The sequence below is a fragment of the Streptomyces sp. NPDC014734 genome (assembly GCF_043083325.1).
Classification (GTDB): Bacteria; Actinomycetota; Actinomycetes; order Streptomycetales; family Streptomycetaceae; genus Streptomyces.
Genome location: NZ_JBIBYN010000008.1, coordinates 242,999 through 299,258 on the forward strand (window position 1 = coordinate 242,999; position 56,260 = coordinate 299,258).

At 71.3% G+C, this 56,260-nt stretch carries 47 protein-coding genes and 1 riboswitch (1 of these 48 only partly in view); of the genes, 16 read left to right on the forward strand and 31 right to left on the reverse strand.

The window, feature by feature from the left end:
* Window positions 1-719, reverse strand: partial view of a MacS family sensor histidine kinase gene (gene macS / locus ACF1CT_RS15980; RefSeq protein ID WP_391784417.1) — the 5' portion only. It extends 505 nt beyond the left edge of the window; the window shows 719 of its 1,224 coding nt (coding positions 1-719); its start codon is at window positions 717-719; the stop codon falls past the left edge of the window.
* 50 nt (window positions 720-769) lie between these two features.
* A complete protein-coding gene (locus ACF1CT_RS15985; RefSeq protein ID WP_391784418.1) occupies window positions 770-1,531 on the reverse strand; it encodes a lysophospholipid acyltransferase family protein in 762 nt (253 codons plus the stop codon).
* A gap of 219 nt (window positions 1,532-1,750) precedes the next feature.
* Between ACF1CT_RS15985 and ACF1CT_RS15990 the strand changes: the two genes are divergently transcribed.
* Together ACF1CT_RS15990 and ACF1CT_RS15995 are read left to right on the forward strand one after the other, a co-directional pair.
* Window positions 1,751-2,530, forward strand: a complete 780-nt coding sequence (locus tag ACF1CT_RS15990) for an alpha/beta hydrolase (RefSeq protein WP_391784419.1) — start codon at window positions 1,751-1,753, stop codon at window positions 2,528-2,530.
* A complete protein-coding gene (locus ACF1CT_RS15995; protein ID WP_391784420.1) occupies window positions 2,523-3,284 on the forward strand; it encodes a hypothetical protein in 762 nt (253 codons plus the stop codon). Before ACF1CT_RS15990 ends, ACF1CT_RS15995 begins: the two co-directional genes overlap by 8 nt.
* Window positions 3,285-3,335: 51 nt before the next feature.
* Here ACF1CT_RS15995 and ACF1CT_RS16000 read toward each other — a convergent pair whose 3' ends face one another.
* From ACF1CT_RS16000 to ACF1CT_RS16025, 6 genes are all read right to left on the reverse strand, one after another.
* Complete coding sequence (locus ACF1CT_RS16000; protein WP_391784421.1) at window positions 3,336-4,094, reverse strand: endonuclease/exonuclease/phosphatase family protein; 759 nt, start codon at window positions 4,092-4,094, stop codon at window positions 3,336-3,338.
* A gap of 243 nt (window positions 4,095-4,337) precedes the next feature.
* Window positions 4,338-5,279 (reverse strand): ROK family glucokinase, encoded by a 942-nt coding sequence (locus ACF1CT_RS16005; RefSeq protein WP_391784422.1) that lies wholly within the window; start codon window positions 5,277-5,279, stop codon window positions 4,338-4,340.
* Between the two features lie 90 nt (window positions 5,280-5,369).
* Window positions 5,370-5,846 carry a DUF5304 domain-containing protein gene (locus ACF1CT_RS16010; RefSeq protein ID WP_391784423.1) on the reverse strand — a complete coding sequence of 159 codons (477 nt, stop codon included), beginning with the start codon at window positions 5,844-5,846 and terminating at the stop codon, window positions 5,370-5,372.
* A gap of 92 nt (window positions 5,847-5,938) precedes the next feature.
* A complete protein-coding gene (locus ACF1CT_RS16015; RefSeq protein WP_391784424.1) occupies window positions 5,939-7,246 on the reverse strand; it encodes an ArsA family ATPase in 1,308 nt (435 codons plus the stop codon).
* A 4-nt stretch (window positions 7,247-7,250) separates the two neighbouring features.
* Window positions 7,251-7,697: an SRPBCC family protein gene (locus tag ACF1CT_RS16020; protein ID WP_391784425.1), complete on the reverse strand. Its 447-nt coding sequence runs from the start codon at window positions 7,695-7,697 to the stop codon at window positions 7,251-7,253.
* Window positions 7,698-7,805: 108 nt separating this feature from the next.
* Window positions 7,806-8,612, reverse strand: a complete 807-nt coding sequence (locus ACF1CT_RS16025; RefSeq protein ID WP_391784426.1) for a metallophosphoesterase — start codon at window positions 8,610-8,612, stop codon at window positions 7,806-7,808.
* Window positions 8,613-9,061: 449 nt separating this feature from the next.
* Between ACF1CT_RS16025 and ACF1CT_RS16030 the strand changes: the two genes are divergently transcribed.
* A complete protein-coding gene (locus tag ACF1CT_RS16030) occupies window positions 9,062-10,858 on the forward strand; it encodes an AMP-dependent synthetase/ligase (RefSeq protein ID WP_391784427.1) in 1,797 nt (598 codons plus the stop codon).
* A 178-nt stretch (window positions 10,859-11,036) separates the two neighbouring features.
* On the opposite strand, the gene ACF1CT_RS16035 is transcribed toward ACF1CT_RS16030, so the two are convergent.
* Window positions 11,037-12,179 carry a glycosyltransferase family 4 protein gene (locus ACF1CT_RS16035; RefSeq protein ID WP_391784428.1) on the reverse strand — a complete coding sequence of 381 codons (1,143 nt, stop codon included), beginning with the start codon at window positions 12,177-12,179 and terminating at the stop codon, window positions 11,037-11,039.
* A 177-nt stretch (window positions 12,180-12,356) separates the two neighbouring features.
* Between ACF1CT_RS16035 and ACF1CT_RS16040 the strand changes: the two genes are divergently transcribed.
* The gene (locus ACF1CT_RS16040; protein ID WP_391784429.1) at window positions 12,357-13,607 is read left to right on the forward strand and encodes a glycosyltransferase 87 family protein; all 1,251 of its coding nucleotides are present in this window, start codon (window positions 12,357-12,359) and stop codon (window positions 13,605-13,607) included.
* Between the two features lie 176 nt (window positions 13,608-13,783).
* On the opposite strand, the gene ACF1CT_RS16045 is transcribed toward ACF1CT_RS16040, so the two are convergent.
* The 5 genes from ACF1CT_RS16045 to ACF1CT_RS16065 all read right to left on the reverse strand — a co-directional run bounded on the left by ACF1CT_RS16045 (window position 13,784) and on the right by ACF1CT_RS16065 (window position 19,421).
* Window positions 13,784-15,052 (reverse strand): hypothetical protein, encoded by a 1,269-nt coding sequence (locus ACF1CT_RS16045; RefSeq protein ID WP_391784497.1) that lies wholly within the window; start codon window positions 15,050-15,052, stop codon window positions 13,784-13,786.
* A gap of 144 nt (window positions 15,053-15,196) precedes the next feature.
* Window positions 15,197-16,228: an NlpC/P60 family protein gene (locus tag ACF1CT_RS16050; RefSeq protein ID WP_391784430.1), complete on the reverse strand. Its 1,032-nt coding sequence runs from the start codon at window positions 16,226-16,228 to the stop codon at window positions 15,197-15,199.
* Between the two features lie 235 nt (window positions 16,229-16,463).
* Complete coding sequence (locus tag ACF1CT_RS16055) at window positions 16,464-17,492, reverse strand: NlpC/P60 family protein (RefSeq protein ID WP_391784431.1); 1,029 nt, start codon at window positions 17,490-17,492, stop codon at window positions 16,464-16,466.
* Window positions 17,493-17,776: 284 nt separating this feature from the next.
* Window positions 17,777-19,138, reverse strand: a complete 1,362-nt coding sequence (locus ACF1CT_RS16060) for an NYN domain-containing protein (RefSeq protein WP_391784432.1) — start codon at window positions 19,136-19,138, stop codon at window positions 17,777-17,779.
* Window positions 19,139-19,178: 40 nt separating this feature from the next.
* A complete protein-coding gene (locus ACF1CT_RS16065; protein ID WP_073782241.1) occupies window positions 19,179-19,421 on the reverse strand; it encodes a hypothetical protein in 243 nt (80 codons plus the stop codon).
* Window positions 19,422-19,583: 162 nt separating this feature from the next.
* Between ACF1CT_RS16065 and ACF1CT_RS16070 the strand changes: the two genes are divergently transcribed.
* The gene (locus ACF1CT_RS16070; RefSeq protein WP_391784433.1) at window positions 19,584-20,336 is read left to right on the forward strand and encodes a rhomboid family intramembrane serine protease; all 753 of its coding nucleotides are present in this window, start codon (window positions 19,584-19,586) and stop codon (window positions 20,334-20,336) included.
* Window positions 20,333-20,614: an Lrp/AsnC family transcriptional regulator gene (locus ACF1CT_RS16075; protein WP_391784434.1), complete on the forward strand. Its 282-nt coding sequence runs from the start codon at window positions 20,333-20,335 to the stop codon at window positions 20,612-20,614. The genes ACF1CT_RS16070 and ACF1CT_RS16075 overlap by 4 nt, the downstream gene beginning before the upstream one ends.
* Window positions 20,615-20,684: 70 nt before the next feature.
* Here the strand turns inward: ACF1CT_RS16075 and ACF1CT_RS16080 are convergent, their stop codons facing one another.
* From ACF1CT_RS16080 to ACF1CT_RS16105, 6 genes are all read right to left on the reverse strand, one after another.
* On the reverse strand, window positions 20,685-22,061 hold the full coding sequence (locus ACF1CT_RS16080) for an aminotransferase class V-fold PLP-dependent enzyme (RefSeq protein WP_391784435.1): 1,377 nt from the start codon (window positions 22,059-22,061) through the stop codon (window positions 20,685-20,687).
* A 173-nt stretch (window positions 22,062-22,234) separates the two neighbouring features.
* Window positions 22,235-22,352, reverse strand: a riboswitch (SAM riboswitch).
* A gap of 83 nt (window positions 22,353-22,435) precedes the next feature.
* Entirely contained in the window at window positions 22,436-23,500 is a 1,065-nt protein-coding gene (gene trpD / locus ACF1CT_RS16085) for an anthranilate phosphoribosyltransferase (protein ID WP_391784436.1), read from the reverse strand.
* A 125-nt stretch (window positions 23,501-23,625) separates the two neighbouring features.
* Window positions 23,626-25,275: a cytochrome bc complex cytochrome b subunit gene (locus tag ACF1CT_RS16090; protein WP_391784437.1), complete on the reverse strand. Its 1,650-nt coding sequence runs from the start codon at window positions 25,273-25,275 to the stop codon at window positions 23,626-23,628.
* Complete coding sequence (locus tag ACF1CT_RS16095) at window positions 25,272-26,324, reverse strand: Rieske 2Fe-2S domain-containing protein (protein ID WP_391784438.1); 1,053 nt, start codon at window positions 26,322-26,324, stop codon at window positions 25,272-25,274. Before ACF1CT_RS16095 ends, ACF1CT_RS16090 begins: the two co-directional genes overlap by 4 nt.
* Window positions 26,321-27,130 carry a c-type cytochrome gene (locus ACF1CT_RS16100; RefSeq protein WP_391784439.1) on the reverse strand — a complete coding sequence of 270 codons (810 nt, stop codon included), beginning with the start codon at window positions 27,128-27,130 and terminating at the stop codon, window positions 26,321-26,323. The genes ACF1CT_RS16095 and ACF1CT_RS16100 overlap by 4 nt, the downstream gene beginning before the upstream one ends.
* A 62-nt stretch (window positions 27,131-27,192) precedes the next feature.
* Window positions 27,193-27,813 (reverse strand): heme-copper oxidase subunit III, encoded by a 621-nt coding sequence (locus ACF1CT_RS16105; protein ID WP_391784440.1) that lies wholly within the window; start codon window positions 27,811-27,813, stop codon window positions 27,193-27,195.
* A 187-nt stretch (window positions 27,814-28,000) separates the two neighbouring features.
* Between ACF1CT_RS16105 and ACF1CT_RS16110 the strand changes: the two genes are divergently transcribed.
* Window positions 28,001-28,402 (forward strand): hypothetical protein, encoded by a 402-nt coding sequence (locus ACF1CT_RS16110; RefSeq protein ID WP_391784441.1) that lies wholly within the window; start codon window positions 28,001-28,003, stop codon window positions 28,400-28,402.
* Between the two features lie 90 nt (window positions 28,403-28,492).
* On the opposite strand, the gene ACF1CT_RS16115 is transcribed toward ACF1CT_RS16110, so the two are convergent.
* The 4 genes from ACF1CT_RS16115 to coxB form a co-directional block, all read right to left on the reverse strand.
* A complete protein-coding gene (locus ACF1CT_RS16115) occupies window positions 28,493-29,746 on the reverse strand; it encodes an Ig-like domain-containing protein (protein ID WP_391784442.1) in 1,254 nt (417 codons plus the stop codon).
* Between the two features lie 127 nt (window positions 29,747-29,873).
* On the reverse strand, window positions 29,874-30,272 hold the full coding sequence (locus tag ACF1CT_RS16120; protein ID WP_391784443.1) for a cytochrome c oxidase subunit 4: 399 nt from the start codon (window positions 30,270-30,272) through the stop codon (window positions 29,874-29,876).
* A complete protein-coding gene (gene ctaD, locus ACF1CT_RS16125; protein WP_391784444.1) occupies window positions 30,269-32,005 on the reverse strand; it encodes a cytochrome c oxidase subunit I in 1,737 nt (578 codons plus the stop codon). Before ctaD ends, ACF1CT_RS16120 begins: the two co-directional genes overlap by 4 nt.
* Window positions 32,002-32,964: a cytochrome c oxidase subunit II gene (gene coxB, locus ACF1CT_RS16130; RefSeq protein ID WP_391784445.1), complete on the reverse strand. Its 963-nt coding sequence runs from the start codon at window positions 32,962-32,964 to the stop codon at window positions 32,002-32,004. Before coxB ends, ctaD begins: the two co-directional genes overlap by 4 nt.
* Before the next feature lie 271 nt (window positions 32,965-33,235).
* On the opposite strand from coxB, the gene ACF1CT_RS16135 reads away from it, so the two are divergent.
* Entirely contained in the window at window positions 33,236-34,654 is a 1,419-nt protein-coding gene (locus ACF1CT_RS16135; RefSeq protein WP_391784446.1) for a cysteine desulfurase/sulfurtransferase TusA family protein, read from the forward strand.
* 38 nt (window positions 34,655-34,692) lie between these two features.
* On the opposite strand, the gene ACF1CT_RS16140 is transcribed toward ACF1CT_RS16135, so the two are convergent.
* Complete coding sequence (locus ACF1CT_RS16140) at window positions 34,693-35,667, reverse strand: carbohydrate kinase family protein (protein ID WP_391784447.1); 975 nt, start codon at window positions 35,665-35,667, stop codon at window positions 34,693-34,695.
* A 160-nt stretch (window positions 35,668-35,827) separates the two neighbouring features.
* On the opposite strand from ACF1CT_RS16140, the gene ACF1CT_RS16145 reads away from it, so the two are divergent.
* Both ACF1CT_RS16145 and ACF1CT_RS16150 read left to right on the forward strand, forming a co-directional pair.
* On the forward strand, window positions 35,828-36,040 hold the full coding sequence (locus ACF1CT_RS16145; protein WP_391784448.1) for a hypothetical protein: 213 nt from the start codon (window positions 35,828-35,830) through the stop codon (window positions 36,038-36,040).
* Window positions 36,041-36,312: 272 nt separating this feature from the next.
* Window positions 36,313-37,812 (forward strand): hypothetical protein, encoded by a 1,500-nt coding sequence (locus tag ACF1CT_RS16150; protein ID WP_391784449.1) that lies wholly within the window; start codon window positions 36,313-36,315, stop codon window positions 37,810-37,812.
* Between the two features lie 132 nt (window positions 37,813-37,944).
* Here the strand turns inward: ACF1CT_RS16150 and erpA are convergent, their stop codons facing one another.
* Window positions 37,945-38,301, reverse strand: a complete 357-nt coding sequence (erpA, locus tag ACF1CT_RS16155) for an iron-sulfur cluster insertion protein ErpA (RefSeq protein WP_391784450.1) — start codon at window positions 38,299-38,301, stop codon at window positions 37,945-37,947.
* 224 nt (window positions 38,302-38,525) lie between these two features.
* On the opposite strand from erpA, the gene nadA reads away from it, so the two are divergent.
* From nadA to ACF1CT_RS16170, 3 genes are all read left to right on the forward strand, one after another.
* Window positions 38,526-39,734 carry a quinolinate synthase NadA gene (gene nadA, locus ACF1CT_RS16160; RefSeq protein WP_391784451.1) on the forward strand — a complete coding sequence of 403 codons (1,209 nt, stop codon included), beginning with the start codon at window positions 38,526-38,528 and terminating at the stop codon, window positions 39,732-39,734.
* A gap of 196 nt (window positions 39,735-39,930) precedes the next feature.
* A complete protein-coding gene (locus tag ACF1CT_RS16165) occupies window positions 39,931-41,340 on the forward strand; it encodes a hypothetical protein (protein WP_391784452.1) in 1,410 nt (469 codons plus the stop codon).
* Window positions 41,330-46,396, forward strand: a complete 5,067-nt coding sequence (locus ACF1CT_RS16170) for a tetratricopeptide repeat protein (protein ID WP_391784453.1) — start codon at window positions 41,330-41,332, stop codon at window positions 46,394-46,396. Before ACF1CT_RS16165 ends, ACF1CT_RS16170 begins: the two co-directional genes overlap by 11 nt.
* 193 nt (window positions 46,397-46,589) lie before the next feature.
* Here ACF1CT_RS16170 and ACF1CT_RS16175 read toward each other — a convergent pair whose 3' ends face one another.
* The 5 genes from ACF1CT_RS16175 to ACF1CT_RS16195 form a co-directional block, all read right to left on the reverse strand.
* A complete protein-coding gene (locus ACF1CT_RS16175) occupies window positions 46,590-49,745 on the reverse strand; it encodes an efflux RND transporter permease subunit (RefSeq protein WP_391784454.1) in 3,156 nt (1,051 codons plus the stop codon).
* Between the two features lie 165 nt (window positions 49,746-49,910).
* Entirely contained in the window at window positions 49,911-50,606 is a 696-nt protein-coding gene (locus ACF1CT_RS16180; protein WP_391784455.1) for a response regulator, read from the reverse strand.
* A complete protein-coding gene (locus ACF1CT_RS16185) occupies window positions 50,603-51,859 on the reverse strand; it encodes a sensor histidine kinase (RefSeq protein ID WP_391784456.1) in 1,257 nt (418 codons plus the stop codon). The genes ACF1CT_RS16180 and ACF1CT_RS16185 overlap by 4 nt, the downstream gene beginning before the upstream one ends.
* 182 nt (window positions 51,860-52,041) lie before the next feature.
* Window positions 52,042-52,320: a hypothetical protein gene (locus ACF1CT_RS16190; protein ID WP_391784457.1), complete on the reverse strand. Its 279-nt coding sequence runs from the start codon at window positions 52,318-52,320 to the stop codon at window positions 52,042-52,044.
* Between the two features lie 9 nt (window positions 52,321-52,329).
* Entirely contained in the window at window positions 52,330-53,109 is a 780-nt protein-coding gene (locus ACF1CT_RS16195) for a PspA/IM30 family protein (RefSeq protein ID WP_391784458.1), read from the reverse strand.
* Window positions 53,110-53,404: 295 nt separating this feature from the next.
* On the opposite strand from ACF1CT_RS16195, the gene ACF1CT_RS16200 reads away from it, so the two are divergent.
* From ACF1CT_RS16200 to ACF1CT_RS16210, 3 genes are all read left to right on the forward strand, one after another.
* The gene (locus tag ACF1CT_RS16200; RefSeq protein ID WP_391784459.1) at window positions 53,405-54,004 is read left to right on the forward strand and encodes a DUF3043 domain-containing protein; all 600 of its coding nucleotides are present in this window, start codon (window positions 53,405-53,407) and stop codon (window positions 54,002-54,004) included.
* Window positions 54,005-54,099: 95 nt separating this feature from the next.
* Entirely contained in the window at window positions 54,100-54,855 is a 756-nt protein-coding gene (locus tag ACF1CT_RS16205; protein ID WP_391784498.1) for a class I SAM-dependent methyltransferase, read from the forward strand.
* Window positions 54,856-54,998: 143 nt separating this feature from the next.
* On the forward strand, window positions 54,999-56,099 hold the full coding sequence (locus ACF1CT_RS16210; RefSeq protein ID WP_391784460.1) for a S1C family serine protease: 1,101 nt from the start codon (window positions 54,999-55,001) through the stop codon (window positions 56,097-56,099).
* Window positions 56,100-56,260: the final 161 nt, after the last annotated feature.

The window sequence follows — 56,260 nt, forward strand, 5'->3', positions numbered from 1 at the left end:
CCGCTGGTGACCAGGGTGCGCAGGGCGATTTCCTGCTCCCCGGCCATCCGGCCCAGTTCCGCGGCCTCGCCGCCGAGCGCGGTGCCGCGGCGCTGCACCATCGCCAGGACCTGGAGGACGCTGTCGTGGATGTCGCGGGCCAGCCGCTCCCGTTCGCGGGTGGCGGCCTCGATCTCCAGCGCGCGGGCGAGGGTGCGCTCACTGGCCCGGGCCACCTCGACGACGTAGCCGATGGCGATGGAGGCGACCCAGACCAGCAGGACGTTGTGGAACGTGTCCCGGCTGGGATCGCCGCGCTCGACGATGTTGACGACGGCGACGAGGGTGGAGGCGAAGGCGGCCCAGCGCCAGCCGCCCTTGAGGGCGAAGGCCAGCACCGCCCCCGCGGTCCAGATGGACGGCAGCGTGGGACCGTCGATCCGCTGGGCCTCGAAGTCGGCGAGCGGGGTGAGGAGTATGCCGACGAGGGCGACGGTCAGGTCGGCGCCGAGGAAGCGCTTGGTGCAGGCGACGGCGCCCGAGACCTTCGGGAGGGTCGCGAGCGTCCAGACCGCCAGGAACACCAGGAAGGCGACGGCGACCCACGGCCGGTCGTACCGCTCCCGGCCGAAGACCACGAGCAGGACCGCGTAGACCATCGTCAGGATGCGATAGGCCGTCAGGGCGCGCCACAGCGGCTGTTCGACCGACATCCGCACGACGCGTTCGCGCCTTGCCACTTCTCCACCCCCCGGACGGAAACGACGCAGCTACGCGCCGAACCGTTCCGTCACCCCTGTGTTCCGGACTCTCCGGCCGCGCGCTTCTCCTCGGCGCGGCGCTTCTCCTCCTCGGCGCGGCGTTTCGCCTCGTCCGCGATCTGCCGCTTGGCGGCGGTCGCGTAGATGTCGACGTACTCCTGGCCGGAGAGCTTCATGATCTCGTACATCACCTCGTCGGTGACCGAGCGCAGGATGAAGCGGTCCCCGTCCATGCCGTGGTAGCGGCTGAAGTCGAGGGGCTTGCCGATCCTGATCCCCGGGCGCATCAGTTTGGGGACCACCTTGCCGGGCGGCTGGATCTTCTCCGTGTCGATCATCGCGACGGGGATGACGGGCGCCCCGGTGGCCAGCGCGACCCGGGCGAGCCCGCCGGGCTTGCCCCGGTAGAGACGCCCGTCGGGAGACCGGGTGCCCTCCGGGTAGATGCCGAACAGCCCGCCGCTCTCGATGACTTCGATGCCCGCGCGGATGGCCGCCTCACCGGCGCCGCGGGTGCCCGAGCGGTCCACCGGGACCTGCCCGACGCCCTTGAAGAAGGCGGCGGTCAGCTTCCCCTTCACGCCGGGCGAGGTGAAGTACTCGGATTTGGCGATGAAGGTGACCTTGCGGTCCAGGACGGCTGGCAGGAAGAAGGAGTCCGAGAAGGACAGGTGGTTGCTCGCCAGAATCGCCGGCCCGTGCGCGGGGACGTTCTCCAGTCCCTCCACCCAGGGCCGGAAGGCGAGCTTCAGGCTGTTGCCGATGGAGAGCTTCATCGCGCCGTAGATCAACTCGGGTGCCTCCTGTGTCCTGTCCGACAGACCTTAACCCGTGCCACCGCCGGTGCTCCCGCCCGGCACGGGACCGTCGTGACGGCCGGGGACGTCCGGGGCCGTGACGACCGGGCCGAGACGGCTCTGGTCGGTGTCAGTCCGGTCGCGTACGGTGAAGTCATCCTCTGTACTCCCCCTTCCGCTCCCCTTCGAGCCTCACGATCAAGGAGATCTCCGGTGCCGGTCCTGCCTGGAGCCGAGCCGTTCCGCCACGAGGGCGGAGAGGTCGGCGTCCTTCTCTGCCACGGTTTCACCGGTTCGCCCCAGTCTCTGCGTCCCTGGGCCGAACACCTGGCGGAGCGCGGTCTCACGGTCTCGCTGCCGCTGCTGCCCGGGCACGGCACCCGTTGGGAGGACATGCAGATCACGGGCTGGCAGGACTGGTACGCGGAGGTGGACCGGGAGTTGCGCGGTCTGCTGGAGCGGTGCGAGCAGGTCTTCGTCCTCGGTCTCTCCATGGGGGGCGCGCTGACGCTGCGGCTGGCGGCGAAGCACGGGAACGCGATCAGCGGACTGGTCCTCGTCAATCCGGCCAACAAGGTCCACGGCCTGTCGGCGTACGCGCTGCCCGTCGCCCGTCACCTGGTGCGAACGACGAAGGGGCTGGCGAGCGACATCGCCAAGGAGGGCTCCGCGGAGGTGGGCTACGACCGGGTGCCGCTGCACGCGGCGCATTCGCTGCGGAACTTCTTCCGTCTGGTCGATGCCGAGCTGCCCCAGGTCACCCAGCCGATACTGCTGTTGCACAGCCCGCAGGACCATGTGGTGCCGCCCGCCGACTCGGCCCGCATCCTCAGCCGGGTGTCGTCGACGGACGTCGAGGAGATCCTGCTGGAACAGAGCTACCACGTGGCGACGTTGGACCACGATGCGGAGCGGATCTTCGACGAGAGCTACCGGTTCATCGGCCGTCTCGCTCCGAGTGCCGGGAAGAAGGGGAGCACGTCCGGTGGCTGAGCACGACGCGGAACGCGCGGGAAGCGAGGAGGGACGGGAGCCGCTGCCCGCCGAGGGAACGGCCCGTCCGGCCGAGGGAGCCGTTCCGTCGGCGGCGGGTGCGTCCGGGGCCGGTACGGCCGCCCCGGACGACGGCGGCACGTCCCCGGACCCTGCCGAAAAGGTCCCGGCCGAGAAGGCCCCGGCCGACGACCGGTCCGGTGGGCCCGGCGAGCCTGCCGGCGGGCGGATCGACGAGGCCGCGGCGTGGAAGGCGATCGTCGCGGGCTACGGCGAGGAGCCGCCGGACCCGCCGGGTGCCAAGCCGTTCCGGTCGGTCGAGGACCTCGCCCTGCTGGAGGACGATCAGTCGGGCGTGCTCGATCCGGACAAGGGGATCGGCAAGAAGTCCCCCAAGCCGCCCGAGCGGCCGCTCGGCAGCTCGGTCGTGTTCGCGCCCGGCGTCGCCGGTCCCCGCGACTACGAGGTCGCCCAGCCCAAGGACGACGACTTCGACGACACGGACGAGGGGCACTTCGTGCCTCCGGAACCGCCGCCGCTGCCGGAGGCCGACGTCACGGCGAAGTTCGCCTGGCTCGCGGTCGTCGGCGGTCCGGTGCTGATGCTGGTCGCGGTGCTGTTGCGGTGGGACATGACGTGGTGGCTCACCACGGTCTGCGTCGGCGGTTTCCTGGGCGGCTTCGTCACACTGGTGGCACGGATGAGCGACGACGACGAGGGCGACGACGACCCGGGACGCGGCGCGGTCGTCTGAGAGCCTGCCGGGTGGCCTCTGACCGGGCGTCGCGCCATGTCCATGGGCCGGTCAGGGCAGGATCGTGGGCACCCGCAGGGCCGCCAGCACCGGCAGGTGATCGCTCGCCGCCCGCAGGTCCGCGCCGGACACGCCGGGCAGTGCGGTGGGGACGCCGCAGCCGAGCACCTCGATGCCCTCCGTCGTGAAGACCGCGTCGATGCGCCGCAGCGGGTCGTCGGACGGGAAGGTGTTCTCGTCGCCCCACGGCCGGGCCGTCCGGCAGTCCCTCAGCCGCCCGGCAAGTCGTCGGAACGCGGCACCGCCGGGTACCTCGTTGAGGTCGCCGGCCACCACCGCGTGCTCGACGCCCATCGCGTCGAGTTGTTCCAGCACCATCCCGGCCTGGGCCAGGCGTTCATCGGACCGCAGGCTCAGGTGGAAGCTCAGCAGGCCGATCCGGAGGCCCGCGATCCGTACCACCGAGGTGGCGAGGCCCCTGCGGTGCAGTCCCGGGGTGCGCGGCAGCAGGAGGTCGTCCGTCCGTTCCACGGCGGCCCGCAACGAACAGAGCAGCAGCGGCCCGGCCGCCGTCGCGCCGCCGCCGAGCACGACGAGGCCGGTCCGGGCCGCGAGCCAGGCGGCGCGCTTGCGCCAGCGGAAGAAGCGCGGGGCCTCCTGGACGAGGACGAGGTCGGGGGCGCAGGCGCCGATGACGCGGGCCAGGGCCCCGCGGTCGTCGCGCATCGACCGGATGTTGTAGCAGAGCACTCTGATGACGGCCGAACCGTCCGGCTCGGTACGGGAGTCGGGCAATGGCGTCGCAACCATGTGTCTCACGATACGACGGACGCCCGTCGCGTCCCATGGGGCGCGGCGGGCGTCCGGTCTCGTACGGTGTCGGCGGCTCAGAGTCTGTCGGGTGACCTTCGGCCGGGAAGCGGACACGGCGGGGTGCGTGCGATTCCCGGGCGCCGGGACGGCCCAGTGGCGGAGCCACTCGGTCGTCCCGGCAACACCGGAAGCGCGCGTGCCGGGACGTGGCAGCCCGGCCAGGGGCCACCCGGCAGGCTCTCAGCCCTGGCGGGCCAGGTCGGCCGCGCCCACCAGACCGGCCCTGCCGCCCAGTTGGGCGGCGAGGACCTGGGCGTGCGGGCGCCATTCGCCGCCGATGAGCCAGCGGCGGAACGACTTGCGGATCGGGTCGAGGACGAGTTCGCCCTCGTCCGAGACCCCGCCCCCGACGATGAACGCGGACGGGTCGAAGAGCGAGGCGAGGTCGGCGAGTCCGGCTCCGGCCCAGCGGGCCAGCTCCCGGAACGAGTCGATCGCCACCGGGTCGCCCTGCCGGGCGGCCTGGCTGATGTGCTTACCCTCGATGCCGCCCGCCGTGCCGTCGCCGAGCGACAGCAGGATCGAGGCGTTCTCCGGGGTGGCGTTGGCCCGCTGCCTGGCGTAACGGACCAGGGCGCGCCCTGACGCGTACTGCTCCCAGCAGCCCTGGCTGCCGCAACCGCAGAGCAGACCGTCCGGGACGACCCGGATGTGGCCGAACTCGGCGGCCACCCCGAAACGTCCGCGGCGCAGCTTGTTGCCGATGATGATGCCGCCACCGAGGCCGGTGCCCAGCGTGATGCAGATGACGTCGTCGTGGCCCTGTCCGGCACCGAAGCGGTACTCGCCCCAGGCGGCGGCGTTGGCGTCGTTCTCCACGACGACCGGAAGGCCGACGCGCTGTTCGACCTTGTCCTTCAGCGGCTCGTGCCGCCAGTCGATGTTCGGTGCGAACAGCACGGTGGCGCGCTTGTCGTCGACGTATCCGGCGGCGCCGATGCCGACGGCGTCGATCCGGTGTCCCTCGCTCGCGCCGGACACCGCCGACGCGATGGCGTCCACGATGCCTTCGGCCGTCGGCGGGGTCGGCACCTTGAACGTCGTGAGGATCCGGCCCTCTTCGTCGACCACTCCAGCCGCGATTTTCGTGCCGCCGATATCGACGCCGATGGTGAGTCCCATGAATCCCTCAGTTCCGGTCGAGCCCCGCTGGGGCCAACCGTACCCGAGCCGGGGACCCGGCCCTTTCCTCGCCGGCTCTTTCCCCGCCGGTCAGTCCAGGTCGATGTGCTGTCCCGTGGCGGGGCCCTCGTCACGGGGGTCGGTGGGGTCGCCCGACTGTTCCCCGGTGGCGGCCGGCTTTTCCGGGCCGCCCGTGTCCTCGGCCCGCCGGGTCCAGCGGCGTTCCTGGCCCTCGACGGCGGAACGGTAGGCGGCGAGGAGTTCACCGCCGGCCGCGGCGAGGTGGTCGAAGACGTCCGGATTGCGTTCGATGACGGGCTGGGCGGCGGACTTCGCCTGTTTGACGATCTGCTGCACGGTGTCCTGTGCCGCCGCGCCGAACAGCGGCGACGGCAGGGACGAGAGCTTGTCGGCCACGGCGTCGACCAGCTTGCGCAGTTCCTCGGCGGCGGTCCCGGGCTGTGGGCCGTACTGGGCGCGGCGGCGGGCCTTCTCCGCTTCGAGGTCCTCGGCGCAGGCCCGGGCCCAGGCGTCGTCGTCGACGGGACGATCGGTGGCTTCGCTCATGGCGGACTCCTGCGACGTGTTTCGCCCGCGGTCGTGCGTACGGGACCGTGCGGGTGGCTACTACCGACGTTACCCGACCCGCGCGACGCCGTTCAGTCAGTCCGCGGCCACAGTCCGGGGTCGGGGGTGAACCTGACCCGGAGCACCCCGCCGGTGAGGGCGGCGCCGGAGACGGTGCAGCGGCGGAGCCCCGACTCCAGAGGGACGATCCGGTGGAACGGGCCGACGGCGAGCAGCAGTTCGTTGCCGCGGCGTACCAGTTGCAGGTCCGACTTGACCGCGCCGGGCAGCGGCAGGCACCAGACCAGTACGGAGCCGTCGGTGGACGGGGCGGCCACGATGCGGCTGCCGGGCAGCGGCACGTCGAGGCCCTCCGGCACGTTCGGGTCCTCGATCCACCACGGGTCCTCGGCCCTGCCGGGCGAGCGCCCGTCCAGTCCCGCGGCCAGCCCGTCGCCCCCGACCGGGTCGCCGGTGCCGGTCGCCCCTCGCCGGACGGGAACGGCCCGGGTGCCGAGGAGCGCGAGGTCCTCAGGGCCCCGGGGATCGCGGCCGAGGTGGGGCACCTCGCACAGGGCGGTCGTGGGGGCCCACTGCTCGTGCCAGTGGCCGGCGGTCTTCTCCTGCTGGGCGGCGAGGGCCGCGAACCAGGGGTCGGCGGAGTGCCGGGGCAGTACCCGGTTCATCACGAGGGTGTCGACGCGCAGCCCGTACAGGGCGAGGCCGGTGCGGGCGGTGCGCAGGGCGTCCTCGGCGGCCGGCCCCGGTTCGGCGACCAGCCGCACGGTGGTGGTGCGGTCCTCGATCAGGGCCTGGACGTCGGCCAGCTCGGCGTCCTTGCGGGCGGCGGCCTCGTACAGCCACTGGGCGGGCATGGGCACGCCGGCGAGTTGGGCGAGCATCGGCCGCAGGGCGCGTGCGGCCTGCCGTTCCGGGGGCAGCAGCCGGCGCAGGTAGCGGCGCAGCTGTTCCGGGAGGGCGAGCAGGGCGAGCGCTTCGCGCAGCGGGGGCAGGTCGACGACGAGGACGTCGTAGCCCGCGTGCGACCAGTCGCCGACGGCGGCGCGGCGCAGGGTGTGCAGCAGGGCGAGCTGGGTACTTCCGGGGAGTTCGGTGAGTTCCTCGCCGTCCAGCCGGTTCCCGCCGAGCAGGTCCAGGACTCCGGAGGCCCGGTCCTGGAGGGTGAGGAGTTCGTTCCTGAAGTGTTCGCCGGAGTCGACGCGGGCGGACCACAGGCCGTCGGCGACCTCGGTGGGTTCGGTGTGTCCGGGCAGGCCCGGTATCACGTCGGCGGAGAGCAGCAGGGTGCGGCGCCCCCCGCGGGCGGCGGCCCGTGCGGTGGCCGCCGCGACGGTGGTACGGCCGGCGCCGCCGGGGCCGGTGACGAGAACCGTACGCACCGGGTCAGTCCTTCGGGACGGATTCGACGCGCTTCTTCAGACCGGCCAGGGCCCGGTCGATGATGACCTTCTCGGCCTTGCGCTTGATCATGCCGAGCATCGGGATCTTGACGTCGACGGTGAGCCGGTAGGTGACCTCGGTGCGGTCGCCGCCGAGCGGGGCGAGCGTGTAGGAGCCGTCGAGGGCGCGCAGCATCTGGGACTTGACGAGGGTCCAGCTGACCTCGTGGTCGCCGGTCCAGGTGTACGCGAGGGTGTGGTCGTCCTTGATCGCGCCGGCGTCGAGGACGAGGCGGACCTTCTCGGCGCGGCCCCGGTCGTCGGAGGCGAGCACCTCGGCCTCCTTGACCTCACCGGTCCACTCCGGGTAGCGGGCGAAGTCGGCGATCACTCCCATGACGTCGGCCGGTGCCGCCTCGATCGTGATCGTCGAGCTGGTGTGTTCAGCCATCGCCGTGGCTCCTCCAGTGCGGTGTGACCGGTGCGTCGGCAGATGCCTGCCGTCAGAAGGCTATCGCGTGCGGACGGCGTCCCGTCCCGGGGCCCGGCGCCGGTGGCCTCACCACTCCAGGGCCCATGGCCTGCCGGTGGACGCGAAATGGCCGACGTTCACGCACTCGGTGGCGCCGATCCTCATCCGGCGGACCAGCGGCTGGTGGACATGGCCGAACAGCGCGTACCGGGGGCGGGTGCGGCGGATGGCGTCGAGCAGGGCCCGGCTGCCGCGTTCGAAGCGGCGGGCGACCGTGTCGTAGGTCAGCTCCGGCATGTCGGGCGGGATGTGGGTGCAGAGCACGTCGACGGGGCCGACCGCCTCGATCTTGGCCGCGTACTCCTCGTCGTCGATCTCGTACGGGGTGTTCATCAAGGTCTTCAGACCGCCGCCGACGAAGCCGAACACCCGGCCGCCGATCTCGACGCGGTCCCCGTCCAGGACGGTGGTGCCCGGTCGGGCGTACTCGGACCACAGGTCGGGGAGGTCGACGTTGCCGTAGGTGGCGTACGTCGGAGTGGGGAAGGCCGCGAAGAGTTCGGCGTATTGCTTGCGCACCGCCGAGACGATGGCGGCGTCGCGGTCCATGCCGGCCCACAGGCCGCGGCCGAACTCCCGGGCCTCCTCGAAGCGGCGCGCGGTGCGCAGTTCGACGATGCGGTGGGCGTTCTCGACGCCGAAGAGGTCGGGGAAGATGCCGCGCGAGTGGTCGGCGTAGTCGAGGTAGAGGACCAGGTCCCCCAGACAGATCAGGGCGTCCGCGCCGTCCCCCGCGCGGGCCAGGGCCTCGGTGTTGCCGTGCACGTCACTGACCACGTGGAGGCGCGTGCGCCGGGTGTCGGGGCTTTCGCGGAGGCTCGATGCGGCAGGCATGGCGGTCAGCCTAAGGGCTTTCCCGGTCATCCGTGAGGGATCGGTGCGCGGCGTCGGATGCGGTGCGTCGCAGGGCGGAGGGACATGCGCGTGCCGGACGCACGCGGATGTTCCGGCGACGTCGCGAGGTGCCGTAGCCGTCGTCGCGCGCCCGCCCGGAATTGCCGGACACCGCCCGGTGACCCGAGGTCCGCCGGGAACCGGCTCGTCGTCCCGGACGGGGCCGCCGCCGGTCACGGACGGTGGACTACTGTGCGCGCAAGGACCACCGTTGTATGTGACGCATAAGACATCTGGCCGGAACCCTCTATCGGGAACTGAGTACTGGTGGGTAACGTCCGGGCAGTCCAGTCGTGCTCACTTCCACCGATGAGCATCTGCCTATCTTGGACCGCAGCCGGTGCGTCACACGGAGCAGTGGCACCGGAGCCCGATGAGGAGCAGCAGTCTTGCGCGAGTTCAGCCTTCCGGCCCTGTACGAGGTCCCCTCGGACGGCAACCTGACGGATCTCATCCGCCGCAATGCCGCTCAGCATCCCGACGTCACGGTGATGAGCCGCAAGGTGGCGGGCGAGTGGGCCGACGTCGACGCCACTCAGTTCCTCGCCGAGGTCAGGGGCGCCGCCAAGGGTCTGATCGCGGCGGGTGTCGAGGCCGGCGACCGGGTGGCGCTGCTCTCCCGGACCCGCTACGAGTGGGTGCTGCTCGACTTCGCGATCTGGAGCGCCGGGGCGGTCACCGTTCCGGTGTACGAGACCAGTTCCCCCGAGCAGATCCAGTGGATCCTCGGTGACTCCGGCGCCACGCTGTGTGTCGTGGAGTCGGCGGCGCACCAGGCCGCCGTGGAGTCGGTCCGGGAGGACCTCCCCTCGCTGAAGGGCGTCCTGCAGATCGAGGCGGACGCCATCGCGCGGCTGACGGAGACGGGCGCCGAGGTCCCGGACGCGACCGTGGACCGGCGGATGACGAGCGCCAAGGCGGACGATCCGGCCACGATCGTCTACACCTCGGGCACCACCGGCCGTCCCAAGGGGTGCGTGCTCACGCACCGCAGCTTCTTCGCGGAGTGCGGCAACGTGGTGGAGCGGCTGAAACCGCTCTTCCGTACCGGTTCGTGCTCGGTGCTGCTCTTCCTGCCCACCGCGCACGTCTTCGGGCGGCTGGTCGAGGTGGCCTCGGTGATGGCCCCGATCAGGCTCGGCTGCGTACCGGACATCAAGCACCTCACCGATGAACTCGCCTCGTTCCGGCCGACGTTGATCCTCGGTGTGCCGCGTGTCTTCGAGAAGGTCTACAACGGGGCGCGTGCCAGGGCACAGGCGGACGGCAAGGGCGGGATCTTCGACCGGGCCGCGGACACGGCGATCGCGTACAGCCGTGCGCTGAGCACCCCTCAGGGCCCGTCCCTGGGTCTGCGGCTGAAGCACAGGCTGTTCGACAAGCTGGTCTACGGCAAGCTGCGCGCGGTGCTGGGCGGGCGCGGCGAGTACGCGATCTCCGGCGGCGCCCCGCTGGGCGAGCGGCTCGGCCACTTCTACCGGGGCATCGGCTTCACCGTCCTGGAGGGGTACGGCCTCACCGAGACCTGCGCGGCCACCGCCTTCAACCCGTGGGACCGGCAGAAGATCGGCACGGTCGGCCAGCCGCTGCCCGGCTCGGTCGTCCGGATCGCCGACGACGGCGAGGTGCTGCTGCACGGCGAGCACCTGTTCACCGGCTACTGGAACAACGAGACGGCGACGGCCGAGGCGCTTGCCGACGGCTGGTTCCACACCGGCGACATCGGCACGCTCGACGAGGACGGCTATCTCGCCATCACCGGCCGCAAGAAGGAGATCATCGTCACGGCGGGCGGCAAGAACGTCGCTCCCGCGGTGATCGAGGACCGTGTCCGCGGGCACGCCCTGGTCGCCGAGTGCATGGTGGTCGGCGACGGCCGGCCGTTCGTCGGTGCGCTGGTCACGCTGGACGAGGAGTTCCTGGGCCGCTGGGCCGAGGAGCACGGCAAGCCCGCCGGGTCGACGGCCCGGTCGCTGCGCGAGGACCCGGAGCTGCTGGCCGAGGTGCAGCGGGCGGTGGACGACGGGAACGCCGCGGTGTCCAAGGCGGAGTCGGTGCGCAAGTTCCGTGTCCTGCCCGCCCAGTTCACCGAGGAGGCGGGCCACATCACCCCGTCGCTGAAGCTCAAGCGGAACGTGGTGGCGAAGGACTTCGCGGACGAGATCGAGGCGATCTACCAGGGCTGAGCGGGGCTGCTCCGGTCCACCGGAGCCGTTCCGGAACAGCCACCGCAACCGCCGGACGGGGCCCGCGCACCCCGCCGGATGCCCCGCGCCCGGGGGATTCGCGTGCCCCGTTCAAAGGCGCCCGCCCCGTTCGAGAGGCGCCCGCCCCGCCTGGAGGCGCGCACCGCGGCGCACCGCGTCAGAGCAGCGCCCTGAGCCGCTCGGCCAGCAGGTCCCAGCGCCACTTCTCCTCGACCCAGGCCCTGCCCCGCTCCCCCATCCGCTGCCGCAGCTCCGGGTCGTTCAGCAGGGTGACGATCCGGTCGGCGGTCTCCTCCTCGGAGCCGCCGCGCACCACCCACCCGGTCTCGCCGTCGAGCACGGCGTCCGGCGCACCGCCCGAGTCGCCCGCCACCACCGGCAGACCGGTCGCGGACGCCTCCAGGAAGACGATGCCGAGCCCCTCGACGTCGAGGCCGCCGCGGCGGGTGCGGCACGGCATGGCGAAGACGTCGCCCGCGCCGTAGTGCGCGGGGAGTTCCTCCCAGGGCACCGGCCCGGTGAAGCGCACCGACGCGCCGACCCCCGTCTCCCCGGCAAGTCTCCTGAGGTCCTCGGCGTACGGTCCGCCGCCGACGACCAGCAGGACCGTGTCCGGGACCCGCGCGAGGATCGCGGGCATCGCCCGGATCAGCGTGTCCTGGCCCTTGCGCGGCACGAGCCGGGACACGCAGACGACGACGGGCCGGTCGGCGAGCCCGAGCCTGGCCCGTACCAGGTCCCCGCCGGAGTCCGGATGGAAGACCTTCTCGTCGACCCCCGGAGGTAGCTGGACCATCCGGTGCGCCGCACCGGGGCTGAGCGCCGCGGCGATCCGGGAGCGCGTGTACTCACCCAGATAGGTGATCGTGTCGGTGCCGTCGCCGATCCGTCGAAGGAGTTGCCGGGCGGCGGGAAGCTGCGCCCAGCCCGCCTCGTGCCCGTGGGTGGTGGCGACCAGGCGCCGGGCGCCCGCGCTCCGCAGGGCGGGCGCCATCAGCCCCAGCGGTGCCGCGGCGCCGAACCACACGGACGTGCAGCCGTGCACGCGCAGCAGCCGCACCGCGCGCCGGGTCACCCGGGGCGTGGGCAGCAGCATCGTGGCGGGGTCGCGCAGGACGGTGAACGGCTGCTCCGCGTCGAAGGCGGCGGTGGCCGCGACGCCCTCGGGGGTCCGCTTCCAGGTGGAGGCGTACACGACGACCCGCGCGGGGTCCAAGCGCAGGGCCATGTTGTGCAGGAAGGCCTGGATGCCTCCGGGACGCGGCGGGAAGTCGTTGGTCACGATCAGGGTCTTGTCCATCGCGGCCGACAGTACCCGGCGGCCCGGCGCGACCGCCCCGGCGGGCGAGCCTCGGCGCACGGCCCGGCGCGGGCGTGCATCATGACTCCTCGTGCCCGTGCGGACACACGGCGTGCGACGCGCGGACCCGTACGGCCGGGCACGTACGCGTCCACACACGGAACGGACGGGGCGGACATGACGGGATCGACGGGGGCGCGGCTCGCTCCCGCGGTGTGGGCCCTGACCAGGGTCGGACTGCTGCTCTGCGTCACGAAGGCGATCGCCCTGCCGGGGCCGGACGTGACCAGCGACGTCTCGGTGATCTACCGCGGCTGGGCGGAGGTCCTGGGGACCGGCGCGTATCCGCGGTCCGACGTCACCTGGCAGTACCCGCCCCTGGCGGCGCTCGCCGTGCTCTCCCCCGCCCTGCTGCCGTTCCTGGAGTACGCCACGGCCTTCTTCGTCCTGGCGTTCCTGTGCGACGGGCTGGTGCTCGGGCTGCTGCTGCGCGCGGGCCGCCGCGGCGAACGGTCGGTGGCGGGCGCCTGGGTGTGGGTGGCGGGGGTGCCGCTGCTCGGTACGACCGCGTACGCCCGCTACGACGTCATGGTGACGGCGGTGGCGGTGGCGGCGCTGCTGGCGGGCGTCCGGCGGCCCCGGGTCCTGGGGGCGCTGGCCGCGACCGGCGCGCTGCTGAAGGCGTGGCCGGCGCTGATCCTGACGGGCACCGCGCCCGGCTCCCGGACGCGACGGGCGTGGACGACCGCGGCGGTGACGGCGGCCGGAACGCTGCTGGGGTGCGCGGCGACGATGCCCGGGGCGTTCGCCTTCCTCGGCTTCCAGCGCGACCGGGGCACCGAGGTCGAGTCGCTGGGGGCGCTGGTCTTCCATGTGTGGCGGCGGTTCGGCTGGCGGGGACGGGTGGAGCTGAACTACGGATCGATGGAGTTCCTGGGACCGCGGGTGGTTCTGGTGAGCACCGTCGCCCTCGGGCTGTCCCTCGCCGCCCTCGGCTGGCTGGTGGTGTGGCGGCTGCGCGCCCGCGTCTTCCGGGTGAGCACCCCGGCCGACGCGGCGTTCACGGCGGTTCTGCTGTTCACGACCACGAGCCGGGTGATCAGCCCCCAGTACCTGCTGTGGCTGGTCGGTCTGGCGGCGGTCTGCCTGGTCTTCGCGGGCAGCCGGATGGGGCTGCCCGCGGGGCTGGTGCTGCTCGCCACCGGCGTCACGCAGGGCGAGTTCCCGTTCGGGTTCCACCATGTGGTGGCCAGTGACGCGACGGGCGTGACGCTGGTGTTCCTGCGCAACGGCCTGCTGGTGGCGGCGACGCTGATCGCCTGCCGACGGCTGTGGCGGCAGACGGTGCCCGGCGCCCGGGGCGACGGCGGGCTCCCGGCCGTCGGCCACCACCGGGCCGGTCGGGAGCGGGAGCCGGTCGGTTCCTGAGCCGGGCCGTTCCCGAACCGGGCCGGGGCACCGTCCCGGCCCGCCGGGGAACACGTCCTGCACGGAGCCGGGGCGCGGAAAGCGGGACACCGGACGCGGGAACCCGGGTGGTCCCCGCCGGGCCCGGAGCCTGTCGGGTGACCTCCGACCGGGCGGCCGAGGTCACCCGACAGGCGCTAGCCCAGCCGGGAGCGCAGATGGTCCCGCCAGAGCGCGGTGAACTCCCCCGGGGCCGTGTCCAGCACCTCCCGCAGGGCCCGCTCCACCGCCCCGTCCCGTCCACGGTGCTCCCCGACGGCCCGGTAGAAGGCGCGCAGCCGCTTCTCGTCCCACCGGTCGGCGATCAGCTCACAGGCCAGCCAGCCGCCCTCGTACGCCCTCGCCAGGCGCGCCGCGTCGCCCGCGAAGGCGAAGTCCTCGTCCGCGGGGAGCGCGTCGGGCAGGTCCCCGCGCCGGACCGCCGCCGCCAGTTCGGGCGCGGCCCGCACGGCGGTGCGGTGCTCGGCGCGGTAGGCCGCCCAGTCGGCGAAGCCCTCGGAGAGCCAGACCGGGGTGGCTGCCGTGGTACGGGCCCGGGTGGCGACGTGGGTGATCTCGTGGGTGAGGACGACCCGCCGCCCGAGGTCGGCGAGCGCCCCGTACGCCTGCGGGTTGACGATCACCCGGTCCGCGGGGGCCCGGTCCGGGTCGCCGGTGCGGGCGTTGGTGACCGCCGCGATGCCCCGGTAGTCCGCCGCCGGTGCGCCCAGCAGGGCCGCCATGTCCTCCACCGTGCGCGGTACCAGCACCAGCACGCGGCCGGGCCAGGGTTCCGGCCAGGCGCCGGACACCGCGGGCACCGCCCGGTCGACGGTCCGGGCGATCTCGCGCAGTTCGCCTCCGGGGCGGCCGACACCGAGGACGAGGCCGTGCATGCCGCGTACCGCCCGGACCCGGCCCTGCTGCCAGAGCAGTGCGCCACCGTCCCCGTCCGGCCGGTCGCCGGTGAGGTACCAGCGGCCGTCGTCCCGGTCCCGGCGCAGGTCGAGCACCCGGTCCGCGGTGGCCGGGACGGAGTCGTAGCCGGTGATCCGGTAGCTCAGCCGGACGTCCGCGGTCGCCCGGTCGGCACCCTGCGCGGTCAGTTCCGTGATCCGGTACGTCCAGGAACTCAGCGGCACGTCCGCGAGGTTGTCCAGCTCCCGTCGCTGGGCGGCGCGCAGCCCGGTGGCACGGGGGTCCACGACGGCCAGGTAGGCGTCCGGGTCGTGTGCCCGCACCGCGGCGGCCCGACGGTCCAGGACGGCGCCCGCGGAGCGGACGAGGGAGTCCGGGCCCGGGCGGCCCGGCTCGTCGTCGGGGGCCGCGCAGGCGGAGACGAGCAGCAGCCCGGCGAGCAGCGCCCGCGTGGCGTGCCGCCCCGTTCCGCGTCCCCCCGGCGGGGTGCCCCACCGGGCGCTCGACATCACCCGGACGAGGGTACGGGCCGGAGCCCGGTGACGAACCCGGCCGGGCGAATGCCCGGACACGGGCGAACCGGCGGAGCGGGCGCGCCCGAGGCGGGCGGACGGTTCAGAGGCGGGCGGACGGTTCAGAGGCGGGCGGACGGTTCAGACGCGGGTGACCGAGGAGACCGGCATCATGCCGACGGGGTCGTAGCGCACCGGGGCGCCCGGGTACGGGGCGTGGATGACCTGGCCGTTGCCGACGTACATGGCGACGTGGCCGGCGTCGGCCCGGTAGACGACGAGGTCGCCGGGGCGGGCCTGGGAGAGCGACACCATGCGTCCCGCATACCGCTGGGCCTGCGAGGTGCGCGGCAGGCTGACGCCGGCCCGGGCGTAGGCCCACTGCATCAGCCCGGAACAGTCGAATCCGGAGGGCCCGTTGGCTCCCCAGACGTACGGCCGGCCCAACGCCTGATGGACCGCCAGGACGGCGGCGGCGGCCCGCGCCGATCCGGCCGGGAGACCGGCCGTCGCCGTGAAGAGGTCGTCGCGGCCCGAGCGCGAGGCCCGTCCGAACCCGGCCCGGTCGGCGCCGGGCAGCGTCGCCAGGAGCTTCCTGGCCCGGGCGAGCTTGTTCTCGACGGTCCGTTTGTGGCGGGCGGCAGCCTCCCTGTTGTGTTCCAGGTCGGCGAGTGCCCGTTCGGCCTCGGCACGGGCCTGCGCGAGAGAGCGCCGGGCCTGCCGGAGTTCTCGTAGTTCGGCGGCCTGCCGTGCGGTCAGCCGGTCCAGTGCGGCAACCCGTTCGAGATAGGTGTCCGGGTCGGAGGAGAGCAGCAGGGCGAGTGTGGGATCGAGGCCGCCGGACCGGTACTGCGCGGCGGCGAGCGAACCGAGCGCCGTGCGCATCCGGTTGACGTCCTCCTGGCCCCGGGCCGCCCGGTCGCGCGCCCGCTCCGCCTCGCCGCGCAGCCGGTCGGCGTTCTCACCGGCCAGGTCGTACTGCTGGGTGGCCCGTTCGGCCTCGGTGTACAACCGGTCGATCCGGGCCTTCACGACCCGGGGTGTGTCCCGCGGGTCGGCGTCGGCGTCGGCGGCCCCGAGTGTGGCGGCCGCGGTCGCGGCCGCTGCCGACAGGACGGTTGCCCGGGCTCCCCGGGTGAGGCCGGGCCGCGTGGGACGTCGATGGGACACCACAGGAAGCCGCGCTCCCTTCCGCTGTACGCGCGCGTGCGACCCCTGCCGCCCGGACGGGCGGACCGACGACCGGGAGCCGCACAGCAGGCAGACAGTAGTCGTCCGGTCACGGAGCGGCCAAGGACCTCGCCGGGCGGCCGGACGGCGCGAACGCGTCCGCCCCGCCGGTGACCTGTGGTCTCCGGCGGGGCGGACGGTGCTGCGGGGGCGCGGGAATTCGCCCGTTCGGGCGTCGTCAGACGACGCGCACGCCGAACTGGAAGCTGCCGATGGTGTCCATCGACTCGTAGCGGACGAACGCGCCCGGGTACGGGGCGTGCAGCAGGGTGTTGTTGCCCGCGTAGAGCCCCACGTGCGAGGTGTTGTTGAAGAAGACCAGGTCGCCCGGCTTCAACGCGCTGCGCCCGATCCGGGGGCCGTCGTTGACCTGGGTGTACGTGACCCGGGAGATGTGCACGTTGGCCTGGGCGTAGGCCCACTGGGTCAGCCCGGAGCAGTCGAAGGAGTACGGACCGGTGCCGCCGCGGCCGTAGGGCGTGCCCACCTTGCCGGCGGCGGCGTTCAGGGCGGCGGCGCCGCGGGCGGAGGCGGGGACCTCGTTGCCCAGCTCGACGCGGTCGCCGGCGGCGCGGCTGGCACGCTGGTCGGCCTCGCGGAACTTCGCCTTCTCGGCGGCGGTCAGCGTGTTGTACAGGTGCTGCGCCTCGGCGAGCTTCGACTGGAGCTTCTTCTTCTTCTCGCCGAGCGTCTTGCGGACGTCCGCGAGGTCGCCCAGCTTGTCCTGGGCCTCCTTGCGCTCCTGCGCGAGGACCCGCTGCTTCTCCTGGATCTCCTGGAGTGCCTCGGCCTGCTTGCCCGTCAGCTGGTCGAGCGCCGACGCCTTGTCGAGGTAGCTGTCCGGGTTGGACGAGAGGAAGAGCTGCACCGACGGGTCGAGACCACCGGAGCGGTACTGCGCCGCGGCGAGCGAACCGAGGCCGTTGCGCAGGTTGTTGATCTCCTGCTGACCGCGGGCCACCTTGTCCTGCAGCGCGCCGACTTCCTTCTCCAGCTTCTGCTGCTTCTCCTTGGCGCCGTAGTACTGCTCATTGGCCTCGCTGGCCTCGTGGTTGAGCTTGTCGACCTTCGCCTTGACCTCGGTCTTGGAGGGCTTGGGGTCGGCGTGGGCCGCCTGAGAGGTCAGGGCGACAGCCGCTGCGGCCGCGGCGGTGACGACGGACACACGAGCGCGGCTCGGCTGCTTGGGACGACGGTGGGACGCCACGAAGGCGAGCTCCTTCTTCCTCCAGCCGCCTACCGGGCTGTGGGGGACTTGAATCCCCGGCTCCGTGCACGTCACGGACTCGGCGGTTCCTTCGCCGCCACCCCGGATGGGTGATCAACCGTGCGAAGGTTCGAAACCTGACCCTAGTGACCAACTTGTGATCAGTTCAAATCCTCACCGGTAAAAACTCGTTGCACCAGGTACTTCTTTACCTGCGCCGTACAGGGCGTAGCTACGGTCTGACGGTCCGTTGTCCGATTCCCGCCGACTTCCGGCAAACCTCACTAGACGCGCGAAAGGCGCTTCAGGAGCAAGGCGGACGCAACGGGCCTGGCCCCCGCCTTCGCCACTCCGTCGGCGACCTCGCGATCGGTGGAGACCACCACGACCGGGCGGCCCGACGGCTCGGCGCGCGCCAGCTGGCGGATCAGTTCGTCGGCGGTCACACCCGGTTTGCTGAACAGCACCCGGACGCCGCGCGGCGGTGCGAGCAGCACCGGGGCGGCGAGTTCGGCCCCGTCGAAGACACAGGTCATCTCGGCACCGGTCTGTGCCGCGAGCATCGAGAGACCGCCCAGCAGCCGCAGCCGCTGCTTCTCCAGCGGCAGTTGCGGATAGCCGGTCTTGGTGACGTTGTAGCCGTCCACGATCAGATGGGCCTGCGGCAGCGCGAGCAACTGGTCGAGCAGGGCCGGATCGGTCTCCGAAAGCGCCCTGGCGGCAATGTCCTTGGGGGACATCCGGCCGGGCTCGACGGCGTCGACACCGTCCGCCGGACGGATCGACGCCGGGGGCAGGGCGAGCTCCCGACGGAGCCCGCGGGCCGCGTCCAGCACCGTGTCCAGCAGCAGCCGCAGCCGCATGTCCTCGACCGAGCGGCCCTCCCGCGCGGCCCTGCGCGCCGCCTCGACGGACGCCTCGGCCTCACCGAGCCGCGCCTTGAGCCTGCGCGTCTCGCTCTCCGCCGCGGAGACCTGGGCGGCAGCCTCGGCGCGCACGGCGTCGGTCTCGGCCCGGCTGCGCCGGAGCGCGGCCTCGCCCCGTCTGACGTCGCTGACGGCACTGCGCAGCTTGCGCTGGAGGGACTCGGACTCCTTGCGGGCGGCGTCCAGCTCGGCACGGAGCCGTTCCGTCTCGCTCCTCGTCCGGGAGCGCGCCTCGGCAAGTTCCTCGCGCAGCCGTTCGAGCTCGCGGCGGCCCGCCTCGTCGGCACGCTCGGCGTCGACGCGCTGGGCCTCCTCACCGGCGGCGGCCACCAGCTTCACCCAGCCGGCCGGGCGCAGTACATAGGCGGCTGCGGCGACGTCGACCGGGTCGGCGGCGGCGGGCGGCGCCCCGGATTTCAGCGCGGCGGCCAGCTCCGGCTGCTCCTCCTCGATCCGCTCACCGATCCGCTGCCGGAACGCCGGGTCGCCCTCCAGGGCCGCCGCCATGGCGTTCCCCGCGAACTTGGCCCGCCGGGTCGGGGTGAATCGGGCGTACTGCCGCAGCGGGGCGGGGAGTTCGGAGACCGTCAGGCCGCCGAAGGCGTCCGACACCAGCGCGACGACCCGCCGTCGCACGCCCTCGGGCAGCGGGCGGTCGAGCGCCTCGACGGCGCCGTCGGCCACCTCGGCCGAATCGGCACCGCTAGCGGGCTGCTCCACCATCCGTCACCCCAAATCACATGTCTGTCGCACGGCTCCGTCAGGAGTCGGCACCTGGCCTGGCGACCAGCTCGATCTGGTCCACCGCGTTGCACCAACGGCATCGCACCGACTCGATGGTCTCACTGACCACCTCGCGTTCCTCGACGGTGGCCTCCCCGGCCAGGTCGAGATGGACGTATTCGACGACCTTGGAGGAGCGGGTCACGTCGAAGCGGGTGAGATTTCCGCAGAGCGTGCAGCGCCAGCGGGTCCCGTCGGTCGGCTGCGGAACCGTCGTCATCGTTGCGTCCTCTTTCGTCGAGCCTCGTGCTGCCTGATTCAAGGATCTCGCGGTGCGCCGTCGAACTGCGGATGTCCTGCCGTAACCCTACGGCCTCACCGTGTACCGCCGACACGGCGAGGCGGTCTGTCCCGTTCCCTCCATGTGCGTCATGCTCTGTTCATGATCGATCTGCGCGTCGCGGCGGGCCGGGTGACCGGCGGACTCCTACGGACGGTCACCCCGGGCGGACCTCTGGTCACCCGCGCCCTGATCGCGTCGTGCTGCCTGATCTTCGTACTCGGCCCGCTCTCCGGTCTCCGGCCGCCCCACGGGACGGCGGACGCCCTGCTCGCCGCCCAGGCGGGGTACTTCGAACGCTGGGGGGTGATCCCGAACGAGCTGTGGGACGGCTCCGGGCCGGCCCTCCTCACCCCGCTCACCGCCCTCTTCGTGCACGGAAGCTGGCTGCACCTGCTCGGGAACATGCTGTTCCTGTACGTGTTCGGGGCGATGGCCGAGGAGCGCATGGGCCGCACCGAGTTCCTGCTCTTCTACGTCGGCTGCGGCTATCTCGCGCTGGTCGCCTACGCGGCGGCGCACGCCGCGTCCGACCAGACGCTCGTCGGCGCGTCGGGCGCCATCTCGGCGGTGCTGGGGGCGTTCCTCTACCTCTTCCCCAGGGCCCGGGTCACCAGCCTGTTCCCGTTCCTCTTCTTCCTGCCGCTGCGCTTCCCCGCCTGGATCGTGCTGATCTTCTGGTTCGCCCTGCAGTGGCTGGCGGTCCGGGGCGCGGGCGACGGAGGGCCGGGCGTGGCCTATCTGGCCCATGTGGCCGGCTTCGCCCTCGGCTTCCTCTACGCGTGGGGACGCTATCGACGTGCCGATAGAGTGAAGGCTCCAGCCGCGGCCACCGAGGGAGACAGCCAACCGTGATCACCGCGATCGTGCTCATCAAGACCAGCGTGGACCGGATTCCCGAGATCGCCGAGGCCATCGCCGCGCTGGACAGCGTCAGCGAGGTCTTCTCCGTCACCGGTACCCACGACCTCATCGCCATGGTCCGGGTGGCCTCGCACGACGACCTGGCCGACGTCATCCCGGGCCGGATCAGCAAGATCCCCGGCGTCGAGGCCACCGACACCCACGTGGCCTTTCGCACCTACTCCCAGCACGACCTGGAGGCGGCCTTCAACATCGGCCTCGACGGCTGAGAAGTCCCGGCTCACGTCATCCGGCGGGGGCGGACCACATCGGTCCGCCCCCGCCGGATGACGTGGGGGGTCAGAGCTGGGCCTCGCCCCGGTCCGGGACGCAGCGGCCGCCCTCGGTGCGGTACTTCCACTGGGCGCCCTCGCTCACCAGCTCCTTGACCGCGCGCACGAACCGCTCGATGTGCTCGTCCGGCGTACCGGCGCCGAAGCTCACCCGGATCGCGTTGAGCGAGAGCTCCCCCGGCTCGGCCTCGGGCGCGCCGCACTCGCCGACCTGCTGCGGGTCGCTGCCCAGCAGGGTGCGGACCAGCGGGTGGGCGCAGAACAGCCCGTCGCGGACCCCGATGCCGTACTCGGCGGAGAGCGCCGCGGCGAAGTGCGAGCTGTTCCAGCCCTCCACCACGAACGAGATGACGCCGACCCGCGGGGCGTCGTCGCCGAACAGCGAGAGCACCCTGACCTCGGGAACGTCCGCGAGACCGGCCCGGACCGCGGCGACGAGGTGCTGCTCCCGGGCGACCAGGTCGTCGAAGCCCGCGTCGGTGAGCGCCTTGCAGGCGGAGGCGATGGAGTACACGCCGATGACGTTGGGGGAACCGGCCTCGTGGCGGGCGGCGGTGGTGTGCCACTCGACGTCCACCCCGCCGTCGGCACGACGGGCGACCTTGCGCGAGGCGCCGCCACCCGCCAGGTACGGCTCGGCGCCCCGGAGCCAGTCGGCCCGGCCCGCGAGCACGCCCGAACCGAACGGCGCGTACAGCTTGTGTCCGGAGAAGGCGACCCAGTCGACATCCAGGCCGGCGATGTCGACGGGGTGGTGCGGGGCGAGCTGCGCCGCGTCCAGCACGATCCGGGCGCCGTGCGCGTGGGCGGCGGCGGCCAGTTCCCTGACCGGCCACAGTTCGCCGGTGACGTTGGAGGCGCCGGTGACGCAGACCAGCGCGGGGCCGTGGGGCTCGCGGTCGGCGAGCGCCCGCTCCAGTGTCCCGACGGCCTGGGCCGGGGTGCGCGGGGCGTTGAGGTACGTCACCCGGGCGTCGCGCCACGGCAGCAACGAGGCGTGGTGCTCGGTCTCGTAGACGAAGACCTGACAGTCGTCGGGGATCACGGCGGCCAGCAGGTTGAGCGAGTCGGTGGTCGAGCGGGTGAAGACCACCTGGTCGTCGGGGCGGCAGCCGAGGAACTCCGCGACCGTCGCCCGGCTGTTCTCGAACAGGTCCGTGGACAGCTGGGAGAGGTACCCGGCGCCGCGGTGGACGCTGCCGTAGTACGGGGCGTACGCGGCAACGTCGTCCCAGACCCGCTGGAGCGCCGGGGCGCTGGCGGCGTAGTCGAGGGCCGCGTAGGCGACTTCACCACCCGTGACCAGCGGAACCGTTACATCCTTGCCCAGAACCGGCAGAGGGGCACAAAGCGACTGGTCGGCGGCAGCGGTGAAGACAGACATGGCGAACTCCCGTAACAGGCAGGCGAATCGCACGCGCCGACGGACATGCGGCGGCGCGGCGTGAAGAGGAAGAGGGTGCGGAGAAGGGCCGGAAAGCCCTATCGCATTCGCGTGCTCACAAGAGACTCCCTAGGGACCAGGACCCCGGGGGTTGGCATTCGTTGATGCCGAGGGGCCCGCGCTTGCCGCGGACCTCGCTGCCCACGGCCTGGTCTTCACCCGGGGCACCCCGCCACGGACGGAGGGTTGCCGGACAGCGGGCCGGGGCCGTAGTCGCTGTCACTCATGACCTGCTCAGCATCTTGCCATACGTCCGTGAACGCGCAAGGCGCGGTCCGCGATGCGGACCGCGCCCCGCGTCACCTTCCTCGCGCTCAGGCGTTGCTGGCCGCCACCCAGCGCTCCAGCGCCGCCCGGGCCGCCCCGGAGTCGATGGACTCGGCCGCCCTCACGACCCCGGCGGCGAGCTGTTCGTCCAGCGTGCCGTCCGTCGGGTCCAGGGCGACCAGGGCCGCCGCGGAGTTGAGCAGCACTGCCTCGCGCACCGGCCCGGGTTCGCCGGCCAGCACCCGTCGGGCCACGTCCGCGTTGTACGAGGCGTCGGCACCGCGCAGCGCCTGTGCCGGGACCAGCTCCAGGCCGATGTCGCGCGGGTCGAACCGCTGCTCGCGCACCGCGCCGTCCCGCACCACCCAGACCCGCGAGGTCGCCGTCGTCGTCAGCTCGTCGAGCCCGTCGTCACCGCGGAAGACGAGCGCCGAATTGCCGCGCGCGGCGAGGACACCGGCCACGATCGGCGCCATCCTCGCGTCGGCCACACCGACGGCCTGGGCGCGGACCCCGGCCGGATTGGTGAGTGGACCCAGGATGTTGAACGTGGTCTGGGCGCCGAGCTCCTTGCGCGCCCGGGCCGCGTACCGCAGCGCGGGGTGGAACTTCACCGCGAAGCAGAAGGTGATGCCCGCTTCCTCGGCGACCTCGACGACGCGCTCGGCGCTGAGCTCCAGGTTGACGCCGAGCTTCTCCAGCACGTCGGAGGAGCCGCTCGCCGAGGAGGAGGCGCGGTTGCCGTGCTTGACGACCTTGGCGCCGGTGCCCGCGATGACGATCGCGGACATCGTGGAGATGTTGACCGTCTTGGCGAGGTCGCCGCCGGTGCCGACGATGTCGACCGTGCGGCCCGGGACGTGAATGGTGCGGGCGTGCTCGTACATGGCGCGCACCAGGCCCGACACCTCCTCGACCGTCTCGCCCTTGGCGCGCAGCGCCACCGCGAAACCGGCGATCTGCACGTCGGTCGCCTCACCGCTCATGATGCGGTCCATCGCCCACGCGGTGTCGTCCGCGCCCAGGTCCTCGCCGCGCAGCAACGGGTTCAGCACGCCGGGCCAGGAACGGTCCGCCACGCTGTCGCCGCCGATCGGGGTCACAACGTTCATGGTCCGCTCCTGGGGTCCACAGCCGGTAAAAGGGGTCGGCTCCCACCCTATCGAGCACCGGGGACAGCGAAGAGCCCCGTCCATCGGATGGACGGGGCTCCTGCTGTGGCGATCAGTTCAGGCGATCAGTGGTGACCGTGGCCGCTGGTGATCTCCTTGTACTCCTCGACGGTGGGCTTGGCGATCTGGCCGTCCTCGCCGAAGTAGCTCCTGCTGAGCCTGGCGCGCAGCTTCTGCAGCGGGGACACCTTGCGCTCGACGCCGTTCTCGTCGACCGTCGGGCCGATCTCGACCGGCTGGTACTGCTCGTGCGCGGTGAGCGTGTGCAGCTTCTCCGGACCGAGCGGCTCGTGGATCTCGACGAACTCACCGTGCGGCAGGCGCTTGATGATGCCGGACTCGCGCCCGTGCAGCACCTTCTCCTTGTCGCGGCGCTGGAGGCCGAGGCAGATCCGCCGGGTGACGATGAACGCGATGACCGGGCCCGCGAAGATGAAGATCCGGATGAACCAGGAAATGGCGTTGATCGACAGGTGGAAGTGCGTGGCCCACAGGTCGTTGCCACCGCCGATGAAGACGATGACGTACTCGGTGATCCAGGCGACGCCGAAGGCGGTCCGGGTCGGGGCGTTGCGCGGGCGGTCCAGCAGGTGGTGCTCGCGCTTGTCACCGGTGACCCAGGACTCGATGAACGGGTAGAGCGCGATGACCGCGAGCACCAGTCCGAAGACCATCAGCGGGATGAACACGCCCAGGACCAGCGTGTGGCCCCAGAGGTTGATCTCCCAGCCGGGCATCACACGGATCAGACCCTCGGCGAAGCCCATGTACCAGTCGGGCTGGGCGCCGGTGGACACCTGGTCCGGCCGGTAGGGGCCGATGGACCAGACGGGGTTGATCGTGGCGATGGCCGAGATGATGGCGATGATGCCGAAGACCAGGAAGAAGAAGCCGCCGGCCTTCGCCATGTACACCGGCATGAGCGGCATGCCGACGACGTTCTTGTTCGTCCGGCCGGGACCGGCGAACTGCGTGTGCTTGTGGTAGAAGACGAGGATCAGGTGCGCCACCACGAGCCCGAGCATGATGCCCGGCAGCAGCAGGATGTGGATCGAGTAGAACCGGGCGACGAAGTCGTGGCCGGGGAACTCTCCGCCGAACAGGAACATCGAGATGTAGGTGCCGACGATCGGCATCGACAGGATCGCGCCCTGGGTGAAGCGGATACCCGTACCGGACAGCAGGTCGTCCGGGAGCGAGTAGCCGGTGAAGCCGGTGAACATGCCCAGCACGAACAGCAGGAAGCCGAACAGCCAGTTGATCTCACGCGGCTTGCGGAACGCGCCCGTGAAGAAGACGCGCATCATGTGCACGAACATGCCGGCCAGGAAGATCAGCGCGGCCCAGTGGTGGATCTGGCGGACCAGGAGACCACCGCGGACGTCGAAGCTGATGTCCAGTGTCGAGGCGTACGCCTGCGACATCTTGATGCCCTGCATCGGCTCGTACGAGCCGTGGTACACGACCTCGTTCATGCTCGGGTGGAAGAACAGCGTCAGGTACACACCCGTGAGGATGATGATGATGAAGCTGTAGAGGCAGATCTCCCCGAGCATGAAGGACCAGTGGTCCGGGAAGATCTTGCGCATGTTGGCCTTGGCCAGGCTGTAGATCCCGAGCCGGCCGTCCGCCCAGTCGGCCACCCGCTCGCCTGCGGGCGCCTTGCGATTGTCCGGCGCGGCTGCGCCGGGTGTGTTCGTGGTCGCAGTACTCATCCGCGCTCCCAGAATGCAGGACCGACGGGCTCATCGAAGTCGCCGAGCGCTTCGAGGTTGCCCTCGCTGTTCACGCCGATCCGCAGCTGCGGAAGGGCGTGACCGGCCGGACCGAAGATGACGCGGGCGCCGTCGGAGAGGTCGAAGGTGGACTGGTGGCACGGGCAGAGCACGTGGTGCGTCTGCTGCTCGTACAGGCTGATCGGGCAGCCGACGTGGGTGCAGATCTTGGAGAAGGCCACGATTCCCTCGTGGGCCCACTCGCGCTCGCGCTTGTCCTTGATGTCGTCCGGCTGGATACGGACGATCATCAGCGCGGCCTTGGCGATCTGGTTCTGGAAGTCCTCCGCCTCCTCCGTCAGGCCCTCGGGCATGGCGAAGGTGAGCGAACCCACGACGACGTCCTCGGGACGCAGCGGCTCCATCGTGTTCATGTTGATGAGCTGCTTGCCCTTGGCCCACAACGTGCTGCGGAGCTTCTTCTCCGGCAGCGGGCCGAGGTCGCGCAGGAGCACCACACCGGAGAGCGGCACCAGGGCCAGCGCGCCGAACATGGTGTTGCGGATCAGCTTGCGCCGACCGAGCGCGGACTCCTGGGCACCGGCCGCGAAGTCCGCGAGGACCTTCGCCTTGACCTCGGGCGTGGCCTCGATGGCGTGCCGGTCGTCGGCGACCTCCACGTCGGACATCAGGGTGCGCGCCCAGTGGACGGCCCCGGCGCCGATCGCGAAGAGCGCCACGCCCAGGGTCAGGCCCAGGGAGAAGTTGAGCGCGCTCACGTGGCCGAACGGCCAGATGTACACGATCTTGTCGACGGGGAAGATGACGTACGAGGCGATGAAGCCGATCGTCGCCAGCATCGACAGCGTGAACATCAGGGCGACGGTGCGCTCGGAGCGCTTCGCGGCCCGCTCGTCGATGTCCTGGATGCGCGGCTTGTGGGCCGGCAGCCCCGGGTCGGCGAACGGGTCGCTCGCGACCTCTACCGCGCCGTGCGCGGTGTCCTGCTCGGTGGGCAGGTTCTCGTCTGGAATCTCTTGGCTACTCATGACTTCTTGGCCTTAGCGGTGTGGGCCGCGACCCAAACGGCGAGTGCGATCAGTGCGCCGAGCCCGAAGATCCAGGCGAACAGGCCTTCGCTGACCGGGCCCAGGCCGCCCAGCGAGAGACCGCCCGGGCTCGGGGTGTCACTGCTGTTCACAGCCTTGACGTAGGCGATGATGTCCCGCTTCTGCTGCTCGGGCATCGTCGTGTCCGGGAAGGACGGCATGTTCTGCGGGCCGGTCTGCATGGCCTCGTAGAGGTGCTTCGGCGTCACGCCCTCAAGGCTGGGCGCGTACTTGCCGTTCGTCAGCGCGCCGCCCTGGCCGGTGAGGTTGTGGCACTGGGCGCAGTTGGTGCGGAACAGTTCGCCGCCCTTGGCGACGTCCGCGCCGGCGGGGTCGTACTGCTGCTTGGTCGGCGTGATCGGGCCGGCGCCGAGGGAGGCGATGTACGCCGCGAGCTGGTCGACCTCGTCCTGGGTGTAGATGGCCTTCTTCTTCGGCACCTGAGCACCCGGCTGCTGCGCCGGCATACGGCCCGAAGCGACCTGGAAGTCGACGGCTGCGGAGCCCACGCCGACCAGGGACGGCCCGTCGGTGGTGCCCTGACCGCCGGTCCCGTGGCAGCTGGCGCAACCGACGGTGTACAGCTTCTTGCCCTCTTCGATGGCGAGGGACTGGGCGGTGTCGTCGGCCTGCGCCTTACTCGCGGGCGCGAACGCGGCGTACAGCCCCCCAGTGGCCGCCAGCGCGAGGAGTAGTACGACGACCGCCGCCAACGGATGGCGTCGTCGTGCGGAGAGCTTTTTCACGGATTACCCCGGTGTCAGGATCTTCTGCGTCGATGCTGGATGTGGTTCGGGTGCGAGCCCGGTTACTTGATCATGTAGATCGTGGCGAACAGGCCGATCCACACGACATCGACGAAGTGCCAGTAGTAGGACACGACGATGGCGGCGGTCGCCTGTTCGTGGGTGAACCTCTTGGCTGCGTATGTCCTGCCCAGAACAAGCAGGAAGGCGATGAGTCCGCCTGTCACGTGCAGCCCGTGGAAGCCGGTCGTCAGGTAGAACACCGAGCCGTACGGGTCGGAGGACAGCGAGAGGCCGTCCTTCTTCACCAGCTCGGTGTACTCGAAGACCTGGCCTCCGATGAAGATCGAACCCATCACGAAAGTGATCACGAACCAGGTGCGGAGCTTCTTCACGTCGCCGCGCTCGGCGGCGAAGACGCCGAGCTGGCACGTGAGGGAGGAGAGCACCAGGATCGTGGTGTTCGTGGCCGAGAACGGGAAGTTCAGGGCCGAGGCCATTTCCTTCCAGTGCTCCGGTCCGGTCACCGATCGCAGGGTGAAGTACATCGCGAAGAGGGCCGCGAAGAACATCAGCTCGGAACTCAGCCAGATGATGGTTCCGACGCTGGTGAGGTTCGGTCGATTGACCGACGGGTGCGCGTGCCCGGTTTCTACTGTCGTTGCTGTCGCCACGACCGACATTATGTCGGTCCCTTATCCCGCCCTCACTCCGGGGGGTGCCGTTCGGTGTGTCAACCGGGTGTGCCTGCCCCGAACAGCCCATGAATCCGCTGTCCGGGGCAGTGCTGACAGGCCATCGGGCGGAGTACGATCCGCGCATCGGTTCATGCCCGGAAAGCCCCGAAGACACAGATGTCACGGAGGAACAATGCAGCCGACCGCCACGGTCCTGGTCTACAGCGACGACGCCAACACCCGTGAGCAGGTGAGGCTGGCAGCCGGGCGCAGGCCCGCGGCCGACGTGCCGCCGGTGGAGTTCCTGGAGTGCGCCACCCTGCCCGCCGTCCTGGAGGCCCTGGACAACGGCGGCGTCGACGTCTGCGTGCTGGACGGCGAGACGGCCCCCGCGGGCGGCATGGGCGTCTGCCGGCAGATCAAGGACGAGATCTTCCGCTGCCCGCCGGTGCTGCTGCTGATCGGCCGCCCGCAGGACGCCTGGCTGGCCACCTGGAGCCGCGCGGACGCCGCGGTGACCCTGCCGGTCGAACCCGTCGAGTTCGCCGACGCCCTGGCCGCCCTGCTGCGCAGCAGGCTCTGCGTGGACGCCTGAGAGCCTGCCGGGTGACCTTCGGCCGGCCCGGTCGGAGGTCACCCGCCGGGCTCTGAGAGCCCGGGGGGGGCGGCGCGCTCCCGGGGCCGGTCAGACCTCGGGGCGCAGGCGCGCCGCCTGGACCGTCTCCGTGCGTTCCGGGTCGCCGTCGTTCCGCAGTGCGCTGCCCTTCTGCCACTTGGCCCAGGACAGGTTCCAGTCCCCGTAGCCGTTGTCGAACGGCGTCATCGTCTCGCCCTGGCTGCCGACGACCTTGACGATGTCGCCCTCGCGCACGGTGTTGAAGAACCACTCGGCGAGGCCGGTGGTCATGCCCGTACAGCCGTGGCTGACGTTGGCGTACCCCTGCGAGCCGGTGGACCAGGGGGCCGCGTGCACGTACTCGCCGCTCCAGGTGACGCGTGTCGCGTAGTAGACCAGCAGGTCGTACGAGTCGTCCGAATCCGACGAGATGCCGATCGTCTCGCCGCGCATCCGTACGGAGTACTCCTTGCTCAGTACGACCTTGACGCCGTTTCGGGTGGCGAAGCCGGGCTTGCCCGTGGTCACCGGAATGGTGTTGATCACTTTCCCGTCGCGCATGACGGTCATGGTGTGCGCGGCGGCGTCGGTGACGGCCTCGACACGGTCGCCCGTGGTGAGCTTCAGCGCCTTCGTGGGCGACCCGTACAGGGTGCCGGTGACCTTGATGCCCGCCAGGCCGCTGGTGACGTCGATGGTGGCCCTGGCGGGCCAGTACTCCTTCGGACGGTAGTGCAGGGTCTTGTCGTCGACCCAGTACCAGGACCCGACGACGGCGGGGGTGGAGCGGACGCGCAGGGCGCGCTCCACGACGGCCCTGGACGCCTTGTCCTTGATCGGGGCGCTCAGTTGGGCGGTGATGGGCTGTCCCACTCCGTAGGTGCCCGCCTGCGGGCCGAAGGCGACCTTCAGGAACTTCTTGGCGGTGCTGGTCTCGAAGGAGAGCGTGCGGCTGCCCGGGTCGCCGTCGCCGTCCTCCATGCGGACGCGCACGGTGTAGCGGGTGCCTGCGGCGAGCGCGGAGGTGGAGTGCCAGCGCTTCCCGTCGGCGTCGAGTTCGCCCGCCACATGGCGTCCGGTCGTGTCGACGGCCGTCACGTCGGTGATCCGGCCGTCGTCCTTGACACCGACTTCGAGCGGTCGGTCGGAGTCGACCTTCGTGTCTCCGTCGGGGAGGTTGGACGAGATCTCGTCCGCCGCGTCGTACGGCTGCGCCGCCAGCGGGTGGTCGCCGGCCCCTCCGCAGGCGACCGCGCCTGCGACCAGGGTCACGACCAGCAGAGTGCAGCTCACTACGGGGCGGATGCGCGGCGTGTGGTCCATGAACACACGCTATGGAGATTCATCCCTTCAAGCGCGCAATGTGCATGCAAACGGGGGGCCCGTACCTCTTTTGGTGGAGAAGTACGGGCCCCCCGTCAGGTGGAGCGGGTAGAGCGGTGACACGAGGTCACTGGGTGCGGTTCTCGCCGTGGTAGTACTCGAAGACCCAGCCGAGCAGACCGAGGAGGATCATCGGGGCCGAGAAGTAGAGCAGCCACCAGCCGAAGATGACACCCATGAAGGCCATGGCGCCACCCATGCCCAGCGCGAGCGGCTGCCAGCTGTGCGGGGAGAAGAACCCCACCTCGCCGGCCTCGTCCGCGATGTCGGCTTCCTTGTTGTCCTGGGCCATGTCGTCGACCCGCTTGGCCGTGAAGGCCAGGTAGAAGCCGATCATGACGCTCAGGCCGAAGGCCAGGAAGAGCGCGGTGGTTCCGGCCGGCTCCTTCGACCACACGCCGTAGGTGATGGCCATGGCGAGCATGAAGACGCTCAGCCAGATGAACATCTTGCCCTGGATCTTCACTTGCCCGCCTCCTTGCCGCCGGCGAGGGCCTTGTCCGCCTCGGAGTGGTGCTCAAGCTGTTCGAGCGCCGAGATCTCCGGGTGGTGCAGGTCGAAGGCCGGGGATTCGGAACGGATCCGGGGCAGCGTGAGGAAGTTGTGCCGCGGCGGCGGGCAGGAGGTGGCCCACTCCAGCGAGCGGCCGTAGCCCCACGGGTCGTCGACCTCGATCTTCTTGCCGTACTTGGCGGTCTTCCAGACGTTGTAGAAGAACGGCAGCATCGACAGACCGAGCAGGAACGAGGCGATCGTCGAGATCGTGTTCAGTGCGGTGATGCCGTCCGCGGCCAGGTAGTCCGCGTAGCGGCGGGGCATGCCCTCGGTGCCCAGCCAGTGCTGCACCAGGAACGTGCCGTGGAAGCCCACGAACAGCGTCCAGAACGTGATCTTGCCGAGTCGCTCGTCCAGCATCTTGCCGGTGAACTTCGGCCACCAGAAATGGAATCCGGCGAACATCGCGAAGACCACGGTGCCGAAGATGACGTAGTGGAAGTGCGCGACGACGAAGTACGTGTCCGAGACGTGGAAGTCCAGCGGGGGCGATGCCAGGATCACGCCGGTCAGACCACCGAAGGTGAAGGTGATCAGGAAGCCGACGGCCCAGAGCATCGGTGTCTCGAAGGACAACGACCCCTTCCACATCGTGCCGATCCAGTTGAAGAACTTCACCCCGGTGGGTACCGCGATGAGGAACGTCATGAAGGAGAAGAACGGCAACAGCACGCCGCCGGTGACGTACATGTGGTGCGCCCACACGGTCACGGAAAGACCCGCGATGGCAATGGTGGCGCTGATCAGACCGATGTAGCCGAACATCGGCTTCCGGCTGAAGACCGGAATGATCTCGGAAATGATTCCGAAGAATGGTAGGGCGATGATGTACACCTCTGGATGGCCGAAGAACCAGAAGAGGTGTTGCCATAGCAATGCCCCGCCATTGGCGGCGTCGAATACATGCGCACCGAATTTACGGTCCGCCTCCAGAGCGAAGAGCGCGGCGGCGAGAACCGGGAAGGCCAGCAGGACCAGCACACCGGTCAGCAGGACGTTCCAGGTGAAGATCGGCATGCGGAACATCGTCATGCCGGGTGCGCGCATGCAGATGATCGTGGTGATGAAGTTGACCGAACCGAGAATCGTGCCGAATCCGGAGAAGGCAAGACCCATGATCCACATGTCGGCGCCGACGCCCGGCGAACGGACCGCGTCCGAGAGCGGGGAGTAGGCGAACCAGCCGAAGTCGGCGGCACCCTGCGGGGTGAGGAAGCCGGCCACCGCGATCAGCGAGCCGAAGAGGTACAGCCAGTACGCGAACATGTTCAGCCGCGGGAACGCCACGTCGGGCGCGCCGATCTGCAGCGGCATGATCCAGTTCGCGAATCCGGCGAACAGCGGCGTCGCGAACATCAGCAGCATGATCGTGCCGTGCATCGTGAACGCCTGGTTGAACTGCTCGTTCGACATGATCTGCGTACCGGGGCGGGCCAGCTCGGCGCGCATGAAGAGCGCCATCAGACCGCCGATGCAGAAGAACACGAACGACGTGACCAGGTACATCGTGCCGATCGTCTTGTGATCAGTGGTGGTCAGCCACTTGACGACGATGTTTCCCGGCTGCTTCCGCCGGACCGGCAGCTCGTCCTCGTACGAGTCGTCTGCTGCCGCGGCACCCTGAGGTTCATTGAGGATGCTCACAGTTTGTTCGTCTCCGCATTCCTGGCCGGGTCAGTCTGCGCGATGCCGGCCGGCACGTAGCCCGTCTGGCCCTTCTTCGCCAGCTCCTTGAGGTGCGCCTGGTAGCGCTCCGGGGAGACGATCTTGACGTTGAAGAGCATCCGGGAGTGGTCGACGCCGCAGAGCTCGGCGCACTTGCCCATGAACGTGCCCTCGTGGTTGGGGGTCACCTCGAAGGCGTTGGTGTGGCCCGGAATGACGTCCTGCTTCATGAGGAACGGCACCACCCAGAAGGAGTGGATGACGTCCCGCGAGGTCAGGACGAAGCGGACCTTCTCGCCCTTCGGCAGCCACAGGGTCGGGCCCGGGTTGCCGTTCTGCGGGTTACGGGTGCCCGGGATGCCGTAGTCGTAGACGCCCTTCGCATCCTTGGGGAAGTCCTTGCGGAACCGGTCCGGAATGGCGGCGAGTTCCTTGGACTCCTCGGCGCTCGCGGCGTTGGAGCCCTCCACGTTCTCGATGTAGTTGAAGGCCCAGCTCCACTGGTAGCCGACCACGTTGATGGTGTGGGCGGGCTTGTCGGAGAGCGTGAGGAGCTTCGATTCATCGCGCGCGGTGAAGTAGAAGAACACCGAGACGATGATCAGGGGGACGACGGTGTACAACGCCTCGATGGGCATGTTGTACCTGGTCTGGGTGGGAACCTCGACCTTGGTGCGACTGCGCCGGTGGAAGATGACGCTCCACAGGATCAGGCCCCAGACCAGCACGCCCGTGGCGAGCGCTGCCGCCCACGAGCCCTGCCAGAGGGAAAGGATCCGTGGTGCCTCTTCCGTTACCGGCGTTGGCATACCGAGGCGGGGGAAGTCCTTGTATGTGCAACCAGTGGCGGTCGCCAGGACCAGGCCCGCAGTCAGCACCTGCGGCAGCTTCCGCCGCATCGGGCGCCGCGACGAGCGGTCGGAGCCGTTGGGACTCACGTAGCGCCTTCCCGAGAGTCTCGCCCGCGCGGTCGGCGCGGCCGTCTTTCTGGTCGGTCGCCGCCCTGACGCGGGCAGGGGTTTGGATGTTTATGCGGACCAAACCCTACTGGACGCTATTTGAGGTCGCGCGGGGAGGGTGCCCAACGCGCCGCCCGACTCCCCGAAGGGGTGGAATCCGGGCTCGCGACCGCCATCTGACGCCTTCTCTCCTGGCCGGACGGGCGGGCCTGACCAGGGGCGGTGGCGGGGCGAGGGCTAGCGTGAGCGTGTGCCCTACTTCGATGCCGCGTCCTCCGCTCCCCTTCACCCCGTCGCCCGCCGGGCGCTGCTCGCCGCACTGGACGAGGGCTGGGCCGATCCGGCCCGGCCGTACCGCGAGGGGCGCCGGGCCCGGCTGCTGCTGGACTCGGCCCGGCAGGCCGCCGCCGAGGCCGTCGGGTGCCGCCCGGACGAGCTGATTTTCACTCCTTCGGGGACGCTGGCGGTGCATTCCGGGATTTCGGGAGCCCTCGCGGGGCGTCGGCGTGTCGGGCGCCATCTGGTCCTCTCCGCGGTCGAGCACTCGTCGGTGCTCCATGCCGCCGCCGCCCATGAGGCGGAGGGCGGGGAGGTCACCGAGGTGGCGGTGGACCGTTCGGGGGCGGTGGACGCGTCGGCGTACGCGCGGGCGCTGCGCGAGGACACGGCGCTGGCCTGTCTGCAGTCCGCCAACCACGAGGTCGGCACCGAGCAGCCGGTGGACCGGGTCGTCCAGGAGTGCCGGGCGGCGGGCGTGCCGCTGCTGGTGGACGCGGCGCAGTCGCTGCCCTGGGGGCCGGTGCCGGAGGGCTGGTCCCTGTTGACGGCCTCCGCGCACAAGTGGGGCGGGCCGGCCGGGGTCGGGCTCCTGGCGGTGCGCAAGGGCGTGCGGTTCGCGGTCCGGGGACCGGCCGACGAGCGTGAGTCGGGGCGGGCGGCGGGGTTCGAGAACATTCCGGCGATCGTGGCCGCGGCGGCGTCGCTGCGGGCCGTGCGGGCCGAGGCGACGGCGGAGGCGGCGCGGCTGCGGGCCCTGGTGGACCGGATCAGGGCCCGGGTTCCGGAGCTCGTGCCCGATGTGGAGGTGGTCGGCGATCCGGTGCGGCGTCTGCCGCATCTGGTGACCTTCTCCTGTCTCTATGTCGACGGGGAGACACTGCTGCACGCACTCGACCGGGCGGATTTCTCCGTGTCGTCCGGTTCCTCCTGCACCAGCAGCGCGTTGACGCCGAGCCATGTGCTGAGGGCGATGGGGGTGCTGTCGGAGGGGAACGTGCGGGTGTCGCTGCCGGTCGGCACCGCGGACGAGGCTGTCGACAGTTTCCTGGAGGTGCTGCCCCGGATGGTGGCGGAGGTGCGGGAGACGCTCGGGGTACGGGAGACGCCGGGGGGACGGGAACGGCAGGAAGCGCCAGTTCCGTCGTCGCCCTCCCCCGCCGCGTCCGGCTCCCTGGTGGTCGACGCGCTCGGGAAGCGCTGCCCGATCCCGGTGATCGAGCTCGCGAAGGTGATCGGGGACGTACCGCCGGGCGGCACGGTGACGGTGCTCTCCGACGACGAGGCGGCTCGTCTGGACATCCCGGCGTGGTGTGCGATGCGCGAGCAGGAGTACGTGGGCGAGGAACCGGCGGACCACGGCTCGGCCTATGTGGTCCGCCGGCTGATCTGATCCCTCACTGCCGGGATCGGCGCCACCCGTCGCCGGGGTCAGCTCAGGTGCGCGCGGACCTCGGCGGCGGCGTCGTGGCCGTACGCCTTGGTGAAGCGGTCCATGAAGTGGGCGCGGCGCAGGGTGTACTCCTGGGTGCCGACGGTCTCGATGACCAGGGTCGCGAGCATGCAGCCGACCTGGGCGGCGCGCTCCAGGCCGACGCCCCAGGCGAGGCCGGAGAGGAAACCTGCCCGGAAGGCGTCGCCGACACCGGTCGGGTCGACCTTGCTGTCCTCCTCCGGGCAGCCGACCTCGATCGGCTCCTGGCCGACCCGCTCGATCCGGACGCCGCGGGCACCGAGCGTGGTGACCCGGTGGCCGACCTTGGAGAGGATCTCCTCGTCGGTCCAGCCGGTCTTGGACTCGATGAGCCCCTTCTCGTACTCGTTGGAGAAGAGGTACGTGGCCCCGTCGAGGAGGATGCGGATCTCCTCGCCGTCCATGCGGGCGATCTGCTGCGAGAAGTCCGCGGCGAACGGGATCCCGCGGGAGCGGCACTCCTCGGTGTGGCGGAGCATGCCCTCGGGGTCGTCGGCGCCGATCGAGACGAGGTCGAGGCCGCCGACGCGGTCGGCCACGGCCTTCAGCTCGATCAGCCGGGCCTCGCTCATGGCCCCGGTGTAGAAGGAGCCGATCTGGTTGTGGTCCGCGTCCGTGGTGCAGACGAACCGGGCGGTGTGCAGGACCTCGGAGATCCGGACCGAGCCGGTGTCGACGCCGTGGCGGTCGAGCCAGGCACGGTACTCGTCGAAGTCGGCGCCCGCCGCGCCGACCAGGATCGGCTGGGTGCCCAGCACGCCCATCCCGAAGCAGATGTTGGCGGCGACACCGCCCCGGCGCACGTCGAGGTTGTCGACCAGGAAGGAGAGCGAGACCGTGTGCAGCTGGTCGGCGACCAGCTGGTCGGCGAAACGGCCGGGGAAGGTCATGAGGTGGTCGGTGGCGATGGAGCCGGTGACTGCGATTCGCACGGGGAGACTGCTCCTGTGGAGATCGGGGGAAACGGGTGACGGTGTTCCCGGGGCGGCGTGACAGTTCACGCTACCCGTTCCCCGCAGCCGCCCTGAAGACGGGGAAACTACCCGATAGTAGGGCTTTCTTCCCCAGACGTGTGATGCCTACGGTGCGGTTATGTCGAACCACATCGCCACGCGCGAGACCGTTACGGACGAGACCGAGATCAGCCTTGCCGAGTTGCGCGGCGACTGCGCGCGCATGAGCCCGCGCTGGGCGGCCCACGCGAAGTCCGCCGCCGCTCCGGTCGCCCCGTCCCGGATCCACGGCGTGACCGTTCCGGACACCTCCGCCCGCCTGGTGGACACCATGTCCGAGTACGGCGACTGAGAGCCTGCCGGGTCCGCCCGGTCAGAGGCCACCCGACAGGCTCCGAGCACACACGAGGTCGTCGGCAGGCCCCGAGGAGCCCGCCGCCCCGCACCGGCCCCCGGCCGTCCCGCCGGGCGGGCCCGCCGGATCGCGCCACCCGGTCGGGGGAATCCGCCGCCGCCGGGGGAACCGCCCGCGCCCGCGCCCCGTCCCATCGTTGCCCCGTCCATGGGGCGCACGACGGACCGGTTACGGTCCGTGACGGCAACGCAGGCGAAGGAGCGAATCCGGTGAGCACCGAGCGACCCGACAACGATGTGACCGGCCCTCGGCGGCGTTCGCGACTCGCCGTGGCCTCGGTGGCGGCGGCGGTGCTGCTGGCCGGGGGCGGTGGCGCGTACTGGGCGGCGACCGCCGCGGACAACGACGGCGGGGGCGGTGGCGGCACGGCGGGCGGCCCGGCCCCCACGCCTCCCCCGCTGGCCCTGGACGAGCGGGCCGATGATCCGGCCCCGTCGCCGGACGGGCCCCCGCAGGGCATCGCGGTCGGGGAGCCCGATCCGCACGGCGGCCGGGTGGTCTACCGGGCGTCCGGGGAGCTTCCCCAGGGGCCGGGCCGGGCCGAGGTGCACCGGGCGGAGGGCGCGGTCACGGCGGACGAGGTGGCCCGGCTGGCGAAGGCGCTGGGGCTGGCGGGCGCGCCGCGGGCCGAGGGCACGTCCTGGACGGTGGGCCCGGTCAAGGACGGCTCGGGGCCGGTCCTGCGGGTGGACAAGCAGGCCCCGGGCGCCTGGACCTTCGCCCGGTACGGCTCCGGGGGTACCGACGACTGCACGGGCACGTCGACCTGTTCGAGCGGGAAGATCGCTCCGGGCGACAACGGCTCACCGGTGGACGAGAGCGCGGCCAGGGCCGCCGCGGCACCGGTCCTCAAGGCGGCCGGTCAGGACGGTGCCGCCCTCGACGCACGCCAGCTCATGGGCTCCACACGGGTGGTGAACGCCGACCCGAAGGTGGGCGGACTGCCCACGTACGGCTGGTCGACCGGGATCCAGGTGGGCCCGGACGGTGAAGTGGCCGGCGGAAGCGGCCGGCTGAAACCCCTGAAGAAGGGGGACAGCTATCCGGTGATCAGCGCGGGCGAGGCGTTGAAGCAGCTGAACGGGTCGTCGTCCCGTGCGGGCGGACGCGCGGGCATCGGCGGGTGTGCCGATCCCGTACCGCTGGAGAACGGCCTGAAGTCGCCGAAGGCGCGCTGCGGCGCGCGGACCGGGGCGGAGCGGGCGGCCACGACCGTGACGGTCGACAAGGCGGTCTTCGGGCTGTCGGCCCAGTACGTGGCGGGCGAGCGGACGCTCGTGCCGTCCTGGCTGTTCTCCGTGCGACCGGCCGCGGGCGGCACCGGCACCACCGTGACGCAGGTCGCCGTCGATCCCGCGTACCTGACGAAGGACGCCCCGGCGGCGCCCGGCTCCTCTGCCGGTACCTCTCCGGCAGGCCCGGGCGACGGCAGTGACGGGACCGGGGCCTCGCGGCAGGTCCTGTCGTACGGCGCGGACGGCCGGAACCTGTCGGTGACGTTCTGGGGCGGGGCGTGCGGCACCTACACGGCGAGCGCGGCGGAGGACGCGAAGACGGTACGGGTGACGGTGACCGAGGCGAAGCAGGAGGACAAGAAGGCCTGCATCATGCTCGCCAAGGAGCTCACCAGGACGGTGACGCTGGACGCGCCGCTCGGCGACCGCACGGTGGTCGACGCGGCATCGGGCGGTCGCGTGCCCCGCGCCTGACATCCGGCGCCCGGCGCGCACGCACCCGCGTGCGGGTCCGCCGGGCACGACAGAGGCGGCACCCCGGGGTCCGGGGTCGCCGCCTCTGTCGCATTCCGCCGCCGTCGCGGCCGGGAACTCCGCCCTCGGGGCTCAGCTGAAGGAGTCGCCGCAGGCGCAGGAACCCGTGGCGTTCGGGTTGTCGATCGTGAAGCCCTGCTTCTCGATGGTGTCGACGAAGTCGATGGAGGCACCGCCGAGGTAGGGAGCGCTCATCCGGTCGGTGACGACCTTGACGCCGTCGAACTCCTTCACGACGTCGCCGTCGAGCGAACGCTCGTCGAAGAAGAGCTGGTAACGCAGGCCCGAGCAGCCGCCGGGCTGGACGGCGACGCGCAGCGCCAGGTCGTCACGGCCTTCCTGCTCCAGCAGGTTCTTGACCTTCGCGGCGGCGGCGTCGGACAGGAGGATGCCGTCGCTCACGGTGGTGGTGTCGTCCGATACGGACATCTGCTTCTCTCCCGGGGTTGTACGGAGACTGCTTGCCGACGTTGCAACCGTCCGGACCGCGGATTCATTCCGGGCCGCGCGCTTGCCTGTTCCCTTCATGCTCGCACACGGGTCGCGCCGGGGGATGCGTCACATCGACGCTATGGCCGTCGTCAAAGTGACGCGAAGCAGATATGATAGATAGCGTCAATTAGACGAAAAGGCACCTCCGCAGAGAAGAAAGGGTGCGTGACGTGACCACGGCCCACCCCGTCCAGGATCTCGACGTCCAGCCGACGCCCCTCGCGCTGCTCCTGCTCGGCCGCGAGGCCGACCCGAGGAGCGAGCGCGGTGTCGAGTGCCCCGGCGACCTGCCCTCCCCGTCCGACCCGGACCTGGTGGAGCGTGCCCGCGCTGCCAAGGAGAAGCTCGGGGACAAGGTCTTCGTCCTCGGTCACCACTACCAGCGCGACGAGGTCATCCAGTTCGCCGATGTCACCGGTGACTCCTTCAAGCTCGCCCGGGACGCGGCGGCGCGCCCGGAGGCGGAGTACATCGTCTTCTGCGGTGTGCACTTCATGGCCGAGTCCGCGGACATCCTGACCACGGACGACCAGAAGGTCGTGCTGCCGGACCTGGCGGCGGGCTGCTCCATGGCCGACATGGCCACCGCCGAGCAGGTCGCCGAGTGCTGGGACGTGCTGACCGACGCCGGGATCGCCGAGCAGGTCGTGCCCGTCTCGTACATGAACTCCTCGGCCGACATCAAGGCCTTCACCGGCCGGCACGGCGGCACGATCTGCACCTCCTCCAACGCGAAGCGGGCGCTGGAGTGGGCCTTCGGGCAGCGCGAGTCCGGGGCGGCCAGGATCCTCTTCCTGCCCGACCAGCACCTCGGCCGGAACACCGCGGTCCGGGACATGGGGATGTCCCTGGAGGACTGCGTCGTCTACAACCCGCACAAGCCGAACGGCGGCCTGACCGCCGAGGAGCTGCGGAACGCGAAGATGATCCTGTGGCGCGGGCACTGTTCGGTGCACGGCCGCTTCTCGGTGGAGTCGGTCGCCGACGTGCGCGAGCGGATACCGGGCGTGAACGTGCTGGTGCACCCGGAGTGCAAGCACGAGGTCGTGGCGGCGGCGGACTACGTCGGCTCGACCGAGTACATCATCAAGGCCCTGGAGGCGGCCCCGGCCGGCTCGAAGTGGGCGATCGGCACCGAACTGAACCTGGTGCGCCGCCTGGCGAACCGGTTCGCGGCCGAGGACAAGGAGATCGTCTTCCTCGACAAGACGGTCTGCTTCTGCTCGACGATGAACCGCATCGACCTGCCCCACCTGGTGTGGGCGCTGGAGTCGCTGGCCGAGGGCAACCTGGTCAACCGGATCGAGGTCGACCCGGAGACCGAGAAGTACGCGAAGCTGGCGCTGGAACGGATGCTGGCGCTGCCGTAGCGGGTACTGCTCACGGCCTGGCCACGAGGCCCGGTCCACCGTTGGACGGCCGGTGGACCGGGCCTCGCGCTCGTATACGGGTGTGGAACGCCCCGAGCCGCCCGGTTTCCCCCATACGGCACTCGAACAGCCCCCTTCGTCATTACGCTGCCTTATCCATGGCAGCAAGCGCGCATTCACGGGGGTACGGCGCCACATGACGTCTCGCAGCCGGGTCCACGACGTGGTGGTCGTCGTCCCGGGCATTCTCGGCAGTCGGCTGGCGGACGCGGACGGGCGCGAGGTCTGGGGCCTCTCGGGCCCGGCCCTCCTCCGCGGGATCCGTACGTTCGGCCGGTCCGTCACGGGCCTGGCGCTGCCCCCGGACCTGGGCGACGGGCACCCCGGCGACGGTGTGCGCCCGCTCGGTCCGATGCGCGACCTGCACGGGCTGCTGGGCATCGGAACGCTCGTGGACGGCTACGACGGCTTCCTGGAGTGGCTGGAGAACAACTTCACCCTCCGGCGCCGGCGCGGGGAGGACGAACCGGGCACCCCCGCCAATCTGATCGGCTTCGCCTACGACTGGCGATTGTCCTGCCGCTACAACGCGGACCGGCTGGCCGAGCGGGTGGACGAGGAGCTCGGCCGCTGGCGGGCCTCGGCACCGGAACGGGCGGAGGCCCGGGTGGTCTTCATCTGCCACTCCATGGGCGGTCTGGTCGCCCGCCAGTACGTGGAGCGGCGCGGCGGCGCGGAGGTGACGCGCCGCGTGATCACGCTCGGGACCCCTTACCGGGGCTCCCTGGATGCCCTCCTCCACCTGGTCAACGGGGTGGGCCCGGCCAGGACCGGCCTCGCCTCGTTCGCCCGCAGCCTTCCGTCCCTCCACCAGCTCGTCCCCGACTACGCCGCGCTGATCACCGCGCCGGGCGAGCCGCTGCGCTACGCCCGTGAGGTGACCGGCCTGCCCGGGACCGACGCGGCACTGATCGAGGACGCCGCCCGTTTCCACGAGGCGCTGCGGGAGTCCGGGGCGGGGGCGGCGTACGGAGTGGAGTACGTACCGATCAGCGGGGTGCTCCAGCCGACCCCGACCACCGCCGAGGTCCGGGGCGAGAAGCTGACCGGACTGCTCACGATCGACGGGACCGACGAGGGCGGCGACGGCCGCGTGCCCAGGCTCTCCAGCGCCCATGTGGGGGCGGCGGGACGGCCCGCGCTCACGCCCTGGGAGAAGCACGGCTCGCTCCAGAACAACACGGCGCTGCGCCAGAACCTCTACAACTGGCTCACCCCGGACCTGCCGGTGCACCGGGGCCCGGAGGTCGCGGACATCCCGCTGGTGGTGGACGCCCCGGACACGATCGTCGAGGGCGAGGTGTACGAGCTGCGGGCCGCGGTCCCGCCGGACATACGGGGCCACGACCGGGTGGCCGTCCTCGCGGCGGCCGAGGGCGGACCGGCGCGGACGCTGAACAATCTGGGCAAAGGCCGTTACGTGGCACGCCTGGCCGGGCTGTCGGCGGGGCCGCACCGGGTGCGGGTGAGTACGGGGAACACGGGCCATGTCGTGATGACCGCGCTGGTGCTGGTGCTGGAGGGCGGGGCGGACGATGGCGAGTGAGGCGGGCGTGGCGGGCATGGCAGGCAACGACGAACGCGAGCCGGTGGGGACGGCGTTGTGCGTGGTGTGCGAGGAGTATGCCGACCGGCGGAGCTTTCCCCGGCTGACGGGGGCAGTGGCCCAGATGGAGGAGATCGCCGGACTGCTGGAGGGCCTGGGGATCGCGGTGCAGGTGGCGGGCGGCGGGAATCCGTCCTGGACGGCCTTCGACGAGGCCCTCACCGCCTGGGGCGAGGACTGGCGGGAGACGGGGGCGGCGAAGCCCGCGATCATCGTCTGGTCGGGGCACGGTGTGCTGATCGACGACGAATTGCGCCTCGCGCTCTGCGACCTGGATCTCGACGTGGAGCAGGTGATGCGTGACGCACGCGCCCGCAAGCGGGGCGTCTCGGCCGAGACACTGGTCGATGACGCGGTGGCCTCGGGTGCCGACCAGATCCTGGTGATCATCGACACCTGCCACGCGGGGGACGCGGTGGGCCGGGGCCTGGAGAGGGCTCGGCGGCGTTGGGAGGCCACCTCCACGCCTCCCGGCCAGGCCAAGTGGTTCGGGATCATGGCGAGTTGCCGGCGCAACGAGACGTCGGACGGCAGCGGCCCCCTGCTCACCGCATTGGCGGAGGTACTGAGGGCCGGCCCTGCCACCACTGGGTACCGCTCCGCGTGGAGCGCCCACAACGCGCTCGTCAGCGGCCCGGACCTGCTGGCCGCGCTGGGCGAGCGATGGCGCGGCGAGGGGCAGACACCGGTGCCCGCCACGCTCGGCACCGGGCGGCCGGTCTTCCCGAACCCGCGCCATGTGCCCGGGGCACCCGCCCGGCTGGTGGAGCACCTGGTGCTCGCGGCTCGCGGGGTCGGGTACCGCGAGGAGGGCTGGTTCTTCACGGGCCGCAAGGCGGTGCTGGGCCGGATCGCCGCATGGCTGGAGGCGGACGAGGCCGGGCTGTTCCTGGTGACCGGCCCGGCGGGCTGCGGCAAGTCGGCAGTGCTGGGCCGGATCGCGACGCTCACCGATCCCTTGCGGCGGAAGACGACCGAGGCGTACGGGGGCCTGCGCGAGGACGACCCGGACCCGGGCCTGCGCCCCGGCCGCTCCCTCGCCTCCGTGCACCTGCGAGGCCTGAGCCCTCTCCAGGCGGCCTCGGACCTGGCCCGGCAACTCGGACTGCCGGAGCCCCGCAACGCCGACGACTTCCGGGGCGAGCTCCGCGAGTTGTCCCCGCAGCCGGTGCTGGTGCTCGACGGCCTGGACGAGGTGCCCGCCGAGCACCTCCGCGCCGTGATCGAGGAGCTGGTCTTCCCGCTCAGCCGGACGAGCCCGGTCCTGCTCGGCTCCCGCGACCGGGCGTTCCGCAGCCGTGTCGAGGAGGACGGACGGGGGAACGAGACCCTGCCGGACGCCCTCGCCCGGCTGATCGGCACGGGTGTCACCACCGCGGACCTGGAGCGGGAACCGCACACGCAGGAGGACATCGCCGAATACGTGTTCCGTCGGTGCGAGGCGGCCGGTGTCCCGGAGGACCGGGCGCGGGAGACGGGCGAGGCAGTCGCGTCGCTTGCCACGGGAGTGGGGGGCGGGTTCCTGTTCGCGCGGCTGGTGGCGGGCTCGCTGCTGGCGAGGAGCCGTGGCGCCGAGGACGACCGGTGGCCGGCCGGACTGCCGGGCTCCGTCGAGGCCGCGTTCGAGGAGGACCTGCGGGCGGGGCCGGTACGGGTCCGGGCGGACGGCACCGAACTGCCTTCCGCCGCACGGGATCTGCTGACCGCGCTGGCGTGGACGGCCGGGCGCGGGATGCCCGCCGGGGGCGTGTGGGAGGAGGTCGCCGGGGCCCTGGGCGGCGGTGACGTGTCGTACGACGAGAGCGACGTGGACTGGGTGCTGTCCGCGTACGGCCGCTATGTCGTCGAGGACGTGGAAGACGGGCAGGCGGTGTTCCGGCTGTACCACCGCGAGTTCGTGTCGTACCTCGCGGGGCGGGAGGGGCCGGGGGGCGGTGAGGCCGGCGAGGCGGTGCTGGCCGCGCTCGTCGCGTATGTCGAGCGGCGAGCGGTGGGCTACGACTGGGGAGCGGTCGATCCGTACGTGGCGCGGGGGCTGGCGCTGCACGCGGCGCGGGCGGGTGCACCGGGGATCGGGATGCTGTGGGGGCTGGTGGAGCGGGCCGGGGCGGGCGCGGCGCCGTTTCTGGCCCAGGCCTTGCACCGCTTCTCCGAGCGGCTCGGGGCGGAAGGGGATCTGGACGGTGCGCTGGGTGCGGCGCGGGAGGCACTCGCCCTGTACAGGGAGCTGGAGCGCAGCGTTCCCGGAGCGTTCAGTACGGCGCTGGTACGCACCCTCATCGACGTCGCCAATGCGTACGCCGCCACCGGCGACCGTGAAGGGGCGCTGCCGCCGGCGCGCGAAGCGGTCGAGCTCCAGCGGAGCCTGGCCGACGCGGGAGGAAGCGCGGCCCTCCCCGACCTGGCTCTCGCCCTGGGCAGTCTCGGCCGACGGGTCAGCGATATCGGTGACCGCGAGGGGGCACTCGCCCTCACGCTGGACGCCGTCGGCATCTACCGGCAGCTCGTGAAGCGGACTCCGAGGGCGTCCCGCCCCGGCCTCGCCGCCACGCTGACCAACCTGGCAGCGAGCCTGGCAGCAGTCGGGCAGCGCCGGGCCGCCGTACCACCCGCGCAGGAGGCCGTGGACATCTACAAAGAGCTCGCCGCTTCGCACCCCGATGAGTTCCTGGCCCCTCTCGCCTCCTCCCTGACCAATCTCGCCAGCAGCCTCAAGTCCATCGGAGACCACGAGGGCGCGCTCTCGCACGCGGAGGCGGCGGTCCGGGCCAACCGCCGGCTGGTCGAACGCCGCCCCGCCGTCCTGCGGTCCGCCCTGGCCGGCTCCCTGACCAATCTGTCCGTGCACCGGGAGGACGTCGGTGATCTCGCACAGTGCCTGGCGCCCGCGTGGGAGGCCGTGGAGCTCTGCCGGGAACTCGTCGCGCGGCATCCGGCCGCCTTCCAGCCGCAGTTGGCGGGCGCCCTCCACAACCTGGCGGACCGGATCTCCGCCACCGGGGACCACGCGGGCGCCCTCGCTCCGGCCCGGGATGCCGCGCGCATGTACGCGGGGCTCGCTACGCGGCACCCCGATGTCTTTCAGCCGGATCTCGCCCGCTCCCTGACCTCCCTGGCCACCAAGACGGCCGCTGCGGGAGACCGGGCATCAGCGGTCCTGCTCGCGCGCGAGGCCGTACGCATCCAGCGCGAGCTGACCCGGGACCGGCCGACAGCGGCCCTCCCGGGACTGGCCGCGATGCTCAACAACCTCGCCATGCAGCTCGTCTCCGCGAGTGAGCCCGCGAAGGCCCTGCCCAACGCCGAGGAAGCGACCGCCCTTTACGGGCGTCTGGCCGCTGAGGACCCGGACGCCTTTCTGCCGGAGTACGCGACCGCCCTCAGCAACCTCGGCAACCATCGCGCGGCCCTGGGTGATGTCTCGGGGGCGCTCGCGGTGGGCCGGGAAGCCGTCTCCCTCCGCCGCGCACTCGCCGCGCAGCAGCCCGCCGTCTTCCGGCAGGACCTGGCCACGGCACTCACCAATCTCGCGGCTCACCTGTGCAGGGCCGAAGACCCGATGGCGGGACTGCGTGCCTCGGAGGAAGCTGTCGCCCTCTTCCGTGAACTCGCCGAACGTGAGCCCGCTCTCCGCTCCCCACTCGCGGGCTCGCTCGGCACTCTGGCCCAGAATCTCGCCGCCACCGGCAGCCGGAAGGAAGCCCTGGGTGCGGCCGGGGAGGGCGTCCGAATCCTGCGTGGACTCGTCGGTGAACTCTGCAGCGCCCACCTCCCCGATCTGGCTCTTTCCCTCCAGAATCTCAGCAAGCACCTGGGGGCGAACCAGGACGCCGAAGGAGCTGCGAGCGCGGCGGAGGAAGCGGTCGCCGCCTACCGGACGCTGGCGCTGGAGAATCCCGGCGCCTTCGAGGCGGACCTGGTCTCCGCTCTCGTCAACCTGGCGCGGGCGCTCGTCCGCACCGACGACCACGGGTCGGCGGTCCGGCGATTCGACGAGACCGTGGCGGAGTTCGCGTCCGCCCACCCCGCGACCGGCCGCCGTCTCGGTGTCGAGCGGAGCATCTTCCTGCTGGACTGTCCCGCGCCCCTGGCCTCGGCCGGCGTACGCGAGCTCGTGGCCGTTCTCAACGGGAAATCCGCGTCGGACGGCGGCGCTGACGTCGTGACCGTACGGGCCCGCCGGGCGTTGCGCGCGTACGGCGATCCCGAATCCGTCCGCACGGCGTGGGAGGCGGAGACCGGTTCCCACGGACCGGCCTGGCTCACCCTGTCGCCGGAGACCGTGAACCTCGTCAGTTCCTGGATGTTCGCGCCCAACTGGCCCCAGTCACGCGATGTCTGGTCCCGGAACGCGGAAGTGCTCGGCGGCGAGGAGACAGCGACAGCACTCGACGAGTTGGCGCTCCTGGACCGCCACACCGCGCAGCAGCACGTCGCGCTCCGCGAGGCCGTCCTCGCCCATGGCGTGACCGCCGCGTACGATCCCCTGATCCTCGCGGAGCAGGTGGCGGAGTGGGTGGACTGCGCCGACTGGGCGGAGTCACGGGCCTTCCTCCAGGACCACCCGCGCGTCCTTCAGGCCCAGCCGTCCGAGGACACCCCGCTCGCGCACGTCGCCGTCCTCGATATCGCCGGCGCCGAAGGACTGGACGCCGCGTACCGCCTCGTCGAGGACCGCGACGCCCTCCAGGCTTACGTGGAAAGGGCGTTGGCGGCCGGGGACGGCAACGCGCTGCTGCACGCGGCGGCCATCGAGGGCCAGGTCTTCGACGACAGGCTGTCCTCCCTCGCCCACGCCCAGGCGGGCATGGTGCTCTCGGGAGTCGTCGAGGGCATCGAGCCGGACGAGCTTGCCACGCTCCTCCCCCGCGCACCCGAGGCGATCCGTGCCCGGCTGCTGAAGGAGATCGTCGCCCTCAGCGTCCGGCACACCCATTCACACGGCGAGACGTGGCTCCGGATCGTCCAGGCCCTCAGCGGAAGCGGGACCGCCTGACGTCCGCCGCCCCTCTGTCAGCCGGCGTTCCCGCCGCTTCCCAACCGCCCGCCCCGGCTCTCCGCGATCCGCAGGGTGTCCCCCAGCGACTCGGCGAGCCGGGCGCCCGTGCAGCGCTCAAGCAGCAAGCGGAAACCCGAGGGGCCTGTCCCACACGCGCGTGTGGGACAGGCCCCTCGTCATGCCGGTCAGGTCAGGCCTTCACGGGCTCGGGCTCCTCGGAAGGGGTCTGCGCAGGCTCCGCCGGGGCCGGCGCACCGGCCTTCTTGGCGCGCTTGTCCGCCTTCTTCTTCGCGCGGCGCTCCTTGCGGAGTTCGACCATCGCGTAGAGCGTCGGCACCAGGAGCAGCGTCAGCAGAGTCGACGTGATCAGACCGCCGATGACCACCACCGCGAGCGGCTGCGAGATGAAGCCGCCCTTGCCGGTGACGCCGAGCGCCATCGGGAGCAGGGCGAAGATCGTCGCGAGTGCCGTCATCAGGATCGGACGGAGTCGGTGACGGCCGCCCTCGACGACCGCTTCGACGACGCCCATGCCCTGGGCCCGGTACTGGTTGATCAGGTCGATCAGCACGATCGCGTTGGTGACCACGATGCCGATGAGCATCAGCATGCCGATCATCGCCGGTACGCCCATCGGGGTGCCGGTGAGGACGAGCAGGCCGATCGCGCCGGTGGCCGCGAACGGGATGGAGACCAGCAGGATCAGCGGCTGGATGAGGGACCGGAAGGTCGCCACCAGCAGCATGAAGACGATCGCGATCGCGGCCAGCATGGCGAGGCCGAGCTTCAGGAACGCGTCGTCCTGGTCCTGGGAGACGCCGCCGATGCTGGCGGTGGCTCCGTCCGGGAGCTTCAGTGCGTTGATCTTCGTCTGGAGCGTGGCGCTGATCGCGCCGGTGTTGTCACCGACCGGGCGGGCGGTGACGGTCGCGGCGCGCTGACCGTCGATCCGGGTCATCGAGACCGGTCCGGGGACCAGTTCGACGTCGGCGATCTGGCCCAGTTCGACCGCTCCGAGGGAGAGCTTCTTCAGCTCGGCCATGGTGGTGGCCGGGTGGGCGGACGTGATGACGACATCGCGCTCGGTGTCGTTCATGGTCGCCTTGCCGGCCGGGGTGCCGTGCACCGCTCCGGCGACGACCGCGCCCAGCATGGCCTGGTCGAAACCAGCCCCGGCGGTCTTCTCGTTGGCCTTGACGGAGATCCGCGGGATGCTCTGTGCGAGGTCGCTCCGGACGTCGGTGACGTCCTTGATCTTGGCGACCTCGGCCCGTACCTGCTCGGAGGCCTTCTTCAGCACGTCCGCGTCGGCGGCCTTGACGACGACGCTGAGGTCCTGGCTGCCGAAGCCGCCGTCGGCGGAGATGGCGGTGTCGCCGATGCCGTCGAGCTTGCCGAACTCCGTTTCGAGGCGCTTCTGCACGGCCTCGGCGTCACCGGCGTCCTTCAGGGTGATCTGGTACGAGGCCTGGTTGGCCCCCGTGCCGCCGCCGAACGCCGCCATGAAGCCGGAGGAGCCGACGGTGACCTGGTAGTCCTTGATGGCCTTGTCGCCGGTGAGGACCTTCTCGACCTTCCTGGCCGCCTCGTCGGCCGCGGCCAGGCTGGTGCCGGGCTCCAGCTTCTGCTTGATGGAGAGGACTTCCTGCTCGCCCTGGTCGAAGAAGTTGGTCTTCAGCAGCGGGGCCATGCCGAAGGTGCCGAAGAGCACCACGAAGGCGATGACGATGCTGGTGACCCGTCGCCGGGTGGCGAAGCGCAGCACCGGGACGTACAGGCGCTGGAGCCTGCTGCGGGCTTCCTTCTCCTCCGCCTGGCGGCGGGCCGTGTCCGGGTCCTCGACGGTGCCCTTCGGGGCGCGCAGGAACCAGTACGACAGGACGGGGACGACGGTCAGCGAGACCAGCAGGGACGCCAGCAGGGCCGCGGTGACGGTCAGTGAGAACGAGCCGAAGAGTTCGCCGACCATGCCGCCGACGAGTCCGATCGGCAGGAACACGGCGACCGTGGTGAGGGTCGAGGAGGTGACCGCGCCGGCCACTTCCTTGACCGCGGTGATGATCGCCGACTGGCGCTCCTCGCCGTAGCCGAGGTGGCGCTTGATGTTCTCCAGGACCACGATCGAGTCGTCGACGACGCGGCCGATCGCGATCGTCAGCGCGCCGAGGGTGAGCATGTTGAGGGAGAGGTCGCGGGTCCAGAGCACGATCAGCGCGAGGACCACGGAGAGCGGGATCGAGACCGCCGTGACCAGGGTGGAGCGCAGCGAGGCGAGGAAGAGCAGGATCACCACGACCGCGAAGACCAGGCCGAGGGCGCCTTCGGTGGTCAGGCCGGAGATCGCCTCGGAGACGGCGGGGCCCTGGTCGGTGACGACGGTCAGCTCGGCGCCGGAGCCGAGGTCCTTGCGCAGGTCGGGGAGCTTGTCCTTGACGGCGTCCGAGATGGCGACGGCGCTGCCGTCCTTGTCCATCGTGGCGACGACGGCGAGGCTCGGACGGCCGTTGGTGCGGGTGATGGAGACCGCGGTGGACGGCTGCTGCTTCACGGTGGCGACGTCACCGAGCCGGACCGGCTCGCCGGACTTGCCCGTGCTCTTGTCCTTCGGGACGATCCGCAGGTCCTCGATCTGCTTCAGCGAGGTGTAGGGGCCGCCCACCTGGACGGTGCGGCTCTTGCCCGCCTCGGAGAAGGAACCGGCGGGAACGGTCGCGCCGCCCGACCTCAGCGCCTCGGCGAGCGTCGCGGTGTTCAGACCGGCCCCGGCGAGCTTCTTGTCGTCGGGCGTGACGGAGACCTGGATGTCCCGCACGCCGTCGACGGAGACCTGGCCGACGCCGTCGATGTCCTCAAGCGCGGGGACGACGGTGCGGTCCAGCTGGTCGGCCAGCGCCTGCTGGTCCTTGTCGGAGGTGACGGCGAGGACGACGGTCGGGATGTCGTCCGTCGAACCGGCCACGACCTGCGGGTCCACGGTGTCGGGAAGCAGCGAGCGGGTACGGTTCACCGCCTGCTGGATGTCGGCGACGAGCTGCTTGGTGCCCTCGTCCCCGAAGTCGAAGGACGCCATGATGACGGCGTTGCCCTCGCCGGCGGTCGAGGTGATGCCGGTGACGCCGTTGACCGCCTTGATGGCGTTCTCCAGCGGCTCGACCACCTGCTTCTCGACCACATCGGGGGACGCGCCCTGGTAGGGGGCGAGCACCGACACCATCGGCAGTTCGATGGTGGGCAGCAGCTGCTGTTTGAGCTGCGGTATCGCGATCGCTCCGAAGACAAGGGCGACGATCGAGATCAGTCCGATCAGGGCCCGTTGCGCGAGGCTGAATCTGGACAGCCAGGACATGGGTGAGGTCTCTCCTCTGTGGCTTGCGCGGCAGATGGGCGGGTGACTGGGGGACAGACCCGGCCCACATACACAATCGCTCATCGACAGGGCCGAAAGCCTCGGCCCCAGGTCGCTTTCCGCGACCGCGCATACCGCAGGTGGAGTACGCCCCGTCTCCACCCCTCACTCCACCCTGGGGCGCACCAGACCCGATTCGTACGCGATGACCACCAATTGTGCCCGGTCCCGGGCGCCCAGCTTCGCCATGGCCCTGTTCACATGGGTCTTCACGGTGAGCGGGCTGACGGCGAGCCGCTCCGCGATCTCGTCGTTGGAGTGCCCGCCCGCCACCAGGACGAGCACCTCGCGCTCCCGGCCGGTGAGCGCGGCGAGCCGCTCGGAGTACGCCGCGGAGCCCGGGCCGTCGGCGTCCGAACTGCCCCCCTGCGCGAGGAAGGTGGCGATCAGCCCCTTGGTCGCGGCCGGGGAGAGCAGCGCCTCGCCTGCCGCCGCGACGCGGATGGCGTTGAGCAGTTCCTCCGGTTCCGCGCCCTTCCCGAGGAAGCCGGACGCCCCGGCCCGCAGCGACTGCACGACGTACTCGTCCACCTCGAAGGTGGTGAGCATCACCACCCGTACGTCCGCCAGTTCCGGATCGGCGCTGATCAGGCGGGTCGCGGCGAGCCCGTCCGTGCCCGGCATCCGGATGTCCATCAGCACCACGTCCGGGTGGTTCGAACGGGCGAGTTCCATGGCCTGCGCGCCGTCCGCCGCCTCGCCGACCACCTCCATGTCGGCCTCCGAGTCGACCAGCACCCGGAACGCGCTGCGCAACAGCGCCTGGTCGTCGACGAGCAGCACCTTGATGGGCGGTGTCATGCGTTCTCCCCCGTCCGGCCCGCCGTGCCCGGCTCCTGGGGCTCTGCCGTCCGGGCCTCGACGGGCAGGATCGCATGCACCCGGAACCCGCCGCCGTAGCGGGGCCCGGCGGTGAGGGTTCCGCCGAGTGCGGTGACGCGTTCGCGCATGCCGAGCAGGCCGTGGCCGCCGCCGTCCACGTTGTGGCCGCCGCCGGTGCCGTTGTCGATCACGGTGATCTCGGCGGTGGTCCCGACCCGTACGACGCTGACCTCGGCCCTCGCACCGGTCCCGGCGTGCTTGCGGACGTTGGTCAGCGCCTCCTGGATGACCCGGTACGCGGCGAGGTCGACGGCCGCGGGCAGCGGGGAGCCGCGGTCGGTGCAGGCCACCTCGACGGGGAGTCCGGCCCGCCGCACGGTGTCCACCAGTGCGTCGAGGACCGCGAGCCCGGGGGCCGGTTCGGTCGGCGCCGCCGGGTCGCCGGACTGCCTCAGCAGTCCGACCGTGGCCCGGAGTTCGTCGAGCGCGCTGCGGCTCGCCTCCCGGACGTGGGCCAGCGCCTCCTTGGCCTGGTCGGGCCGCCGGTCCATGACGTGGGCGGCCACCCCGGCCTGCACGTTGACCAGCGCGATGTGGTGGGCGACGACGTCGTGCAGGTCGCGCGCGATCCGCAGCCGCTCCTCCGCGACACGGCGCCGGGCCTCCTCCTCACGGGTCCGCTCGGCGCGTTCGGCCCGCTCCCTGATGGCGTCGACGAAGGCGCGCCGGGAGCGGACGGCGTCCCCCGCGGCGCAGGCCATGCCGGTCCAGGCGAAGACGCCGAAGTTCTCCTGGCTGTACCACGGCGGTGCGCCCAGGCACATGGCGGTGGCCGTCAGCGCCGCGGTGGTGAGCAGACCCACCCGCCAGGTGGTGGGCCGGTCGGTGCGGGCGGCGACCGTGTACAGGGCGATGACGGTGCTCATCACCGCGGGTATCGGCGGGTCGGTGACCATCAGTTCGACGACGGTCAGCCCGGCGGTGACGGCCAGCACCGCCATGGGGTTGCGGCGCCGCCAGACGAGCGCCACGGCGCCGAGCACCATCATGAACACGCCGCTCGGATCGGGACTGCGGGAACCGAGGGCCGTGTCGTCCGGCGCGCCGGGGTGGACGAACAGCCCGATGATCATGGAAACGAGCGCGGCCAGCGCGAGCGCGGCGTCCAGCGCCAGGGGATGGCCGCGCAGCCAGTGCCGGGCACGCAGCACGCCCGTTCCGAGGGTGGTCACGTCAAGCCACGTTACGGCGTGTCGCGTGCATTCCGTCCGGGTGGTTCGATCAGGCGGCGGACGGCGGACCGGGGCGGCCCTCCACCGGACACGACGGCGGCCCCCGGACGCACCCCGCCCCGGGTCCGGCGAACCGGGCCCGGGGCGGGGCTTGGTGCGGGTGCTGGAGTGCGAGAGGTGCGTCAGCCCGGGATCAAGCCGTCGTCACGGAGCATCGCGCGCACCTCTTCGAGCGTCGCGTCGGGCGACGGCAGGATCAGCTCGGACGGTTCCAGGGAGTCGTCCGGCAGCGGTGTGCCGAACTCGCGCACGCTGGCCAGGAGCGCGTGGAGGGTGGAGCGGAAACCGGTACCGTCACCGCTCTCGATCTCGGCCAGCAGTTCGTCATCGAGCCTGTCGAGCTCGGCGAGATGACTGTCGGCCAGGGCGACCTGGCCCTCCCCCATGATCCGTACGATCATGACGCTGCCTCAACTCTTGTCGAACTTGTGCGGGGACTGCGACGACTGCTGCTGGGCGGCGTCCTGCGGGCCGCCCTCGATCGCCTGCTGGGCGGGGCCGCCGGCCAGCTCGGCCTTCATGCGCTGGAGCTCCAGCTCGACGTCCGTGCCTCCGGAGATCCGGTCCAGCTCGGCGGCGATGTCGTCCTTGGCCGTTCCGGACGGGTCGTCCAGGGCGCCGGAGGCGAGCAGTTCGTCGATCGCGCCCGCCCGGGCCTGGAGCTGCTGGGTCTTGTCCTCGGCCCGCTGGATCGCGAGGCCGACGTCGCCCATCTCCTCCGAGATCCCGGAGAAGGCCTCGCCGATCCGGGTCTGCGCCTGGGCGGCGGTGTAGGTGGCCTTGATGGTCTCCTTCTTGGTCCGGAAGGCATCGACCTTGGCCTGCAGCCGCTGGGCCGCGAGGGTGAGCTTCTCCTCCTCGCCCTGCAGCGTGGAATGCTGCGTCTCCAGGTCGGTGACCTGCTGCTGGAGCGCGGCACGCCGGGAAAGCGCCTCGCGTGCCAGGTCCTCGCGGCCGAGCGCGAGCGCCTTGCGGCCCTGGTCCTCCAGCTTGGACGACTGCCCCTGCAACTGGTTCAGCTGCAGTTCCAGCCGCTTGCGGGACGTGGCCACGTCGGCAACACCGCGGCGCACCTTCTGAAGCAGCTCCAGCTGCTTCTGATACGAGTAATCGAGGGTCTCGCGCGGATCCTCGGCCCGGTCAAGGGCCTTGTTTGCCTTCGCGCGGAAGATCATCCCCATACGCTTCATGACACCGCTCATGGGCTTCGCGCGCCCCCTTCTGACGGACTGAGCTCCAGCACTCCAACAGAACCCACAGTACGGGCCCTGCCTCTATTACCGCACTGTTCGAGCACGGATGTGCTCCTCCCCAAGGACGACTGCGGCCGGTCACCGCTCCGGCCCAGGGAGTAGGCGACGGCCCGGTGAACCGGCGCGACACCTGTGCGGAACCCATGGTGACACCTGTGAGGACGCGGTCCGTTGCCGGATCGTTCCCGACCGGCCTGGGGGTGCGGCGATCGACCCCGTACCCTTGGGCCTTGTGTTCCGTAGCCGTTCGAAGGAAGAGAAGGCGCCCACCGACAAGGTGACGGCGGACCTCTCCAAGCAGCCCCGCGACCCGCAGGCACCCAAGGGTCGCCCCACCCCCAAGCGCAGCGACTCCCAGTCGCAGCGCCGTCGCGCCTCCAGCGGCGCGCCGCTGGACCGCAAGGAGGCCATGAAGCGGCAGCGCGAGGCTCGCCGCGCCGATCTCGCCAGGCAGCGCGAGGCGCTCGCCAACGGCGACGAGCGCTATCTGCCGGTCCGCGACAAGGGCCCGGTGCGGCGCTTCGTCCGCGACTACGTGGACTCGCGTTTCTGCGTCGCGGAGTTCTTCCTGCCGATGGCAGTGATCATCCTGGTCCTCAGTGTGATCCAGGTACGGAACATCCAGAACATCTCGCTCCTGCTCTGGCTCTTCGTGATCGTCCTGATCGTGGTCGACTCGGTCGGTCTGTCGTTCCGCCTGAAGAAGCAGCTGAAGGAGCGCTTCCCCGACACCCCCAAGCGCGGCGCGGTCGCCTATGGGCTGATGCGTACGCTTCAGATGCGTCGGCTCCGGCTGCCGAAGCCGCAGGTCAAGCGCGGAGAAAGGCCCTGAGCAGAGACATCTCCGGCTCGTCCGGCGGCGCGCCCGCCGGTTCGCCGGGCGACATCGTTCCCGTGAGCGGTTTCTCGGGGGCGTCCTCGGCGTGGCTGAAGGGACTCGGCGGGCTGCGCAACACGGTGCGCCAGGAGCTCGTCGCCCGACAGCTCGACGAGCAGATCGCCGCCCGTTTCCCGGTCGGTCAGCGACTGCGCATCCTCGACGTCGGGATGGGGCAGGGCACCCAGGCGCTGCGCCTGGCCCGCGCCGGGCACACCGTGACGGGGCTGGAGTCCGAAGCCGAGATGCTGCGGGTGGCCCGTGAGGCGCTGGGCGGCGAGCCCGCGGGCATCCGGGAGCGGGTGCGGCTGATCGAGGGCAACGGGCTGGACACCGGGGTGCACTTCCTGCCGGGCAGTTTCGACGTGGTCCTCTGCCACGGTGTGCTGATGTACGTCCGGGAACCGGACGCGCTGCTGGCCGGGCTGGCCCGGATGCTGGCCCCCGGCGGGCTGCTCTCGCTGCTCGTGCGGAACGCCGACGCGCTGGCGATGCGGCCCGGGAACGCCGGGGACTGGGACGCGGCGCTGTACGCCTTCGACACCGACGCGTACACGAACCGGCTCGGTCTCGCGGTGCGGGCCGACCGGCTGGACGCCCTGACGTCCACCCTCGCGGGGATCGCGGCGCCGCTGCACGCCTGGTACGGGGTGCGCGTCTTCACGGACAACGTGAACAACGACGTGGAACTGCCCGCCGCCACCGAACTGGAGCGGATCCTGGCCGTGGAGGACCGGGCCGGCAGGACCGATCCGTACCGCCGGGTGGCCGCCCTGCTGCATCTCTGCGGCGTACGGGGAGGCTGACGCTCCCCACGCGTCACGGCCCGTTCCGCCCTTCCCGCCTTCCCGGTGGCGGGCCGGGCGGGGTGCGGGCGCCGGGCCCTCCGCGTCACCCGGTCGGCCGATCACAGCGGGCCGCCGCCGGGGCCGGAAGCAATGATCCGGACATGGACGCAATCCACTCCCGCCGCCGTGTGCATCGGCTGCTGCTGCCCATGACCGCAGGTGCCTGCGCGATAGCCCTGGTGAGCGGCTGCTCGGGCGCGAACACCGGTTCGCAGGAGTCCGGCGCCACCACCACGCCGGCCTCGTCGCGACAGGGCTCCGTCTCCCAGGCCGCCGCCGGCACCGACCTGCAGAGCCAGTACGAGACCGTGATCAAGAACGTGCTGCCGTCGGTCGTACAGATCGAGGCGGCCGAGGGCCTGGGGTCCGGTGTCGTCTACGACGCCAAGGGCCACATCGTCACCAACGCCCACGTGGTCGGTGACACGAGGACGTTCAAGGTCACGACCGCCACCGGAGAGAAGACGCTGAGCGCCTCGCTGGTGGCCACCTATCCGGAACAGGACCTGGCCGTCATCAAGCTCGGCGCCGTGCCGAAGGGGCTGAAACCGGCGAAGTTCGGCAACTCGGACAAGGTCGAAGTGGGACAGATCGTGCTGGCGATGGGCTCACCGCTCGGGCTGTCCTCCAGCGTCACGCAGGGCATCGTCTCCGCGGTCGGCCGGACCGTCAGCGAGGAGCGCACCGGCGGTGGCACGGGCGCGACGATCGCGAACATGGTGCAGACCTCGGCGGCGATCAACCCGGGCAACAGCGGGGGCGCCCTGGTCAACCTGAACAGCGAGGTCATCGGCATCCCGACGCTGGCGGCGACGGACCCCGATCTGGGCGGCAGCGCGGCGCCGGGAATCGGGTTCGCGATCCCGGTGTCGATGGTGAAGACGGTCGCCGACCAGATCATCAAGAACGGCCGGGTCATCGATTCGGGCCGGGCCGCCCTGAACATCACCGGGCGCACGGTCGTCGACCAGAACTACCAGCCGGCCGGGGTGGCCCTGGTCAGGGTGGGCAGGGGCGGGGCCGCGGAGAAGGCGGGCCTGCGGCCGGGCGACATCATCACCGGGATCGGCGACATGCCGGTCACCACGATCACCTCCCTGTCGGAGGCACTGGCCTCGGACAGGCCGGGGCAGAAGGTCACGGTGACGTACCTGCGCGACGGGGAGCGGAAGACGGCCCAGGTCACGCTGGGCGAGATCTGACGGCCGCCGGGGTCTCCCCCGGCAGGAAAAGCCGGACACGCCCCAGGGCGTGCGCCCCCGGACCGGCCGGGGGGGGGGGGGCCGGGGGGGGGGGCCCCCCCCCCCCCCCGCCCCCCCCCGCCGGGGGGCCCCCCCCGGGCCGCCCCCCCGGTGGCCCGGGG

Coding starts and splice junctions, on each gene's coding strand:
- ACF1CT_RS16000 (WP_391784421.1), bottom strand. CDS start 4,094: ATGGTTGCGACGCCATTGCCCGACTCCCGTACCGAGCCGGACGGTTCG.
- ACF1CT_RS16005 (WP_391784422.1), bottom strand. CDS start 5,279: ATGGGACTCACCATCGGCGTCGATATCGGCGGCACGAAAATCGCGGCT.
- ACF1CT_RS16010 (WP_391784423.1), bottom strand. CDS start 5,846: ATGAGCGAAGCCACCGATCGTCCCGTCGACGACGACGCCTGGGCCCGG.
- ACF1CT_RS16020 (WP_391784425.1), bottom strand. CDS start 7,697: ATGGCTGAACACACCAGCTCGACGATCACGATCGAGGCGGCACCGGCC.
- ACF1CT_RS16025 (WP_391784426.1), bottom strand. CDS start 8,612: ATGCCTGCCGCATCGAGCCTCCGCGAAAGCCCCGACACCCGGCGCACG.
- ACF1CT_RS16035 (WP_391784428.1), bottom strand. CDS start 12,179: ATGGACAAGACCCTGATCGTGACCAACGACTTCCCGCCGCGTCCCGGA.
- ACF1CT_RS16040 (WP_391784429.1), top strand. CDS start 12,357: ATGACGGGATCGACGGGGGCGCGGCTCGCTCCCGCGGTGTGGGCCCTG.
- ACF1CT_RS16045 (WP_391784497.1), bottom strand. CDS start 15,052: ATGTCGAGCGCCCGGTGGGGCACCCCGCCGGGGGGACGCGGAACGGGG.
- ACF1CT_RS16065 (WP_073782241.1), bottom strand. CDS start 19,421: ATGACGACGGTTCCGCAGCCGACCGACGGGACCCGCTGGCGCTGCACG.
- ACF1CT_RS16070 (WP_391784433.1), top strand. CDS start 19,584: ATGATCGATCTGCGCGTCGCGGCGGGCCGGGTGACCGGCGGACTCCTA.
- ACF1CT_RS16080 (WP_391784435.1), bottom strand. CDS start 22,061: ATGTCTGTCTTCACCGCTGCCGCCGACCAGTCGCTTTGTGCCCCTCTG.
- trpD (WP_391784436.1), bottom strand. CDS start 23,500: ATGAACGTTGTGACCCCGATCGGCGGCGACAGCGTGGCGGACCGTTCC.
- ACF1CT_RS16090 (WP_391784437.1), bottom strand. CDS start 25,275: ATGAGTACTGCGACCACGAACACACCCGGCGCAGCCGCGCCGGACAAT.
- ACF1CT_RS16095 (WP_391784438.1), bottom strand. CDS start 26,324: ATGAGTAGCCAAGAGATTCCAGACGAGAACCTGCCCACCGAGCAGGAC.
- ACF1CT_RS16105 (WP_391784440.1), bottom strand. CDS start 27,813: ATGTCGGTCGTGGCGACAGCAACGACAGTAGAAACCGGGCACGCGCAC.
- ACF1CT_RS16110 (WP_391784441.1), top strand. CDS start 28,001: ATGCAGCCGACCGCCACGGTCCTGGTCTACAGCGACGACGCCAACACC.
- ACF1CT_RS16115 (WP_391784442.1), bottom strand. CDS start 29,746: ATGGACCACACGCCGCGCATCCGCCCCGTAGTGAGCTGCACTCTGCTG.
- ACF1CT_RS16145 (WP_391784448.1), top strand. CDS start 35,828: ATGTCGAACCACATCGCCACGCGCGAGACCGTTACGGACGAGACCGAG.
- erpA (WP_391784450.1), bottom strand. CDS start 38,301: ATGTCCGTATCGGACGACACCACCACCGTGAGCGACGGCATCCTCCTG.
- ACF1CT_RS16165 (WP_391784452.1), top strand. CDS start 39,931: ATGACGTCTCGCAGCCGGGTCCACGACGTGGTGGTCGTCGTCCCGGGC.
- ACF1CT_RS16170 (WP_391784453.1), top strand. CDS start 41,330: ATGGCGAGTGAGGCGGGCGTGGCGGGCATGGCAGGCAACGACGAACGC.
- ACF1CT_RS16175 (WP_391784454.1), bottom strand. CDS start 49,745: ATGTCCTGGCTGTCCAGATTCAGCCTCGCGCAACGGGCCCTGATCGGA.
- ACF1CT_RS16180 (WP_391784455.1), bottom strand. CDS start 50,606: ATGACACCGCCCATCAAGGTGCTGCTCGTCGACGACCAGGCGCTGTTG.
- ACF1CT_RS16190 (WP_391784457.1), bottom strand. CDS start 52,320: ATGATCGTACGGATCATGGGGGAGGGCCAGGTCGCCCTGGCCGACAGT.
- ACF1CT_RS16195 (WP_391784458.1), bottom strand. CDS start 53,109: ATGAAGCGTATGGGGATGATCTTCCGCGCGAAGGCAAACAAGGCCCTT.
- ACF1CT_RS16210 (WP_391784460.1), top strand. CDS start 54,999: ATGGACGCAATCCACTCCCGCCGCCGTGTGCATCGGCTGCTGCTGCCC.